The sequence below is a fragment of the Aeromonas sp. S2(2024) genome (genome assembly GCF_041402505.1).
GTDB lineage: Bacteria > Pseudomonadota > Gammaproteobacteria > Enterobacterales > Aeromonadaceae > Aeromonas > Aeromonas media.
On sequence record NZ_JBGLRL010000007.1, the window covers coordinates 56,553 to 110,600 of the forward strand.

The window sequence follows — 54,048 nt, forward strand, 5'->3', positions numbered from 1 at the left end:
TCGTCGGCGACCAGCACCACCGGCTCTCCTATGGTGAGCTGCTCGGGTTCGTCCTGCACCAGCCGGCTGATGAGCCGCTGGGCGATGTCTTTCACATCGGTTGAGCGCTCCCGCAGATAGGGATCCTTCATCCCCTTGAACTGATCGATCAGCCGATCGCTGATGATCTTGACCGCGGAGATGGCGGTCCAGTGCTCCTTGCTGACCTTGTTGCGGATCGGCTTGATGTAGCCGGGATCGTTCAGCAGGTGCAGATAGATGTCGAAGATGGCGACCGAGTCCTGGCTGTAGCTCTCGCGAAAGCGCAGCGCCAGGCTCTCCAGATCGTGGCGCACCTCTTCCACCGCAAGCTCCAGCCGAGCCAGCTGCTTGCCGTGCTCCTCATCCTTGCGCGGGGTGATGCTGTTGAGCGCCTTGCGCGGACGCCACACCCAGGCCTTGGCGATGGCGATGCCGCTGGCACCGGCGATGCCACGCAGCGGCTTGCTCCAGTCGGTCTTCTGCAACCAGCCCTTGGCCTGGGCCTGGGCGATGCGGGCCGCCAGTTGCGCCGCCAGGGTGACCATGAAGGACTCTTCCCCTTCATCGAACAGCCGGCTCTCTTTCTGCTGCACCACCAGAATGCCGACCACCTGGCGCTGGTGCATGATGGGGGCGCCGAGGAAGGAGCGAAACGCCTCTTCTGCGACATCGGGCAGAAACTTGAAACTCGGATGAGAAGGGGCATCGGCCAGGTTGATCAGCTCTTCCCGCTGACCCACCAGACCGACTATGCCCTGCTCGAACGGCAGGGTGGCCTTGCCCACCGCCGACTCGGCCAGCCCATCGGTCGCCGCCAGTCGATAGCGGCGCATATCGGGCTCGGCGACATAAACGGAGCAGCAGTCCACCATCATGGCGAGTCGGGTCTGGCTCACCAATGCTTGCAAGGCCTGTTCGAGGGTGTTGGCCTCGGCCATGCTCTCGACGATGCGTCTGAGTTCCGTCAGCAACTAATTGTGCTCCTTAGCGCGAGCGGTTGCGCCGCCCATCCTTTCGATTAACCTGCACCACCGGCACCGGCATGGCCAGCGGGGCAAACTCCTTCATCACCCGGCGGTAAACTTCCCGCTTGAAGGAGACGACCTGACGAACCGGGTACCAGAAGCTGACCCAACGCCAATCATCAAATTCCGGGTGACCATGACAGCCGAACTGGATCCTGGACTCTTTGCCAGGCTCGAGCTGCAACAAAAACCATTTCTGCTTCTGGCCAATACAGACCGGTGAACTGTCCCAGCGAACGAGTCGTTTGGGTAAGCGGTACTTCAGCCAGTTGCGACTGGTCGCCAGTATGGTCACATCGTCGGGCTTGAGGCCTATCTCCTCATACAACTCACGATACATGGCCTGTTCCGGCGATTCACCATCATCAACCCCCCCCTGCGGAAACTGCCAGGAGTGCTGCCCATAGCGCTTAGCCCACAATACTTGCCCGTCACGGTTACAGATCACGATGCCGACATTGGGACGAAATCCGTCGCCATCTATCACGTGATCACCTTATAAAGGCTGAATCTATAAAGAGATTGTTCCACATTCACCCCGTGGCGGCAAACAGGGACTGTCATCTTCCACTCATGAATAACTTGGCATTTCAAGCAAAGTTATAAACAAACCTGAAGGACAAGCTCCGCAAGTTGCCCACCCAGACTGTGCATAAGCCTGTGATCAAGCGGGTATATACAGTAGTTTTATACTACGACTTCAAATCATGCCGTATCATACCCGATTCATATAAAAACAAAATATTCATTTAAATACATATAGTTAATATTTAAAGACTGGATCAAGATCCATGTCTTTTGCGCCCGAGGATCCTGGCTGTCAATTGTGAACAAGTTCGACTGCTCAAAGATCCACCAAGGCTAGTTTATCCACAAGGATGGCGCATTATCTGCACCGATATGGCGAGAAAAATCGGTGTGCTCTCACATTTATTTCTGATGCCAGGCCCTGTATCACCACTTTATGTCAGTTATCCAAGATTTCTGTGGATAACTATGTGCAACAGCCAGGCCAAACCCTTGGACAACTCGTTGCAACCGGGATCCTCCCGTTCTCCAGGCTGGAGAAAAAAGTCAAACTCCTTTAAAATCATTGCCATAGATGATAATTCACAATCTTGCCCCCCCTGTGCATAGTCGGGCAAGGATCGGTTACAAAAACAGCGATCCTCTGTCAGGATCACACTTGTCCACCCCCCTTCTCGTCAACAGGAGCCCCTCATGCCCGCCAACCCACAGTCAGAGCAGGAATTGCTGGCGCGCGCCTACGCCATGGCCGGCTTCACCCTGGCCCAGCTCGCTGCGACGGCCGGCATCCCGGTGCCACGGGATCTCAGACGGGACAAGGGGTGGATCGGTCAGTTGATCGAGTGGCAGCTGGGCGCCAGCGCGGGCAGCCGGCCGGAGCAGGACTTCCCCGATCTCGGCATCGAGCTCAAGACGATCCCGATCGATCCTCAGGGCAAACCACTGGAAACCACCTTCGTCTGCGTCGCTCCCCTCATCGGGATCAGTGGCCAGCGCTGGGAGGAGTCCAATGTGCGCAACAAGCTGTCGCGGGTACTCTGGATCCCGGTGGAGGGCAGCCGCACCATCCCCGTCGGTGAACGCCGGGTAGGCATGCCCTTGCTGTGGAGCCCGAGCGAAGAAGAAGACAGGTTGCTGCGTCAGGATTGGGAGGAGCTGATGGACATGATAGTGCTGGGGGAAGTGGAGCAGATCAGCGCCCGCCACGGCCAGGTATTGCAGCTGCGCCCCAAGGCGGCCAACAGCAAGGCGCTGACCCGCGCCATCGGCCGCAATGGCCAACCCATCATGACGCTACCACGGGGCTTCTACCTCAAGATCGAGTTCACCCATCAACTCCTGCAGCGCCATTTTGCCCTCCCCCTTTGATCCTGTTTATCAACATCCTTGTCATAAAGTGATATAAAAATAACCAGCGCTACTTTCTTCGCAGCCAGTGACAAGGAGTCCATATGCCGATCAACAAGCAATTCCTCAAATCCCGTCCCGAGGTCAAGGTGACCTTTGCCGTCGAAAAGGAGGCCGCCGGTGATGCCGAGCAGGTCTTGCTGCTGGGTGAATTCAGCCAGTGGCAGCCCATTGAACTGAAGAGGATGAAAAACGGGGAGTTCAAGGCGACACTCAACCTGCCGACCGATGGCCCCAGCCATTTCGAGTATTGCTATCAGCTAGTGCAACCCGATGGTGAAACCCTTTATGACAACGACTGGGAGGCGGACGACTACGTGCCTGGCCCCTTCGGGCGTGACAACTCTGTGGTGCGGGTCAGCCAGCCCGGTTGAGCCAATACCCCGCACACGGATACAAAAAAGGCTCGCCATTGGCGAGCCTTTTCACTACCTGTCGAGCTTTTCGCCGACATACCGACACCAATTCGAATCGAATTAGTTGAGCTTCTCTTTGATACGAGCAGCTTTGCCGGACAGGTTGCGCAGGTAGTACAGTTTGGCGCGGCGAACATCACCACGACGCTTCAGTTCTACACTGTGGATCAGCGGAGAGTGAGTCTGGAATACACGCTCAACACCTTCGCCGTTGGAGATCTTGCGAACGGTGAAAGCAGAGTGCAGACCGCGGTTACGCTTGGCAATCACGATGCCTTCGAAAGCCTGCAGACGCTCTTTACCACCTTCTTTAACACGAACTTGAACACGTACGGTGTCGCCCTGGGCAAAAGCCGGGATGTCGGTACGTAGTTGCTCTTGTTCAAGCTGCTGAATAATCTTGCTCATTGTCTTTCCTTACCTAGGATAAACTGAAAACTCTACTTAACGCTGTCACGCACTTCGCGGACATACTCGGCAAGAAGTGATTCTTGCTCGTCAGTCAGAGCTAGGTTGTTAATAAGTTCCGGCCTTCTCTGCCAGGTTCGTCCGAGCGATTGCTTGAGTCGCCAGCGCCGAATCACTTCGTGATTGCCGCTTGTCAGCGCCTCGGGCACCGTCAGCCCATCCAACACCTCCGGCCGAGTATAGTGGGGATGATCCAGCAGCCCATCCGTGAAGGAGTCCTGCTCGGCACTGGCCTGATCACCCAAGACCCCCGGGACCAGACGCGAAACCGCATCGATCAGGGTCATGGCAGGCAACTCGCCACCACTTAACACGTAATCCCCGATAGACCACTCTTCGTCGACTTCGGTTTGTATCACGCGCTCATCGATACCTTCGTATCGACCGGCGACCAGAATCAGTTTCTGATTCGTCGCCAACTCGGTCACGCCCGCTTGAGTCAGCTTGCGTCCCTGAGGAGAGAGATAGATGACTTTCGCCCCGTCTCCCGCCGCTTGCTTGGCTGCATGAATGGCATCACGCAGCGGCTGAACCATCATCAACATGCCGGGCCCACCACCATAAGGACGATCATCGACCGTACGGTGTTTGTCGTGGGTGAAGTCCCGAGGGTTCCAGCACTCAATCTGCAGCAGGCCACTCTTGACGGCCCGACCCGTTACCCCGTGCTCGGTAATGGCTCGGAACATTTCCGGGAAGAGGCTAATGACCCCAATCCACATAAGAAACCTCCGGCACCCGTGTTAGCGCGGGAAACTAGAAACCAGGATCCCAATCAACTTCGATTGTTCGAGCAGTCAGATCAATATTCTTGATCACCTGCTCTTCCAGGAACGGTATCAACCGCTCCTTTGCACCAAAGGCATCTTTTACATTGGCCTCAACCACCAACACATCGTTGGAGCCGGTTTCCATCAATTCGGTCACCTTGCCCAGGTCGTATCCCTTGGTGGTTACCACGGTGCAACCAATGAGGTCACGCCAGTAGAACTCACCTTCAGGCAACGCAGGCAACAGATCGGCGGCTACGCCAATCTCGACATTGGTCAATGCCAGGGCATCCTCGCGCACATCGATACCATCGAGCTTGCAGATCAGACCCTTGTTGTGACGCTTCCAGGCCGAAACCTGAATCTCACGCCATACCCCGTTCTGATTGATCAGCCAGGGGTTGTAATCGAAAATCGCTTCGGCAACATCGGTGAAGGAGTTCACTTTAAGCCAGCCCTTGATGCCGTAAACGGTACCCAGGGTGCCCAGAACTATAGGTTTTTCCACCTTAACTCCTTACCGCTTGGCTGATTAAGCAGCTTTTTTAGCGTCTTTGATCAGCTTGGCAACACGGTCAGAAACAGTGGCACCAGTAGCAACCCAATGCTCGATACGAGCCAGGTCCAGGTTCAGCTTTTCAGCGTTACCAGCAGCAACCGGGTTGAAGAAACCAACGCGCTCGATGAAGCGACCGTCACGGGCGCAACGGCTGTCAGAAACTACTACCTGGTAGAACGGACGCTTTTTCGCGCCACCACGTTGTAAACGAATGGTTACCATATCGTCCTCATGAACATCTAATGAACAAGGCCTGCAAATACGCAGACCCTAGCTTAAAATAAGCCGCGTAATTCTACTTGGATTCGTAATAATTGCAACCAAGCCTGCTATTTTTTGCGCAGGAGTTGGCATGAAAAAGGCTCACCGAAGTGAGCCTTTTTGCCTGACAAGCAGGAAAATCAGAACGGACCGCGCCCGCCACCACCGAATCCGGGTGGCAGCATGTTCTTCATCTGGCCCATCATCTTGCGCATGCCACCCTTGCCGGACATCTTCTTCATCATGCGCTGCATCTCGGTGAACTGCTTGAGCAGCTTGTTCACGTCCTGCACCTGCATGCCGGAACCCGCGGCGATGCGACGCTTGCGGGAGCCCTTGATGAGATCGGGATGAGCACGCTCCTTGGGCGTCATGGAGCTGATGATGGCCTCCATCCGCACTGTGATCTTGTCATCCATCTGATCTTTCACGTTATCCGGCAGACCGGACATGCCGGGCAACTTGTCGAGCATGCCCATCATGCCGCCCATGTTGCGCATCTGGGCCAGCTGCTCGCGGAAATCTTCCAGATCGAAGCCCTTGCCGCTCTTGACCTTGTTGGCCAGCTTGGCGGCTTTTTCCTTGTCGACGTTGCGTTCCACCTCTTCGATGAGCGACAGCACGTCCCCCATGCCGAGGATGCGGGATGCGAGTCGATCCGGGTGGAAGGGCTCAAGGGCATCGGTCTTCTCGCCCATACCGATGAACTTGACCGGCTTGCCGGTGATGTGGCGCACCGACAGGGCGGCACCGCCGCGGGCGTCGCCGTCCGCCTTGGTGAGGATGACGCCGGTGAGCGGCAGCGCTTCGTTGAACGCCTTGGCGGTATTGGCAGCATCCTGACCTGTCATGGCATCCACCACGAACAGGGTCTCGACCGGCTTGATGGTGGCGTGGAGATCCTGGATCTCCGCCATCATCTCGGTGTCCACGTGCAGACGACCGGCGGTATCGACGATCACCACGTCATAGAATTTCTTGCGCGCCTGATCGATGGCGGCGGTGGCGATCGCCACCGGCTTCTGGGTCACATCGCTTGGGAAGAAATCGACCGAGATGTCATTGGCCAGGGTCTCGAGCTGCTTGATCGCCGCCGGGCGGTAGACGTCGGCACTGACCACCAGCACCTTCTTCTTGTGGCGCTCCTTGAGCAGCTTGGCGAGCTTGCCCACAGTCGTGGTCTTACCGGCACCCTGCAGGCCCGCCATCAGGATGATGGCCGGCGGCTGTGCGGCCAGATTGAGCTGCTCGTTCGCCTCTCCCATGACGGAGACCAGCTCGCCATGCACTATCTTGATGAAGGCCTGGCCCGGGCTCAGGGACTTGGCCACTTCCTGGCCGACTGCACGCTCTTTCACGCGGGCAACGAAGTCACGCACCACCGGCAGGGCCACGTCCGCCTCGAGCAGCGCCATGCGTACTTCACGCAAGGTATCCTTGATGTTCTCTTCGGTCAGTCGGCCACGGCCACTGACATTGCGCAGGGTGCGCGAGAGTCGTTCAGTCAAATTCTCAAACATGACGCATTCCGATTCTTGGCGTAACTAGTGGGGCATTATACCCCAGTCAGCACTGTGGGGACGATTACTCACCGCTTGAGGCGGTGACCCGCCATCGAATGAGCGGGTGTAACAAATGGAGGGCATTATACCCCAGTCAACGCCGGAGGACGATTATTCGCCGCACGGGGCTGTCAGCTGCTACTTATATATGGGCAGTTAGCCCCTGGCACAACTGGCGAGCATATCTTGTGCAAGGTATACTGCCCCTCTTATCCATAAAAGCTTGTTCGACAACGACCTGGTTATGATCGTGATCTCTGTTCTGGCCCTGGCGTTTTACCTGCTGGCCATCATCGCCTCTCTGCACCTGCTGCTCAGCGCCAAGCCCGTCGGGCAGGTGTCGCTGTTTGCCTGTGTCGGCCTGGCCCTGACTGCACATGGTGTGGCGGTGGGAAGCGAGGTGCTGGCCACCCATTCCGGCCAGAATCTCAGCATGTTGAACGTCGCCTCCCTGGTCAGCCTCATCATCAGCGGCTTCATGACCTGCGTTACCCGCCGTTTCAACGGCTGGATCCTGCTGCCCGTGGTCTACAGTTTCTCGGCCTTGCTGCTCGCCGCCAGCGCCCTGATTCCGGGCCGCTACATCACTCATCTGGAAGCGCACCCCCAACTGCTGCTGCACATCGGGCTCGCCTTGATGGCCTATTCGGTACTGATGATCGCCTGCCTGTTTGCGCTGCAGCTTGCCTGTCTGGATCGGCAGCTGAAGTCCAGAAAGATAAGCCATCTGCCCGCCATGCCGCCCCTGATGACGGTGGAGAAGCGTCTGTTCCAGCTCATCTCCGCGGGCCTGTTGCTGCTGACCCTCTCCATCGCCTCGGGTCTGTTCTTCCTGGAAGACATGTTTGCCCAGGGCAAATCCCACAAGGCCATCCTCTCGATCCTGGCCTGGTGCGTCTACGCCTTGCTGCTGTGGGGTCACCACACCCGTGGCTGGCGTGGTCGCAAGGTCATCATGCTGAGCCTCATCGGCAGCGTCATCCTGACCCTGGCTTACTTTGGCAGCCGCTTCGTCAAGGAAGTCTTGCTGAGCTGACGGTTCAGCACCCCAAAAACCACCCCAACAGGAGCCCTTCTTGGACAGTATCTCAACGAGCACATTACTGATTGTTCTCGTTATTTTGATTGTGTTGTCAGCCTTCTTCTCCAGTTCCGAAACCGGTCTGATGTCCCTCAACCGCTACAAGCTGCGGCATCTGGCCCAAACCAAACACAAGGCAGCCCGTCGGGTCGAAAAGCTGCTGGCCCGACCGGATCGCCTGCTTGGCCTCATCCTCATCGGCAACAACCTGGTCAACATTCTGGCCTCCGCCATCGCCACCATCGTCTGCATCCGGCTGTTTGGGGATCTCGGCGTCGCCATCGCCACCTTCGGCCTCACCCTGGTGGTGCTGGTGTTCGGGGAAGTCACCCCCAAGACACTGGCGGCCATGTTTCCCGAGCGCATCGCCTATCCCGCCTCCTGGGTCCTCAAGGGGCTGATGGTGCCCTTCGCCCCGCTGGTCTGGCTCATCAACAGCATCACCAACCTCTTGCTCAAGCTGCTGCGCCTCGAACATCGCAAGGATGACTCCCTCAACACCGAAGAGCTGCGCACCATAGTCAACGAGGCGGGCAGCCTCATCCCCCAGCGCCATCAGGAGATGCTGATCAGCATTCTGGATCTGGACAAGATGACGGTGGAAAACATCATGGTGCCGCGCAGCGAGATCTCTGCCATCGACATCAATGACGACTGGAAGAGCATACTGCGCCAGCTGGCCCACTGCGCCCACACCAAGATCCTGCTCTATCGCGACAATATTGACGACGTTGTCGGATTTTTACACTCTCGTGACGCCCTCAGGCTCGTCGCCAGGGACCAGTTCAGCAAGTCCAGCCTGCTGCGGGAAGTCGATCCCATCTACTTCATTCCACAAGGCACGCCGCTCAACGTGCAGCTGGCCAAGTTCCAGCGCAACAAGGAGAGGATCGGGCTGATTGTCGACGAGTATGGCGATATTCAGGGGCTGATCACCCTGGATGACATCCTGGAAGAGATAGTGGGCGACTTCACCACCTCCATGGCCCCGGCGCCGAGCGACGAGATCCACCCCCAGCCGGACGGATCCTTCCTGGTGGAAGGCTCCGCCAGCATCCGCGAGCTGAACAAGGAGATGCACTGGCACCTGCCCATCGACGGCCCGCGCACCCTCAACGGGGTGATTCTGGAGTACCTGGAGGAGATCCCCCAGCCCAACATCAGTGTCAGGCTGGCGGGTTACCCCATCGAAATCCTCGAAGTGGAAAACAACATGGTGAAGATGGCGAGGATCATGCCACACCTCTACCGTAACGAGTCAGGTTACGAGGATTGAAAAAAGGCTGCCGATGGCAGCCTTTTTTGTCTCACTCGCTCTCGTCATCCGGCTCCAGCACCAGGGTCGGGATCAACTCGCCAAACACCTGCTGCAGCTCGTCGCGGTTGGCCAGCAAGTCTTGCAGCGTATAGCCGTCCATCACCGCCAGGAAGGCGTTCATCGCCTCCTTCAGTGCACTCTTGAGCAGGCAGACAGAGACAATATGGCAGACGGGGGAACCGCAGTCGATCCCATCCAGATTGCCTTCCAGCGCCCGGATCACCTGGCCTATGTTCACGCTCTCAGGGGAACAGGCCATGCGGATCCCGCCATTCTTGCCACGCTGGGACTGCAGATAACCCAGCTTCACCAGCTGGTTCACCACCTTCACCATGTGATTGCGAGAGACGTCATACAAGGCAGACACCTTGGCCACGCTCGACAATTCCCCCTCCGGCAACGTGGCCAGATAGAGCAGGGCTCTCAATCCAAAATCGGTATAGCTTGTTAGTCTCATAGTGCCTGTGGCGCATAGCGCAAAGAATTGATGATTGATCCAGATCAATTAAACATTTAGGATGCAACTTATTAAGTGACATTCCAGATGTTCAATTAGAAAGGACCTCCTATGTTAGACCAAGCCACCATCGCCGTCATCAAGAGCACCATTCCTTTGCTCGAATCGGCGGGGCCTGCCCTTACCCAGCACTTCTACCAGCGCATGTTCAGCCACAACCCCGAGTTGAAGGATGTGTTCAACCTGGCTCATCAGCGCAGTGGCGGCCAACCCCTGGCCCTGTTCAGCGCAGTGGCGGCCTACGCCAGGAATATAGACAACCTGGGGGCCCTGGCCGGTGCCGTGGAACGCATCGCCCACAAGCACACGGGTTTCCTGATCCAGCCGGAACAATATCACATTGTGGGTAGTCATCTCTTGGCCACGCTCAAAGAAATGGGTGGCAGCGCGGTGACTGACGAGGTATTGGAGGCCTGGGGCAAGGCTTATGGGGTGCTGGCCGATATCTTTATCGGCCGGGAGGGCGAGCTCTACCGGGAGAAGGCGAGCGAGATCGGCGGCTGGCAAGGTGCTCGCGCTTTCCTCATCAAGGAGAAGCGCCAGGAGAGCGAGCTTGTCACCTCCTTCGTGCTGGCCCCCGTCGACGGCAAGCCCGTACTGCGCTTCAAGCCGGGGCAATATATCAGCATCAGGCTCAATCACCCGACACTGGAGCATCAGGAGATCCGCCAATACTCCCTCTCCGATGCCCCTAATGGCCGCGACTACCGCATCAGCGTCAAGCGCGAGCCCCAGGGCCAGGCCTCCAACCTGCTGCATGACCAGCTTCACATCGGTGACGAGGTGGCGCTGATGCCACCGGCGGGGGACTTCTTCCTGCAGACCGAGACGGCCACCCCAGTGGTACTGATCTCCGCCGGAGTGGGTCTGACCCCCATGCTGAGCATGCTGAACCAGTTGCTGGCTGAACAAGCGGGGACTGAAATCCGCTGGCTGCACGCTTGCGAGCATGGCGCCCAGCATGCCTTCAAGGAAGAGATCCAGATAAAGAGCAGCCAGCACGCCAGCTTGCAGAGCCGGGTCTGGTATAGGACACCTGCCGAACAGGACGTGCAGGGGCAAGATTACGACTTCAGCGGCACCCTGGCGCTGGAACAGGTCACTGACCTCATCCCGGCCAACGCTCACTACTACTTCTGCGGCCCCCTGGGCTTTATGAAGGCTGTGAAAGATCAGCTGAGCAGTTTGGGCGTCCCCGCAGACAGAATGCATTACGAGGTGTTCGGCCCCCATCAGGATCTCTGATCCCGCCTCCTGACAGGGAAAATGAACAAGGCCCACGAACGCAGGTTCGCGGGCCTTGTTGTATCGAGTGGCCTGGCTTGCCGGACTTAGTGCATCGCCTTGGCGCGGGCGATGGCATTGGCGGGCATGCGATTACCGAGTCGGCTCAGCAGGCTAGCCGCCTTCTGGTGGGTCGCCTTGTCGCCGATGACGGCGCCGTGCAGCCAGTGGTAGGCCTCCTCGTAATCCAGCGGACTGCCCATACCCTGCAACAGCATCTCGACCCACTCTATCTGGGCCCGCTGGAAACCCAGGCTGGCAGCCTCCCGCATCAGGGTCTCGGCCCGTACCAGGTCCTTCTGGACCAGGATGCCTTTCCAGTAGTAGCGCCCCAGCTGCTCCAGTGCGGGAGCCAGGCCCTGATTGGCCGCCTCCCACATGTATTGCACGCCTACCTGGGCATCCGGCTTGGTGCAGACGCCCCAGGCCAGCATGTCCCCCCACAGGAACTGATAGGCCGGGATCTTCATCACAGAGGCGCGTGCCTCTATGTCCTGGGTCAGCTGGCACCTGTCCTGCTTCACCCGGGTCAGATGACGTCCCTGCTCTATCCAGTTGAGCAGCTCGTCCTGCCGATAGAGCGGCACAGCCTGCAGCTCTCCCTTGGCCAGGGATCCAGGATTCACCGCCCTGGGCAGCGGAGCAGCCGCCGGGGTTGATGCCACTGGAGCGGGTGCATCAACGCTCGACAGCACAGGGGTCGGAGCAGCGGCAGCCGTAGGCAACGCTGCCGACGCCACCGGCGCTGGGGCAACGGCAGCTGACGGTACAGGTGCGATGGCCGGTAGAGTCGCTGATGCAACCTGTGCTGATGACGGGGCGGTCGATGGCAAAGCCGCCGAGGGGGTCGGGACTGTGGTGGCCGCCACCGACTGGGTTTGTGTGGCCGCCGAGATCGGCTCGGCCCCCTGCAAGGGGAGGCTGCACAAACCGACGAGGCCGATGAGGGTACTGGGTTTCATCATAGGGATCTCCTGCTGCCCTCTTTATCGGCAGCCGGGTCCATCTCCTTAGTCCGCCATGGCAAACCCCGGAAATGACAAAGGGGAGCCTGGGCTCCCCTCATGATCGACGCTGCGGCTTACTTGACGAAGTCGACACCCAGCTGGATATCGGCCTTCAGGGTAGCCAGCATGCTGTCCATGGACTCTTGCTCGAAGGCGCTCAGCTTGCCGTAGTCCAGCACGCTCTCGACACCGTTCTTGCCCAGCAGTACCGGCTGCGCGAAGAAGGTGGCGTGCTCGCCATTGCCTTCCACATAGGCGCACTCGATGACGTTGGCTTCGCCCTGCAGACCCTTGATGAGGGACAGGCCGAAGCGGCAGGCCGCCTGACCCATGGAGAGAGTGGCAGAACCGCCACCGGCCTTGGCTTCCACCACTTCGGTACCGGCATTCTGGATGCGCTTGGTCATGGCAGCCGCTTCTTCTGCGGTGAAGCTGGCCCCTTCGATCTGGGACAGCAGCGGCAGAATGGTCACGCCACTGTGGCCACCGATCACGTTGACGCGGATCTTGTCGATGTTCAGGCCCTTGGCCTCGGCCACGAAGGTCTCGCCACGGATGACGTCCAGGGTGGTCACGCCGAACAGGCGGCGCTTGTCATAGACACCGGCCTTCTTCAACACTTCGGCGGCGATGGCGACCGTGGTGTTGACCGGGTTGGTGATGATGCCGATCAGTGCCTTGGGGCAGGTAACGGCACACTTCTCCACCAGGTTCTTGACGATACCGGCGTTGATGTTGAACAGATCGGAACGATCCATGCCGGGCTTGCGCGCCACGCCGGCAGAGATCAGCACGACATCGGCGCCGACCAGAGCAGGGCTCGGATCTTCACCGCAGAAACCTTTTACTTTCACGTCAGTCGGGATATGGCTCAGGTCCGCCGCCACGCCCGGAGTGACCGGGGCAATATCATACAGGCTCAATTCGGAACCGGCAGGCAGGCGATTTTTCAACAGCAGAGCAAGGGCTTGGCCGATGCCACCGGCGGCACCCAGAACGGCAACTTTCATGATCAACTCCATGTCTAAGCGTAGGTTTAAGGTTGTTTCTAGTTGGGTTAACGCTGTTTCTTATTGTGCGCCTCACCTTAAAGGATCCCCTGCTAAAAAACAATCTGATAACAGTTGTAATCACGGGTTCTGTGAGCCAGGGAACAAGCGGCGACGAAAGCGGAGAGGAATATGCGATAAATGAGAGGAAAGACACAGATTTCCTGTGTCTCCCTCACCATTAAGAGGTAAATACGACTGCTTCAGGACTGGAATGCCAGTGCTCGCTTCTCGCACCAGCGGAAACCAATTGTTAACAATCCATTCATGGTCAGGTAGAGGCCCCCGGCCACGGTGAACACCGCCAGGGTGTCATAGGTCTGGGCGTTGAGACGCTGGGCCAGCCCCATGATGTCCATGATGGTGATGGTGCTGGCGAGGGAACTGCCCTTGAGCACCAGGATCACCTCGTTGGAGTAGGCGGGCACCAGCCGACGGGCGGCGTGACGCGCCTTCATCCACAGGGTCTGGCCGGCCGAGAAACCGAGCGCCCGGCAGGCTTCCACCTCGCCGGCGGGGATGGCATCGAGCGCCCCCTTGAACAGCCGGGTGGAATAAGCCGCGGTGTTGAAGCCCAGCGCCAGCACGGCGCAGAACCAGGGCTGCTTGAGCAGCGGCCAGAGCGGGCCGGCCTTGAGCCACTCGAACTGACCGGGGCCGTAGTAGATGAGGAAGATCTGGATGAGCAGGGGCGTGCCGGTGAAGATCAGCACCCACAGCTGCACCAGCTGGGTCGCCACCGGAATGCGGCGCTCCAGCACCCAGGTCATGCCAGCCGCCAGCAGCACGCCGAGCAACAGGCTGAAGGCGGTGAGCTGCAGGGTGATGGCCAGCCCCCCCAGCAGGGTCATCAGGTAATCCTGCATGATCAGCCTCCGTAACGGCGGGTATAGCGGGACGCCTGCTTCAAGCCAAATTCACTCACCAGGCTGATAGCCAGGTAGATGAGGGCCGCAGCGGCATACCAGGTGAAGGGTTCATAGGTGCTGGCCGAAGCCATCTGAGCCTGGCGCATCATCTCGTTCACCCCGATGAGGGAGACCAGGGCCGTGTCTTTCAGCAACACCAGCCACTGGTTACCGAGCCCCGGCAAGGCGTGACGCCAGGCCTGGGGCAGCACGATGCGAAAGAAGATGTGGCTCTTGCCAAGGCCCAGCGCCAACGCCGCCAGCCGTTGCCCGGCGGGCACCGCATTAAGGGCGGCCCGCAGAGTCTGGGTGGCGTAACTGGCGAACAGCAGGGAGAGCGCCAGCACGCCGCAGGCGAAGGGGCTGAACTCCACATACTCGCCGGTAATGAGGAAGAGCACCTGGGTCGAGCCGAAGTAGATGAACAGCACCACCAGCAGCTCGGGCAAACCACGAATGAGCGTGGTCAGCGTAGCCACAGGCCACACCAGCCAACTGCGCTTGCTGAGCTCGGCGGCGCTGAACCCCAGCGCCAATGCCATGCCCCCGACCAGTGATGCCAAGGCCAGCCCCAGGGTCATCCAGGCTGCATCCAACAACAGGCTCAGCATGGCTTACTGCGCGAAGTACTTGTCATAGATCTTCTGATAGGTGCCGTTGGCCTTGATCTCGGCCAGCCCCTTGTTCAGCTGGGTCAGCAGCTCCTGGTTACCCTTGGCCACGGCGATGCCAAAGCCGGTACCGAAGTACTTGGCGTCGGTCACCGGTGTACCGATGACACCGTACTCCTTGTGCTGCTTGAGCCAGTCGGCGGCAACGGCGGTGTCGGCGAAGACGCCGTCGGTGCGACCGTTCATCATGTCGAGGAAGGCGCTCTGGTAGCTGGCGTAGGGCACGGTCAGCAGACCCTTGCTCACCCAGTTGTCCACCAGGTAGGACTGATGGGAGGTGCCGTTTTGCACGCCGACTGTCTTGTCCACCAGCTCTTCAGGCCCCTTGAAGGCGCCCTTCTTGGCCACGAAGACCGCGGAGTTCTCGTAATAGATGTCGGAGAAGTCGACCTGGGCTGCCCGCTCCGGGGTTACGTCCATGGCGGCAATGACGGCGTCATAGCGACGGAACTTGAGGCTGGGGATCAGGCTGTCGAAGGCCTGGTTGTGGAAGCTGCACTCCAGCTTGGCCTGCTCGCAGACGGCGCGGGCCAGATCGATGTCAAAGCCCTGGAACTCGTTCTTGTCATCCAGGTATTCGAACGGCGCATAAGTGGCCTCGGTGGCGAACTTGATCTCCTTGGCCAGCACCGAGGTGCTCAGCAGACCCATGGCAGCAACCAGCAACAGACTCTTTTTCATGACAGCTTCCTTATCGATTCAGTATCAATGCATCAAGAATTCGGCAAACCGGCTGGTTTGCGGAGATTGGAAGATGGCGGCGGTGCCGGATTCGATGATCCGCCCCTTCTCCAGATAAATCACCTGACTGGCCACCTTGCGGGCGAACTCCACCTCGTGGGTCACCACCACCTGGGTGATGCCGGTCTGGCTCAGGGTGCGGATGATCTCCGCCACCTCTTTGGTTATTTCAGGGTCGAGCGCTGCGGTGGGCTCGTCAAACAGCAGCACCTGGGGGTCCATCATCAGGGTTCTGGCGATGGCCACCCGCTGCTGCTGGCCGCCGGAGAGGCGCGCCGGCCAGGCATCCCGCTTGTCGGCCAGCTGCAACTGGGCCAACAGGTAGGCGCCCTTCTCGATGGCGGCCGCCTTGCTCATGCCGAGCAGTTTTACGGGCGCCTCGATGAGATTCTCCATCACGGTGAGATGGGGCCACAGATTGTACTGCTGGAACACCATGCCCACCTTGCGGCGCAAGGCCTGGGCCTGGCGGTTGAATTCGGCGGCGGAAAGGTTGGACGGGAAAGAAAATTCACTGTCGGCTATGCGCAGCACACCCGCATCCGGGGTGTCCAGCAGGTTCATCATCCGCAACAGCGAACTCTTGCCCGCACCGCTCGGGCCCAGCAATACCAAGGTCTCGCCGGGTGCAGTCCGGAAGCTGACCTGTTGCAGTACCGGCACCTTGTGCCAGGATTTTTCGATGCCGATTAATTCGATACCCATACAGCCCAATTGAATAAGTTTTCAAAATTTCGTCCTGATTCTAGCGCCAGCATAAGTTGATGCAAGCTATATTTGAATCAATATGCAGAACAAGCGCCGCTTCCTTGCCAAAACAGGCATATGAATGCAAAATAGCAGCGCTGTTCGTATCTGCCGCCTGAGCGTGACAGGCGGTCACCTCCCTCATTCGTGAGTCCAAGATGAAACATAACGACAAGCAAGAAAAACTGGCCAAGGCCTTTAAAGCCTTGCTGAAAGAGGAGCGATTTGGCTCCCAGGCAGAGATAGTCACTGCCCTGCAAGAGATGGGCTTTGAGAACATCAACCAGTCCAAGGTCTCGCGCATGCTGAGCCGCTTCGGCGCCGTCCGCACCCGCAATGCCAAGATGGAGATGGTCTACTGCCTGCCGGTGGAACTGGGTGTGCCCACCACCTCCAGCCCGCTCAAGAACCTGGTACTGGATGTCGACCACAACGGCGCCCTGGTGGTGATCCACACCAGCCCGGGTGCGGCCCAGCTCATCGCCCGCCTGCTCGACTCCCTCGGCAAGGCCGAAGGTATCCTCGGCACCATAGCCGGTGATGACACCATCTTCATCACCCCGACCAGCGACACCGACATCGAAGAGCTCTACCTCTCCGCCCTCGAGCTGTTCGAACAGACCCCCTGATCCGGTCGCGCTCGCGCCACCTGAACGAAAAATCCCGGCCAAGGCCGGGATTGTTGTTTCTGCGCGATTGGCAAGCAGTTACTTGCCTTGGGCGACCAGAAAATCGATGGAGGGGGCGAAGAAGGCCGCCCCTGTCACGGCCCTGGTGAAGCGCAGCAGGTGATCGAAGTGGCTCCCCTCCCCCTTGTACATGCTGGCCAGCATGGCATTGAAGTGCTGCGGGGTGCGGCAGCAGGAGATGAAGTAGAGACCCTGCTCGCGCATGGTGCCCCAGGGCATGCTCTGGCGCAGTATCTCCATGGACTCCCCCTTCGGGGTCTTGAGGTTGACCCGCTTGATGTGGGAGGTCAGCGGCTTGTCGGCCGATTCATACTCGATGTTGTCGGCCTTGGTGCGGCCAATGATGTCCTCCTGCTCCTTCAGGGCCAGCTTCTCCCAGTCGCTCATGGCATGCACCCAGCGCTGGACATGGACATAGGATCCACCGGCAAACTCGCCCCCCTCCAGCAGCGCCACCTCGGCCCTGTGCTCATCCTGGGGGTTCTCGGTGCCGTCGACGAAACCGGTCAGATCCCGGCAATCCAGGTTGCGGAAACCACGCACCTCTTCGGCCAGCTCCACCAGCCCGGCCAGCAGCGCCATCACACGCTGTCCGGCATGATGCAGCACGTCGACCCGATCGGCGCGCAGTTGCACGAACAGATCAAACGGGGTATTCGGTGCTTCCTGGCCGTTGGCAGACTGCGCCATGAAGCCACGGAACTGGGGCGGACGGGCGACAGGGTAGATGGCATCCCAGCCCTCGGCGCCGACGGCAACCAGACCGCTGAAACCGGCGTCGGGGAAATCGGCGCTCACCGCATCCCACAGAACCGGCAGCCTGGCCAGACGGGCTGCCAGCTCGACACCGTCACCGGTGCGATTGAACATCAGATAGAGGGCATGCAGATTCGGCTCTGCGCAGATCCCGGCTTGGGCTTTCATTTCTCTCTCCAAAGGCATTGGCTATGGGCGTGGCGCGATTATAAACCGGAACGGAGTCAATTCCTTGATTTCACATCACTATCAGGACATCTGTTCGAACAGCACCAGGGCATGGGGGGCCACGGTGACCCGCGCCCTCTCCCCTTCGAGAGGCTCCCCTATGCTGGCCTCCAGCATCTGGCCGGCACACTCCACCAGCACCCGGCAGTGATGACCGAGGAACTGCTGCTCCCGCACCAGCAAGTCGCCATCGGCGGCGGCCGCCAATGCCAGCTGCTGGGGCCTGAGCATCAGCTGCAGCCGCTCTCCCCGGGCGCGACCGTGCGGCTCATGGCCACAGATGACCCCGAGCGCCGTCTGCACGCAGTGGCTGTCCACCACCTCGGCCGCCAGATAGTTGACCCCGCCGAGAAATTCCGCCACGAAGCGGTTCTGCGGCTGGCGATAGAGTTGTTCCGGTTCCCCTACCTGCTCGATATGGCCGGCCCGGAACAGCGCCAGCCGGTCGGCGAAGGCGAACGCCTCCTCCTTGCTGTGACTGACGAAGATGGCGCCTATCCCCTGGCGCTTGAGCAGGGTGCGGATCTCGAGGATCAGCTTCATCCTCACCTGGGTGTCGATGTTGGAGAAGGGCTCGTCCAGCAGCATCAGTCTGGGCTTGCACACCAGGGCGCGGGCGATGGCGACCCGCTGCTGCTGGCCACCGGATAGCTGATGGGGATAGCGATCCCCCAAGCCCTGCAGGTTGACCAGGGTCAGCGCCTCGTCGATCTGCTGCTGGCGGGCCTCGCGAGGTGCCCGGGTCAGCCCGAAACCAATATTCTCGGCCACCGTCAAATGGGGGAAGAGGGCGTAATCCTGAAAGATCATGCCGATGTGGCGACGCTCAGGCGACACCGTCACGCCGGGCCCGTCCAGCAGGGTATCGCCGAGACGAATGCTGCCTTCCGCCAGTGGCAGCAGGCCGGCGACGGCCTTTAGCAGGGTGGTCTTGCCACAACCGCTCGCCCCCAGCAGGCAGACGATCTCGTTGTCGGCCACCGTCAGGGAGAGCTGCTCCAGCACGTTCTGGCCGTTGTAACGGCAGCTAACCTTCTCTACTTGCAAGCAAGACACGACTCAGTTCCTCTCGTTTCGTGGCATCCCCCGCCGATGGCCGGGGTACGCTCATGTACCCTGGTGACAGGCCTAATGACCCGGGCTGTCCAGACTGCGATTGACCCAGATAAGCGGTACCAGCCCCACCAGCACGATGACGATGGCGCCGAGCGCCCCCCGCTCCAGCATCTCGTCCGAGACGAACTGGTAGACATGGGTCGCCAGGGTCTCGAAGTTGAACGGCCGCAGCAGCAGGGCCGCGGGCAGCTCCTTCATGGATTCGATGAACACCAGCATGGCACCGGCAAAGAGACCTCGTCGCACCAGAGGCAAATGCACCCGGCGCAGCATGCCCCCCGTCCCCTGTCCCAGAGAGCGGGCCGCCATGTCGAGGCTGGGGGAGATCTTGCCCATGCTGCTCTCCACCGAGCCGATGGCGATGGCCACGAAGCGCACCAGGTAGCCGAATACGATGGCGGTGAGGGTGCCGGTCAGCAGCAGGCCTGGTCCCTGCATCCCGAGCCACTCGGCCAGATCGTTGAGACCAAAATCCAGCGCCGTCAGCGGCACCAGCACCCCGATGGCGAGCACTGTGCCCGGCATGGCATAACCGGTGGCGGCGATGCGCAGGGGCAGCAGGCTGCGAGTGCCACCATCGAGACGGCGGAAGAACCCCAGCAGCAGGGCGATGGCCATGGCGAGCAGGGCAGTCAGGGCCGAGATGAGCAGACTGTTGCCAGCGAAACGCACGAATTCCGGCGTCCACGACAGTGCGAAATAGCGCACCCCGTAATCCAGCAGGATGACGAACGGCAGAGCGAAACCGGCCAGCACCAGTCCCCAGCACCAGAGCCCGGCCAGCAGACGGCTGGCCCCCTTGAGGGGATAGCGTAGAGGCTGCTCATGGCCCATGGATTTCTGGAATACCTGCTGGCGCTGGCGGGAGCGGCGCTCCAGGGCGATGAGCAGCACCACGGCCAGCAGCATCAGGCAGGAGAGCCGGGCGGCAGTGGCCAGGCTGCCGTAACCGAGCCAGGTGTCGTAAATGGCCGTCGTCAGAGTGTTGATGGCAAAGAAATGGACGGTGGCGAAGTCGGCCAGGGTCTCCATCGCCACCAGCGACGCTCCGACCATGATGGCAGGACGGGCCAGGGGCAGGCTGAGGCGACGAAAGCTCTGCCAGGGGGTGCAGCCGAGCAATCGGCTGGAGTGAATGAGGCTGACCGACTGTTCCAGGAAGGAGGCGCGCGCCAGCAGATAGACATAGGGGAACAGCACCAGCGCCAGCACCCAGGCGGCACCGCCGAGGGAACGGATGGCCGGGAACCAGTAATCGGTCGGGCTCTGCCAGTCAAACAGGGCTCTCAGCCCCGCCTGCAGCGGGCCCGAGTAGTCGAGCAGGTCGGTATAGACGTAAGCCACTATGTAGGAGGGCATGGCCATGGGCAGCATCAGGGCCCACTGCAGGGCGCGGCGCCCGGGCACCTGGCACATGGCGACCAGCCAGGCGGTGGGCACCCCGAACAGCAGGCTGAGCAGCACCACCCCCAGCACCAACCCTGAGGTGTTGCGAAGGTAATCGAGCAGCACCGTATCGACGAGGTGGCGAAACAGGTCTCCGTCTGCCGAGAGGGCAGAGAAGATGAGGGCAAGCACCGGCAAACCCAGCAGCAGAGCGGTGGCCCAGCTGCCGGCAATCCATCCAAAATTTTTCATGAGACCACAGAGATTGATGGGGCCCTTGGCCCCATCTGATTACAAGTCGAATTTCACTTCATCCAGCAGTTGCAAGGCGTCCTTGCGGTGCTTGGCGTAGTCGCTGACCGGCATGGGGTCAGACTTGAAACTGCCCCAGGACTTGACCATGGCGGAAGGCTCGACCCCGGCCTTGACCGGGTACTCGGCATTCACGTCCGCGTACATGTGCTGGGCGGTGTCGCCAGAGAGAAACTCCATCAGCTTCTGGGCCGCGTCCTTGTTCTTGGCGTACTTGGTCATGGCCACACCGCTCACGTTGACGTGGGCACCGCGATCACCCTGGTTCGGGAAGTTGATGTAGACCGCATCGGCCCAGGATTTCTGTGCCGGGTCTTTCAACATGGCACCCAGGTAGTAGCTGTTGCCCAGAGAGACGTCGCAGATACCATCCTTGATCGCCTTGACCTGATCCCGGTCGTTGCCTTGCGGCTTGCGCGCCAGGTTGGCCTTGACCCCTTCCAGCCAGGTTTTAGCGTCCGCCATGCCGTGATGGGCGATCATGGACGAAACCAGCGCCACATTGTACTCGTGCTTGCCGCTGCGGGTACAAATTTTTCCTTTGAATTCAGGCTTGGCCAGATCTTCGTAACTGATGGTGTCGAGCTTGCCGAGGCGATCCTTGCTGGAGTAGATGGCGCGTACCCGGGTGGTCAGGGCGAACCACTTGTTGTCCGGATCCCGATAGATGGACGGGATGTTCTCCTGCAGCGTCTTGCTGTCCACCGGCTGCACCAGATCCTTCTCCACCAGATCGGTCAGGCGGCTGATGTCGACGGTCAGCATCAGATCCGCCGGGGAGAGCTTGCCTTCGCGCTCCAGACGCTCGTTCAGCCCCTCTTTGGCAAACACCACGTTGACCTTGATACCGGTCTCTTTCTCAAACTGCTGGATGATGGGCTTGATCAGCTCATCCTGCCGAGTGGAGTAGACATTCACTTCCGCAGCGGCAAAGGCCGACTGGGCGATCAGCGAGGAGAACACCAGCGCCAGCATCTTCATTTTCATCATCCATTCCTTGTCTGTGCATAAAGTGATAACTATTTTCGTTTGCATTCTGCATGAATCAGGATGAGAGGATCAAGGTGGTTTACAGAGGTAGGGCCACATATTTAATCGCCGCTAAAACAAAAAGACCGGATGGAATCCCACCCAGTCTCTCCATGACCACGTATTCTCTTTTTCTGCCGGGTCTGCCTGAGTGCTACTCGGGCTTAGCCACCGGCTCCATGGCGCGGGATCACAGTGCCTCGTCGTCGCTCTCGCCGGTACGGATGCGCACTGCCTGCAGCAAGTCATAGACGAAAATCTTGCCGTCCCCTATCTTGCCGGTATAAGCCGCCTTGCAGATGGCCTCGATCACCCCTTCCACGTTCTCGTCGGCGGTGGCGATCTCCAGCTTTACCTTCGGCAGGAAGTCGACCTGGTACTCGGCCCCCCGGTATAATTCGGTATGCCCCTTCTGGCGACCGAAGCCCTTGACCTCGGACACGGTCAGACCCTCGACCCCCAGGTTGGCGATGGCCTCGCGCACATCGTCCAACTTGAAAGGTTTGATAATCGCAGTAATCAGCTTCATCTGGTTGCTCCCAATCCATGGTATGTCATGAAGAGGTCATCAATTCTTGTGCCAAGTATTTTTATTGTTTATTTTCATAAAGATAGCCGTTAACCCTTGAGCCGTTTCGGCTCAGGATCACCAAGGAAGCGCATCTCGCCCCATAATGAGGCACCAAGCTGCACCAGACTCCCTTGATGCACCAAATGAGAGCATCACCCCATGTTAGTCATCTCCAACAGCGTGATCATTCCCTGGCATGAGCTGCAGTTTCAGACCATGCGCGCCCAGGGCGCCGGGGGGCAGCACGTCAACAAGACGGACTCCGCCGTCTGGCTGCGCTTCGATTACCGCGACTCCCCCAGCCTGCCGGACCTCTACAAGGAGGGGTTGGAGAAGCTCAGCGACAGCCGGGTCCACGATGGCTTCATCCAGATCAGGGTCGAGACCCACCGCAGCCAGGACATGAACCGCAAGGAGGCCATGAGCCGCCTGACCGAACTGCTGAAAAAAGCCGCCTGGCGCCCCAAGGCGCGCCACGCCACCAAGCCGACCCGCAGCTCCCAGCGCAAGCGGGTCGACGCCAAGAAGCGCAAAGGCGAGATCAAGTCGGCCCGTGGCAAGCCCGGGATGGAATGAGCCGTTCAGGCCGAGGAAGAGAGACCCATGAGATACAGTTTTTGTGAGAGCGCCCAGGGCCCCCTGCTCGTCGCCATCGACCAGGATGGCCTGCGTTATGTTGAGTTCGTGCGGGGGGAGCAGCCGGTCACCCCCACAGCGGAATGGCAACGGGACGATGTGGCCCTGGCCCCCTACCTCGAGCAGTTCGAGGCCTATTTTGCCGGCCGGCTGCAGCGCTTCACGCTGCCGCTCGCCGCCAGAGGCACCCCCTTCCAGCAGTCGGTGTGGCGCGCCCTGTGCGACATCCCCTACGGCGAGACCGTCAGCTACCTCGAGATAGCCCAGGCCATCGGCAACCCCAAGGCGGTGCGAGCAGTGGGGGCGGCCAACGGCCGCAACCCCCTGAGCATCATAGTGCCCTGCCACCGAGTGATAGGCAGCAGCGGTGCGCTGACGGGGTACGCCGGCGGCATTCCCATCAAACGCTGGTTACTGGCACTGGAACAGCAAACGGTCGACAACTTCACCCTGGCTCCCTGAGCCCCTGATTAGCCGGCGGCATTCCGTTCACAACGCTGGTTGCCGGCACTGGAACAGCAGACGGTCGACAACTTCACGCTGACTCCCTGACTCCCTGACTCCCTGATTAGCCGGCCGCATTCCGTTCACAACGCTGGTTGCTGGCACTGGAGCAGCAGACTGTCGACAACTTCGCGCTGACGCCACCGGGCGTTTAGCGAAATGAACAGAGTATGAAGAATCGCCTCAGAAGGGCTTCAGACAACATCAGGCATCATGGCCTCACACTTGGATGGCACGGCTCATCCCTCATTCAAGTGGCACCCATGTGACGCTTCCAATCTGTCTTTTTCCCCGCGCCTCCTCTGAGGCGCTTTTTTTTGCCCGAGTGGCCACAAAAAAGCCCGCCGAAGCGGGCTTTGATCTGAAGGCGCGAGCCTCTAGCTCACTCAGAGGGCGAGGAACAGGCCAGCGAGCGAGGCGCTCATCAGGTTTGCCAGCACCCCCGCCAGGATGGCGCGCATACCGTAACGGGCGATGAAAGACTTGCGCTCCGGCACCATGGCCCCCAGGCCGCCGATCAGGATCGCCATGGAGGAGATGTTGGCGAAACCGCACAGGGCGAAGGTGACGATTGCCTTGCTCGACTCGTTCAGAGTCTGATCCTGCACCAGGGCGATGAAGGCGACGAACTCGTTGATGACGATCTTGGTGCCGATCAAGGCGCCGGCGGCCTGAGCCTGATCCCAGGGCACGCCGATCAGCCAGGAGACGGGGGCGAACAGCCAGCCCAGGATGATCTGGAAGCTCAGATCCAGCCCCACCAGATCACCGGCCCAGCCCAACAGGCCGTTGAGCATGGCGATCACCCCGACGAACGCCAACAGGGTCGCGCCCACCGCCACAGCGATGTTGAGGCCGGACATGGCGCCATCGGCCGCCGCTTCGATCACGTTGGTGGCGCGCGGGATCACCACATCTTCATGATGATCTTCCTCATCGGCACCGGGCGGTACCAGGATCTTGGCCATGGCCAGACCGGCAGGTGCCGACATGAAGGCGGCGGCGATCAGATATTTCAGCTCGACCCCGATGCTGGCATAGCCCACCAGGGTGCCACCGGCCACCGAGGCGAGACCGCAGCTCATCACCGCAAAGAACTGGGAGTCAGACATCTTGGAGAGGTAGGGCTTGACCACCAGGGGGGCCTCCACCATGCCGACGAAGATGTTGGCGGTGGCGGAGAGGCTCTCGGCACGGCCGGTGCCCAGCAGCTTCTGCAGACCGCCGCCCAGCAGGGCGATGACCCGCGACATCAGGCCGATGTGGTAGAGGATGGCGATCACCGCGGAGAAGAAGATGATGACCGGCAGCACGTTGAACGCGAAGATGAAGCCCAGTTTGAACTTGGCCAGATCCCCGAACAGGAAGGCAATCCCCTCCTGGCCGTAGCCGATCACGCTGCTGACGCTCTCGCTGATGCCGTTGAGCACCTGCTGACCCGCAGGCAGCCAGAGCACCAGAGCGGCGAAGATGACTTGCAGACAGAGGGCGAGACCCACTGTTCTCAGCGGGATACGACGACGATTATCAGAGCAGAGTGCGGCTAGCGCCAGGATACTCAAGATGCCGAGCAGGGCGATCATAGGGATTCCATCTATTTGGGCTGAAGATGGGCGCGGATTCTGCTCCCCTGCCCCCATCACTGCAAGTCCACCTGGTTACAGCCCTGTTAGCAAAAACGTTTGCACGATATCGGTTGCGTCAACTTGCTGATTTGGCTCGTTTTTGGTATCAGGCGAAAGTCAGTGTTTCAATATGGAAACGATTATTCCTCCACACCGGACAATCTGCCTCCCAGCCAGGGGGCCAGCCGCTGTGCCCAGTAGGGTTCGGGGCCGAAGCTCTCCTTGAGGAAATCGATGAAGAGGCGGATCTTGGGATCCAGGTGCTCCCGTCTGGCGTAGACGGCGTGCACCGCCATCTTCTGGTTCGGGCGCCACTGGGGCAGCAGGGGGATGAGCTGGCCGGATTGCAGCTCCTTGTCCAGCAGGTAGTTGGCTACATAGGCGATGCCGAGCCCGGCCAGGGCGGCATCCCGCACCGCCTCAGCCAGATCCACCCGATAGTTGCCTGCCACCTGCACCGTCTGGCGCTCCTTGCCCTGGCGAAACGACCACTCGTGGTAGCGCCGCTCCCGGCTCTGGTAGGTGATGCAGTTGTGCCTGGCCAGATCCCTGGGGTGCAGCGGGGTACCGTGGCTCAGCAGATAGTCCGGCGAGGCCACCAGCACGAAGCCGATGTCCGCCAGCCGCTGCCCCACTAGGGCCTCGGGCTTGTCCTCGTAGGTGGTGATCCAGAGATCCAGCCCCTCATCCACCAGGTTGGTGCGGTGATCGAATAGGGAGACTTCCAGCTCAAGATCCGGGTAACGCGCCTGGAATGCCTTGAGCCGAGGGATCACGTGCAAGCGGCCGAAGGACTGGCCCACCCCCAGGTGCAGCACGCCGCTCACCTTGCCGCGCCGCTCCGCCACCATGGAGTCCGCCTCCAGGGCCACCGCCACCAGGGTTCGGCAGTGGCGGGCATACTCCTGGCCGAGTTCGGTGAGGGAGAAGCGGCGGGTGGTACGCTGCACCAGCTGGGCGCCGAGCTCGGTCTCAAGCTGAGCCAGCTGCTTGCTGATGTGGGACTTGGAGACCCCGAGCCGCCGCGCGGCGGCAGAGATGCCCTGCTCGCGAACCAGGGCATCGAAGATCACCATTTGGGGAAGACGTTGCAGCACGGGGTAACCAGAGTGAGTGGCGGGCCTCCATTATTCCAGAGCCGCCCGCCAGGGGGTAGGGTCAGCGCCCCAGCGCCTCGATGATCTGCTGTTTGAGAGGGTCATCCGACGGATTCTGATTGGCACCATAGCTCGCAATCAGCTTGCCATCACGGCCTACCAGATATTTGTGGAAGTTCCAGTTCGGTGCATCCCCATCGGCGGCGGCCGCCAGCCCCTTGAACAGCGGCACCGCATCGGCGCCACGCACCGAGACCCGGTTGAACATGGGGAAGGTGACCCCGTAATCCCGGCGACACACTTCGGCGGTCTTGTTCTCGTTGCCCGCCTCCTGCCAGAAGTCGTTGGAGGGGAAGCCCAGCACCACCAATCCCTTCTCTTTGTAGTTCTGGTAGAGCGCCTCCAGATCCCGGAACTGGCCGCTGTAACCACAATAAGAGGCGGTATTGACCACCAGCACCACCTTGCCCTCGGTCAGCTGGCAGAGGTTGTGGCGCTGGGTGTTGTTGAGTTCCCGCATCTCCACATTGAAATAGTCGGGGCAGGCGGCAGACGCTGCGCCCGAACCGATCAACAACAGCAGGGTGAACCATTTCATCGACGTGACTCCTCGGGTTTTCTCCATCATACGCACGATTCCTGAACAAGGTTCAGCGATCAGTGCAGCGGGATCCCGGTCAACCAGCCGTGACCCCAGAAGACCAGCAGGGCCGTGAGCATCAGACCGGCGACCACGCTGATCCCCGTCCCCTGCCAGGTGGCCGCCGGCCGGGGCTTTGTGCGCCAGTCCCGCACCGAAATCCAGACGATGCTGACCAGCGCCCAGGCGCCTATCCCTCCGAACAGCACCAGGGAACGCGCCTCGCTGTTGACCGCCAGATGAGCGCAGGCCCAGAGCAGGGTACCGAGCAGTTGGGGATGTACCAGCCAGCGGCGCAGGTGGTTCGCTCCCTGCCCTGCGCACAGCAGGATCAGCGCGACCGGCATGGCCGCCATCACCAGCATGGGTCCCCAGGCGGGCGGGAAGTAGAGCGGCATGGGGCTGGCGCTTCGCCAGCCGGCGAGGATGCAGCCGATGGCGACGAACACCAGCAGCGAGAAGAGTCCCTTGTAACGGTTCTCCCCCAACCGATCGCACAGCCGGGCACGGTGCGCTGCGGCGAAGCAGGGATAGAGATGGATCAGGGTAAATAGCACTACCCCCAGGGTCAGCAGGATCATGGGCGTCTTCTCGCACGTTGCCCCTCACGGGATGGGGTGATCACTATGCCGCAAAGGTCCCCGGCAGAATACAAAAACCATATAGAAGACAGCAGGATAATAAAAAAGCCGATCCTGGGATCGGCAAGGTGCGTCAGAGGGTCCGCCCTCAGGCGAGCAACCACATCCGCTACACGGGGCTGGGTGTGGCCGGTGACGGGCACCGGCCAGAAGAGGGTTAACGACGCAGCAGATAGAGGGCGGCGACGTTACGGGCCGTGAGCTGCAGGTTGGTGGTGGCGGTCGCGATCGCCTCCGGCAGGGACATGGCCCGGTTGACTACCGCAAACACGGCGTCGATGCCATGGTCATGGACCACGCCGCAATCGTCGGTGAGGCAGCCGGCGATGCCAATCACCGGTTTGCCGAACTGCTTGGCGCAGCGTGCGACACCGATTGGCGTCTTGCCGTGGATGGTCTGGCTGTCGATGCGCCCTTCGCCGGTGATGACGAGATCCGCATCGGCCACTTCGTCGGCCAGTTTCAAGGCGTCGATGACGATCTGGATGCCGGGCTTGAGCTCGGCGCCGAGCAGGCCGACCAGGGCGGCGCCCATGCCACCGGCGGCGCCCGCCCCCGGAATATCCTTCACCTGCTTGCCGAGGGCCTGTTCGATGCAGTCGGCGTAGCGGGCCAGGTTGGCATCGAGCTGGGCCACCATATCCGGGGTTGCCCCCTTCTGCGGGCCGAACACGGCGGAGGCGCCTTTCGGGCCGCACAACGGGTTGTTCACGTCGCAGGCCACCTCGATGACCAGCTCGCTCAGGCGCGGATCCAGACCGCTCAGGTCTATGGTGGTGAGCTCACCGAGACCCGCGCCCCCCAGGGCTATAGGGGTGCCATCTGCTTTCAAGAGCTTGCCGCCGAGCGCCTGGATCATGCCAGCGCCGCCGTCGTTGGTGGCGCTGCCACCGATGCCGAGGATGAGGTGAGTGACCCCCATCTCCAGCGCCGCCAGGATCAGTTCGCCGGTACCGACGCTGGAGGTGAGCAACGGATTGCGCTGCTCGGGTGCCACCAGATGAATGCCGGAGGCCGCCGCCATCTCGATGACGGCACGCTCGCCATCCCCCAGCAGGCCGACGAAGCCCTGCACCTTGTTGCCAAGCGGGGCGGTCACCTCGACCGGCAGTATGCGGCCACCGGTGGCATCCACCAGGGATTGCACAGTGCCTTCGCCGCCATCGGCCATGGGCAATTTGACATAGGTGGCATCCGGCAGCACCTGTTTGAAACCCGCCTCGATGGCATCGGCCACCGCCATGGCGCTCAGGCTCTCCTTGAATGAATCGGGTGCAATCACAATTTTCATATCAATTCCTTAGGCGAGGCCAAACACGCCAAACATCAGGGTGGAGACAGTCGCAATGGTCAGACCGACCGCGGTTTCGTACGGGATAAGCTTGAGGCGCTCGCCGACGCCCATGTGGACGCTGCCACCAGTGGCGTGGAAGAAGGAGCCGTGGGGCATGTGGTCAAACACGGTAGCACCGGCATGGATCATGGCGGCACCCGCCAGACTGCTGATGCCAAGCTCGATCAGGGTGGAGCTGAATACGTTGGAGGCCACCACTGTGCCTGCGGTGGTCGAGGCGGTCGCCAGCGACATCAGGGCACCGGAGATGGGGGCCAGCAGGTAGGAAGGCAGACCGGAGGCGGTCAGGCCGCTGATCAGCACGTCCTTCAGGCCGGAGTTCGCAATGATGCCCGCCAGGGTACCCGTGCCCAGCAGCATGATGGCCACCGGCGCCATGCGGGCCAGGCCGGAGACTGCAAACTGGTTCACCTTGCTGAACTTGCCCATCATCAGGGCGCCGACCAGGCCGCCGAGGGGCAGGGCGATGAGCGGATCCACGACTATGCCGGCCACCGGGCGCAGGGCCAGCAGCAGTATGGCGACCAGGGGGGCGCTGATGGCGGCGAAGAAGCCGGGCAGCTTGCCACCGTCAAAGTTCACCACTTCGTCGGCCGCGACCTTGCTGCCTCGCTTGTTGAGGCGCTTGGCCAGCCAGTAGGCCATCACCAGTCCGAACAGACCCGGGATGATGCCGGCCGCCATCACTGACGTGAGGGGCAGGTGGAAGGCGTCGGACGCGGCGATGGCGTTGGGGTTGGGAGACATGACGTTACCCGCCTTGCCGCCCCCAATCATGGCCAGCAGGATGGCGGCCTTGGAGAGATCGGCACGGCGGGCGATGGCGAGCGCTATGGGGGCAACCGTGATGACGGCCACGTCCACGAAGACACCGACCGCGGTCAGGATCAGGGTCGCCAGGGCCAGGGCCAGCAAAGCGCGGGTCTCGCCGAGCTTGCGGACTATGGTCTCGGCGATGGTGGTGGCGGCACCCGATTCGATCAAGACACCTGCCAGCACACCGGCCGCCAGGATCCGCATCACGGCCGTGGTGATCCCCTGGGCGCCGCCGATCATCAGGGCGACGGTCTGGGTCAGGTCGGCGCCGCCGATCAGGCCACCAGCCAGGGCACCGACGATCATGCCGTAGGCGGGCGGCACCTTCTTCAGAATGATGAGGAAGATGGCGATGGAGAGCGCAGCGAGAGCACCGAGCGCGGATACAGGGATCATGACGGGCACCTTTCAAATGAGTGAGTGGTGGCCATTATGGTGATCCCAACCCGGAATGCTTTGGCTTAAAAGCCAAAACTTGCGTTTCAACAGCCTTTATTTTTGTTCATATGAACAAGTCAGCCGTCGAGATTGAGCCCGAGATAGAGCAGGAACTTGTCATCTAACTTGTTGAAATTCAAGCCTGTTATCTGCTCTATCCGGGTCAGCCGGTAACGCAGGGTATTGGGGTGGATGAAGAGCGCTTCGGCACAGGGATGCAGATCACAATCCTGCAAGAAATATTGGCGCAGCGTTTTTTGCAGCGTTCCTTTTGCATCCTCCTTTGCCAGCTTTTGCAGCGGGGCCCGCAGCTGATCCGCCTGCCAGGAGTCCGCCAGGCTGCCGAGCAGCACAGGCAGGCGGTAATCCTCGAAGAAGTAGACCTGCTTGCGCGGCGCCTGGCTCATGCCACGGCGCAGGGTGTCACGGGCGGTCTGGTAGGAGCGCGCCAATCCGCCCGTCCCGGCGAAGTAATCACCCACCCCTATGCGTACCTTGAAATGAGGAATGCGGGCCAGTAACTGCTTGATGCGGCTGCGCTCCTGCGCCGATTGCCAGACGCCGTCACAGAGCTGCGCCGGCTTGAGCACCACTATCTCGTCCAGACCGTTGATGGCCACCAGGTTGTCCCGCTCCGGGTTTTCCAGCAGGTGCACCAGTTCCCGCAGGCGGGCGGGCTCCGCTTCCTCCAGTGCCAGCACGGCGACGACGCGAGGCTGCGCCAGATCCAGATCGAGGAAGCGGGCCGCCTGCTGCAGCTGATCCACCCGCCCCTCGCCGCGGATGAGCTGCAGCACCAGTTCCTCCTTGTGGCGTTTGTCCCACTGCAACTGCTCGGTGAGCGCCGCCTGCTCCAGGATCAGCTCGGCGGTCATCCGCACCAGCTCGGCGTAAGCACGCACTTCCTCCGGATCCCCAGAGATGCCGATGACCCCGAGCAACTCCCCCTGATAGGCGATGGGCAGGTTGATGCCGGGCCTCACCCCCTTGAGCTGCCGGGCAGTGGCATCGCTGATCTCCACCACCCGGTTCTCGGTCAGTGCCAGCACGGCCCCCTCGTGGCGCTGATGGAGCCGCTCCGGGTTGCCGGAGGCGATGATGAGGCCCCGCTCGTCCATCACGTTGACCGAGAACGACAGTATCTTCATGGCCCGGCTGACAATCTGATGAGCGAGCGCGTCATTGAGCTGCATAACATCTCCGGATAGATAGCCGAGGGGTTCTGGAGGCGATCCCCAGACGATGTGGCTCCTCCATCACCTTGGCCGAGCACGACCGTCTCTGCATCACCTTGCTGACGATCTGCCGGGGGAGCGTGTCATTGCGTTGCATCATATCTCCATACCATTCGTTGACAGGGCACCCGGGTGGCCTGGATCCGGGGGACAGACCCGTTAAAGATCCCACATCATCAAGACAAGCGCGGGGGGGATCGCTAGAATAGGCCACTTTACGCTATCTGTGCCCCACCATGGATCATGGATCCGGCGTCATGCCGCTCCCTATTGTGGTGGCTCCACCCTTCCGATAGGGACTCCGCTATGGATTATGAATTTCGCCGCGACCCGTTCGGTGGCTATCGCGCCCGGTTCTCCATGGGCCACGAGGCCATCGGTCAGTGGCTGATCGATGAAGTTGGCAAGGATGAGGAGACGCTCGACGAGCTCTTCTCCATCATTGACCAGCTATCCAATCGAACCCGCACTGAGTACCAGCGTCATGGCGGTGACTATTCACTGCTGCTCACCCCTGAGGAGGCCGAGGTGAAAGCCAACGTCCTCAATATCGAGCTGGATGAGGATCTCGACGATCTCGCCTACTACGATGATGAGCAGCTGGCCATGTGCGGACTGGAAGACTTTGCCCAGGTGCTCGGCTCCTGGCGCGCCTTTATCCGCAACGAGGATATGGGCTGAATACCCACATTTCGGGCGAGCATGCCCCTTGCAACCCAACAGGATTGACTATGTCCATTTACGATTTTGATGACGAACTGCCGGAAGACGAAGAACAGGAATCCAGCCAGAAAGCCGCCGTGCCTGCCAAGAAGAAGGGCAAGCAGGTGATGAATACCCAGGTCAACCTGAGCCCGCGCGATGCCAGCCGCCTGAACGGCCTGCACGTCGAAGCCATCACCACCCTGGATGACGTCAGCCTGCCGAAAAACGTCATCTTCAAAGCCGGCCTCATCGCCCTGGGCGAGCTGGAAGCCACCAAGCGCGCCGACATCATAGCCCGCGTCATCGCCGAATCCGGCCGTTGATATGGCCTGGACCCGTGCATTCGGGCCACCACCTATCCCCAAAGCCGGAGCCTCTGCTCCGGCTTTTTTATTGTCCGCTCCGGTGGCAAGAAGAAGCACGCCAGGGCTCCGACCAGTCCATTGCGCCTTGTGCGAGAGGCGAAGGCTCGTTAAGGTGCGCCCCTTGCAACCCACAAGGAGACTCAATGTTACCACTCCCTGACACCCTCATCTGGCTCGCTCTTGGGCTGGCCGTGCTGCTCTGCCTGGCCCGCCAGCAGCGCAGCGGCCTGATCCTGCTGGGGATTGCCCTGCTGACCGCGCTCTGGCTGGAGCGACTCGGCCCCGTCGCCGCGCTGGTCAGCCTCGCCGGCCTGTTGCTGGCCTGGCGCACGCCCACCCTGCCCCAGCCCTGGCGTGGCGTCGCGCTGACCCTGGTGCTGCTGTGGGCCCTGGCACTGACGCTGCACCTGGTGCCGGGCTTTGCCAACCTCAAGGTGCTGGATCGGGTGCAGGCCGGCCCCGCCAGCGTCCCCTTCACCCTCTACCTGAATCTGGACAAGCCGCTCATCTTCTTCGGTCTGCTGCTGGCCTGGCCCGCCCTGCTCGGCCCGGGCGGCGCGATGCGCTGGCGACCGCTGGCCCTGCTCATGCTGCCGCTGGCGGCCCTGCTGATCACCGCCTGGCAACTGGGAGCCCTCAAGCCCGAAGTGGGGCTGCCCCACTGGTGGTGGCTGTTCGCCTTCAACAACCTGCTGTTCACCTGCGTGGCGGAAGAGGCGCTGTTTCGCGGCTTTATCCAGCAAGGGGTGGCGAGCCGAAGCAAGCCCTGGCTCGGTCTCCTGGTCGCCAGCCTGCTGTTCGGGGCCGCGCACCTGGCCGGCGGCCCGCTGCTGGTGCTGCTTGCCGCCCTGGCGGGGGCCTGCTATGGCCTGGCCTTCCTGCTGAGCGGACGCCTGAGCGTCGCCATCGCGATCCACTTCCTGTTCAACTTCGCCCACCTGGCCCTGTTCACCTACCCGCTGGCCAGCCGCTAACTGTGTAGGCTGGTTCTCGCCGGATAAAAAAATGCCCCGAACCTGTGGGTTCGGGGCATTTTCATCGCATCCAGACAGCTAGTCGACGTAGAAGGTCTGCTGGAAGGTCAGCGTCTGCTGCTGCCCCTCCCCCATGATCTTCAGGGTGAACTGGTAGGTGTCCTCGTTCCGGTAGGGCAGCACCGCCAGGTAGTAAATGGAGTCCCCCTCCTTCACCTCCTGGAAGCTCAGGGTACGGATGGTGCCGGTGAGGTTCTTGGCCTCGCCGCTGATGCCCACCGCCTGAGCCACCCCTTGCTTGTTCTGCACCGCAATGTTGACGATGCCGTTGTAGCGGCTGCGCTCCAGGCCGTAAGCCTTGGCCACCTCAGGGGTGAGGAAGCTGGAGTTGAAGGCGCTGTAGTGAACCTGCCAGGGGCCCAGCTCCTTCATCTGCTCGGCCCGCAGTGGCAGTGTCATCAAGAGTGCCAGCAGGCAGCTCATCCAGACTGTTTTCATGATGTCATCCTTCTCGTGTTCCACTCTCCAGCAGGGCGGCGATCTCGGCGGGGATCTGTCTTGGTGCCTCGATGGCGACCGTCTTGTGCCGTCCCAGCTCCCCCCGCACGATGCGGACCTGCCCCTTGGCCACCTTGCACTGCTTGGCCAGATACTTGATCAGATGGCTGTTCGCCTGACCATCCACCGGCGGCGCCGTGATGGCCACTTTCAACTCGTCCCCGTGCAAGCCGACGATCTGATCCCGGCTCGCCTTGGGCTGGATCATCAGATGCAACACCAGCTCGTCCCCTTCCAGCAGGACGGCGGGCATCAGATCATCCACCACAGCTGGCCGAACAGATCCCCCAACAGATAGTTTATGGCCTGCAGCGCGATGAAGGCGACCAGCACGGAGAGATCCAGGCCACCCAGCGCCGGCAGTATGCGGCGGATGGGTGCCAGGAAGGGCTCGGTCAGCTGATGCATCACGTATTCGATGGGGTTGCGGCCCTGGCTAACCCAGCTCAGGATGGCACGGATCAGCAGCACCCAGAAGATCATGGAGCCCGTCTTCTTCAGTATGGTGAGCACCGCAAACAGGCTGAGGGTCAGCCAGTCGGTCAGCAGCACGTTCATGCTCTTGAGCAGCGCCAGCTTGGCGAAGGCGATGATGAGTGCCAGCAGCACAGAGGCCATGTCCAGCCCGCCGAAGCCGGGGATGATGCGGCGCAGCGGGATCACCAGGGGGTTGGTCACCTTGACCACCATCTGGCTCATGGGGTTGTAGAAATCGGCGCGGGCCCACTGCAACCAGACTCGCAACAGCACCACCATGAGGTAGAGATCAAAAATCGTATTAATCAAAAAGTAAGCCGTGTTCATCCGGGCTCCTTGCTACAAAAGGTTCAGAAAAGGGTTTCCATCTCGGCAGCCCGGGTGACGGCCGCCTGCATGGCACGTGAGGTCAGCGGCTTCAGCCCCTGCTCCTGGAATGTCTTGACGGCCTCGGCCGTGGTGCCGCCCTTGCTGGTGACCTGCTCGCGCAGGGCCTGCAGGGAGAGCTCGGGGTTCTGCTCCACCATGGCGGCGGCGCCAAGGGCGGTCTGCTGCACCAGCAGACGGGCCTGCTCAGGGGAGAAGCCCATGGCCTCTGCCTCCTCGGCAATCCCCTGCATGAACAGGAAGAAGTAGGCCGGGGCACTGCCCGCCGCCGCGATGACGCCGTTGATACCGCTCTCCTGCGCGACCCAGAGGGTCTTGCCGACGGCCTGCATCATCTGTTCGGCGAAGTCGCGATCCGCCTGATTTATGCCGGTCGGAGCATAGAGCCCGGTCATTCCCAAGCCCAGCAGGGAGGGGGTATTGGGCATGGTGCGGATGATGCGGGCATGCCCCCCCGCCATCTCCTGCAACCGCTCGACCTTGATACCGGCGGCAATGGAGATGAGCAGCTTGCCCGCCAGCGACCCCAGCTCGGCCACCAGCGCCTCCAGCATGGCCGCCATCAGCTGGGGTTTGACCGCCAGCACGATGACGTCGGCCTCACGGGCCGCCTCGGCGTTGTTCTGGGTGATGCGAATGCCGAACTGATCAGCCAGTTCGTCCAGCTTGGGCCGACTGGGGTTGGCGGCGATGATCCGCCCGGCCGGATAACCGGCCTGGATCAGGCCGGCAATGATGCTGCGGCTCATATTGCCCGCCCCGATGAAGGCGAGGGTTCTCTTATGCTGCATCTTGCACTCCTGCTGATGAAATGACTGCGGAGCCCTGCGTGCCCGCCCCGATAAAGGCGAGGGTTCTATGTTGCATCACACACTCCTGTTAATGGCTTCCAATGCTGCGGTGTGCCGGCGCCGACGAAGGCGAGGACGGGCTGCACCGTATGCTTCTGTTCATGAGTAATCACGGGCACCGAAGATGGCGGTGCCGACCCGGACCATGGTGCTGCCATGGGCGACGGCGGCCTCGAGATCCTCGGTCATGCCCATCGAAAGGGTGTCGACGCTCGGGTATTGTTGCGCAAGCTCGGTGAACAGAGCCTGCATGCGCCGCATCTGCACAGCCAGAACCGCCTCGTCGCTGGTGTGCTCCGGGATGGCCATCAGGCCACGCAGCACCAGTCGCTCGCTCTGGGCAACCATGGCGGCCAACCGGAAAATCTCTTGCTCCGACGTACCGGATTTGCTGCTCTCTCCGCTAATATTGATTTGCAGACAGATATTTAGCGGTGACAACCCGGCTGGACGCTGGTTGTTGAGGCGCTCGATAAGTTTGTCACGATCGACGCTTTGCACCCAATCGAATCGCTCCGCCACCAACCTGGATTTGTTCGATTGCAGCGGGCCGATAAAGTGCCACTCTATGTCTTGGCAGGTAGCCTGCTCACGCAGGGCATCAATCTTGAGGGCGGCCTCCTGAGCATAGGATTCGCCAAAGCGGCGCTGACCGGCGGCATAGGCGGCCTGGATATCTTCAAGCGGCTTGGTCTTGCTGACCGCAAGCAGCTGGATATGATCGGTGCCACGGCCAACTCGCCTGGCGGCCTGTACAATACGTTCCTTTACCTGAAGCAGGTGCTGGGCAATCTGGCTCATATTTCGTTCGTGATCTTGTGATGGGAGAATAACAAATCTATGGATATCACAGAGTTATTGGCTTTCAGTGTAAAGCATAAGGCCTCGGATCTACACCTCTCAGCCGGGGTTCCCCCGATGATCAGGGTTGATGGAGAGGTTCGCAAGATCAATTTACCCGCCCTGGATCACCGTGAAGTGCACGCCCTGATCTACGACATCATGAACGACTATCAGCGCAAGGAGCTGGAGGAGAATTTCGAGGTGGACTTCTCCTTCGAGGTACCCGGCATGGCGCGTTTTCGGGTCAACGCCTTTCAACAGGCGCGGGGCTCTGGCGCCGTGTTTCGCACCATACCCAGTACCGTTCTGACCCTGGAGGATCTGGAAGCTCCCGAGATGTTCCGCAAGATAGCCGAGTTTCCGCGCGGCCTGGTGCTGGTCACGGGCCCGACAGGTTCAGGCAAGTCCACCACGCTTGCGGCCATGGTCAATTACATCAATGACAACTTCCACCACCACATCCTCACCATTGAGGATCCCATCGAGTTCGTACACGAGAACAAGCGCTGCCTGGTCAACCAGCGCGAGGTGCACCGCGATACCAAGAGTTTCGCCAACGCCCTTCGCTCGGCCCTGCGTGAGGACCCGGACATCATACTGGTGGGTGAAATGCGCGACCTCGAGACCATCCGCCTCGCCATGACGGCGGCAGAGACCGGTCATCTGGTATTCGGTACCCTGCACACCTCGTCGGCGGCCAAGACCATAGACCGGATCATCGACGTCTTCCCCGGCTCGGAGAAGGACATGGTGAGATCCATGCTCTCCGAGTCCCTGCGGGCGGTCATCTCCCAGACCCTGCTCAAGCGGATCGGCGGTGGCCGGGTGGCAGCCCACGAGATCATGCTGGGGATCCCGGCGGTGCGAAACCTCATCCGGGAAGACAAGGTCGCCCAGCTCTACTCCGTCATCCAGACCGGGATGACCCACGGCATGCAGACCATGGATCAGAGCCTCAAGCAGCTCGTCAACCGGGGCGTGGTTGCCGCCCTCGATGCCAGGGCCAAGGCGGCCGATCCCAACAGCATTTAAGATGCTTTCATACCCAAGGAGACACTATGAACATGGATGTTCTGCTCGCTGCACTGGTTGAACAAAAGGGATCGGATCTCTTCATCACGGTCGATGCCCCCCCCACCCTCAAGGTCAATGGACGCCTGGTACCGCTCGAGGGGGGGCCGCTGGACAGGCAGGCGGCGCTGGCCCTGGTCAGGGATAGCCTGGACGAGACGCACTTCGAGCGATACCTGCATAGCCGGGAGGCAAACTACGCCATCCACCGCGAAGGACTTGGCCGATTCCGGGTCAGCGCCTTCTGGCAGCAGGATATGCCGGGCATGGTGCTGCGTCGTATCGAGACCCGTATTCCCACCTTCGAGGAGTTGGTACTGCCCCCCATCCTGCAGGATGTGGCCATGGCCAAACGCGGGTTGGTGCTGTTCGTCGGTGCCACGGGGGCTGGCAAGTCCACCACCCAGGCGGCCATGATCGGTTATCGCAACCAGCACGGCGACGGCCACATACTGACGGTGGAGGATCCGGTGGAGTTCGTCCACCAGCATGGGCGCTGCCTGGTGACCCAGCGGGAGGTCGGCATAGACACCGACTCCTTCGACGTGGCCCTCAAGAATTCCATGCGCCAGGCTCCGGATGTCATCCTGATCGGTGAGATCCGTACCCAGGAAACCATGGAACTGGCCATCCAGTTTGCCGAGACGGGCCACCTCTGCCTCGCCACCCTGCACGCCAACAACGCCAACCAGGCGCTGGATCGCATCCTCCATCTGGTGCCGGAGGCGAAACACCGCCAGTTCCTGTTCGATCTCTCCTTCAACCTGCGCGCCATCGTGGCGCAGCAACTGCTCCCCAGCGTGAATGGCAGCCGCCGGATCGCCGCCTTCGAGATCCTGCTCAACACCCCGCTCATCACCGACATCATCCGCAAGGGCGAGATGCACAGGCTCAAGGAGGTGATGACCAAATCCGGCGAGCTCGGCATGCAGACCTTCGATCAGGCGCTGTTCACCCTGTTCTGCGCCGGCCAAATTGGCTACAGTGAGGCCCTTGCCCATGCCGACTCCGCCAACGACCTGCGACTGCTGATCAAGCTGTCGGGTCGCGAGCAGCTGGGTGCAGGCACACTCGACAACGTGACCCTGGATGAATGAGGGACGTGCGTCACCGCTAGTAAAGGACAGTTATGCTGATTGTGGTTTCCCCGGCCAAGACGCTGGATTACGAGTCGCCGCTGGTGACCTCCCGTTTCACCCTGCCCGAGCTGCTGGATCACTCCGCCCTACTGATCCATCGGGCCAGGCAACTGGCCCCGGATCAGATCGCCAGCCTGATGAAGATCAGCGACAAACTGGCGGGACTCAACGCCGCCCGCTTTGCCGAATGGCAGCCGGATTTCACCCCTAACAATGCCCGCCAGGCCCTGCTGGCCTTCAAGGGTGATGTCTACACCGGCCTCGCCGTGGAGGATTTCAGCGAGGCGGATCTCGACTTTGCCCAAGCGCACCTGCGCATGCTGTCCGGCCTCTACGGCGTGCTGCGACCGCTGGATCTGATGATGCCCTACCGGCTGGAGATGGGGATCCGCCTCGACAACGAGCGCGGCAAGGATCTCTATCAGTTCTGGGGTGACATCATCACCGAGCACCTGAACAAGGTGCTGGCTGCACAGGGCAGCGAAGTGCTGATCAATCTGGCGTCTGACGAATACTTCAAGTCGGTTCGCCCGAAGGCCCTGAAGGGCCGCATAGTGACGCCGGTGTTCAAGGACGAGAAGAACGGCCAGTTCAAGATCATCAGCTTCTACGCCAAGAAGGCCCGCGGCATGATGGCCCGCCACATCATCAAGCACCGGCTGACCGAGGTAACCCAATTGACCGGGTTCAATGAGGCTGGCTACTATTTCGTGCCACAAGAGTCCGACGATCGCACCCTGATGTTCAAGCGCACTGAAAATTAATTACAAATGGAGGGAACCAAGTTCGGGATCCACGGGTCTGAACCTATGAATCCTCTGTTGTAAGCACTTTTTGTTGGCCGACGTTAATGCGTCGGCTTTTTTCTGCGCGCTTCTCACCACACGGGCCCGGAAGACCGGCAGCAAAACGGCCATCCGAGGATGGCCGTTTCAACGTCAATGGGGCATTACTTCTTTTTCTTCTTGGTGCTCTTTTTCTTGCCATCCTTCGGTTTCTTCTTCTTCACCGGCACTCGCGCCTCCTTGTGCCTCGGGCGTAGCTCCTCGATCACCCGACGCTTGAGCCGCTCCTCGGTGTAGCGCTCGATCTTGGCCACCATGGCCATGTCGTGGGCTTCCACCAGGCTGATGGCGCAGCCACGGTTGCCGGCACGGCCGGTACGGCCGATGCGATGAACATAGACATCGGTACCGTAGGGCATGTCGTAGTTGATGACGTGGCTGACGTTGGGCAAGTCGATACCCCGGGCGGCCACGTCGGTGGCGATGAGGAAGGGCACTTCACCTTCGTGGAACTTGCGGATCGACTCGACGCGCTTGCTCTGCTCCATTTCGCCACGGATCCAGGCACAGGAAACACCGGCCGCCTGCAACTGGCCGGAGAGCTCCGCCAGCCGCTCGCGGGTCTTGACGAAGACAATGGCCTTCTGGGTCTGCGGATCCTTCAGAATATGGATCAGCAGCGCCAGCTTGTGGGCCGCGTCATCGGCCAGGTGTACCCACTGGGTGATGGGACGACGCTCGCTGCGGGGCGGCTCGGCGTGCAGTTCGACCGGATCATTGAGGATCTCATTGGCAAACTTGGTCAGGCCGGCTCCTTCCAGGGTGGCGGAGAACAGCATGGTGTGCTTGCGGTAACGCGCCTCTTCCACGATGCGGTTCACATCCTTGATGAAGCCCATGTCCAGCATGCGGTCCGCTTCATCCAGCACCAACACCTCGATGTCGTGGCTCTCGAACTCTTCCTTCTCGATGTACTCGAGCAAGCGACCCGGAGTGGCCACCACGATGTCGGTGGTCTTGGTCAGGGCCGGCAGCTGCTCTTCATGGCTGACGCCACCGATGATGGTCTCGATACTGAGATGGGTATGTACCGCCAGCGCCCTGGCATGGGCACTGACCTGAAGTGCCAGCTCGCGGGTCGGGGTGAGGATCAGCATGCGGCACGGGCCCGGCTTGCGGCGCGGGAAGTCCAGCAGATGCTGCATGGCTGGCAGCAGGAAGGCGGCGGTCTTGCCGGTACCGGTCGGCGCGGATGCCAGAATATCGCGGCCGTCCAGGGCTGGCTCCAGCACCATCTGTTGAATGGTAGTGGGGCGGGTGAAACCCATCTCGGCCAAGGCCCGGTTGAGGGCTGGATTCAGGTCGAAATCATCAAAGGACTGGCTCATGGCAATACTCGGTCATTAAGGAAACGGCAGATTATAGGCGATTATGCCGCCAGCTCCTATGGCGACTGTGGCTTAGCCGCTATAATCGCCGATCATTTTCGCTATGGCGGACGAGCAACGAGGGTCAGATGGGGTGTAGCAGCGGTTTTACCTTCAAACAATTTCATATCGACCATGACCGCTGTGCCATGAAGGTGGGCACAGACGGCATCCTGCTGGGAGCCTGGGCTCCTGTCGCCGATGCGCGTCGAGTACTGGATATCGGTACCGGCAGCGGCCTCATCGCCCTGATGCTGGCCCAGCGCAGCACGAACGACTGCCGGATCGACGGGGTGGAGCTGGATAAGGATGCAGCGGAGCAGGCCAGGGATAACGTGGCGGCCTCCCCCTGGGCCTCCCGGGTCACCATTATCGAGAATGCCATTCAGGACTATCAGGCTGTTCCTTACGATCTCATCGTCTCCAACCCCCCGTATTTCTTGGCAGGTCAGGTATTTAGCGATCCGGCCAGGGCGCTCGCCCGTCACACGGGTGCGCTCGGTCCCCATGCGCTGCTGGCGGCAAGCCGTCGCCTGCTGAGTCAGGATGGACGGCTGGCACTGGTGCTGCCGACCGCCATGGCAGATGAAATTTTATGCATCTCGGCAGATTATGATCTGTACAGCCTTTGTTATACAGCTGTTATCACCAGGGAGGGGAAAGAGGCAAATCGCGTTTTATTGCTACTTGGCAGAGGATTAAGCAGGTGTGAGCAGGGTGAAATTGTGATCCATTCTACTGCTGGAGGCTATTCCGACAGATACATCCAACTAACCCACCCCTTCTATTTGAAGATGTAAATTTCGCCTTGAACTATTTTTTCACATCATTATGCTGACTATCAAACGAGCGCCCGCTCAAGACCAGCTCAAACCACTGGTGGCGATGAAAAAAGCAGCGGGGCTCCTTTTTTTTTACCCCTGAACAACGCCGGTCACTGACCAATAAAAAACTATAACAAGCAATAGTTTACAAGACAGACGAGGTTGAACTTGACGAAATCACTCACATTGTCCGATGTACTCGGATTGGGCTTCATGACCTTCGCCTTCTATCTGGGCGCAGGCAACATCATCTTCCCGCCCCTGGCCGGTTACATGGCAGGTGAACACCTCTCCCTGGCCATGCTCGGCTTCCTGGTGACTGCCGTGGGCCTGCCCCTCATCACCATTCTCGCCGTCGCCAAGGCCGGCAATGGCTGGGCCGGCATGACCAAGTTGCTGCCCACCGGCATCGCCACCGCGCTGGCCGTCGCCATCTACATCATTATAGGCCCGGCCTTTGCCGCCCCCCGTACCGGCCTGGTAGCCTACGAGATGGGTCTCAAGCCCTTCCTCGGTGACATGGGTCAATCCGGACTGGCCGCCTACACCGTGGTCTTCTTCGGCGTGGCCATTCTGGTCTCCCTCAATCAGGGCAAGCTGATGGATGCCATCGGCAAATACCTGACCCCAGTACTGATGCTGCTGCTGCTGACCCTGGCCATCGGCGTCTTCGTCGCACCCCAGGGCTCCATGCCCGCCGCGTCAGGCGACTATCAGCACAGCCCCCTGGTGAAAGGGATCCTGGAAGGCTACAACACCATGGACACCCTGGCGTCCCTGATGTTTGGCGCCCTGATCGTCGATCTGCTGCGCAAGAAAGGCATCCACGACTACCAGAGCCAGTTCAAGTACCTGGCCATCGCGGGCATCATCTCCGCCATCGGCCTGTCCGTGGTCTATGTCTCCCTGTTCCAGCTGGGTAACACCGCCGGCGGGGTCGCCACCGACATCAGCAATGGCGGCGCCATCGTCAACGCCTATGTCCTGAGCCTGTTCGGCCAGCCGGGTCAGTTCATTCTGGCGGCCATCATCACTCTGGCCTGTTTCACCACGGCCGTGGGCCTGATCTCCGCCTGCTCCGACTTCTTCCACAATCTCACCGGTATGAGCTACCAGAAGCTGGTCGTACTGCTGGGGGCCGTCTGTGCCGTGGTGGCCAACGTCGGTCTGAGCCAGCTCATCAGTCTCTCCATCCCGGTGCTGGTCGCCATCTATCCGGTTGCCGTGGCGCTGGTGCTGGTTACCTTCCTGAAGAGCTACTTCGGACGTCCTCGTCTGGTATTCCGCTCCGTCCTGCTGGTTGCCTTCCTGTTCGGCTGCCTGGACGGTCTGGGTGCGGCCGGCATGAAGATGGATGCGTTCGCCTTCCTGCCGCTGTTCGACAAGGGCCTGGCCTGGTTGCTGCCCACCCTGCTGGCCTGCGGCCTGGGCACCATGGTACGTGGTGGTGACAAGCTGGCTGCCGAAGCCGCCTGATCGTCACCCCAACAACATAAAAGAAGAGGCCAGCATTTGCTGGCCTCTTTCATTTGTGCAACGAGTGCATTGCAAGGTGGTTTCGTGTTCAGAGCACGGATGCCGGCTTGGGTTTGCCTGCCAGGCCGTACCAGTGGCTCTCGACCTGACCGGCATGCCAGCGCAGGGTGCCCCAGGGCTGCTCGCCCTGCCAGCGCGGGAAGTTGATCTGCACGCTGTTGTCTTCGTACTTGTAGAGGGAGGTGCTGATCTCGATATCCGACAGGATAAGCAGCACTACCCCCCCGATAACACTCCATTTCAGCATCTTCCACATGGCGGTTACTCGAAGCAGATCTCTATGGTGGCGCGGCCATACTCGGAATCGAACGGCATCATGATCTTGGCACCATCGGCCCTGTGGGTGATGGTGTGGTTGGGGCCGGAGACGATGATGGGAGTCGCCATGTCGAACTCATAGCCCTTCTCCCCCAGCATGCGCTTGGCGCCACCGGTCACCATGTTGGTGATCTCGCCCACCATGTCGGTCACCTCTTCATTGATGGTGGCCGGCGCCTCCCCCAGCATGCGGCGCATGATCTCCAGCGCCAGCCCCTTCTCGAAGCTGATGGAGAGCGACCCCCGGGTCTGTGGACCCACCATGCCGATGAGGCCGGAGACATCCCCCCGCGCCAGCTCATCCGTCTTGCGCTTGGGAGCACCGGGTTTGAGTTCCATCTGTGCCATGGTGGAGAGCACGTTGAGCAAAGAGAGCAGGAACGGGTTTACGAAATCAGCCTTCATCTTCACTTCCTACGGTGTCGGAGCAACGAGCACATTGGCCATGAGCCTCTATGGTCTTGTTGGTAATAGTAAAACCATGCAGATGAGCCTGCTCGGAAAAGGCGCTGTCGATGGCAGGATCATGCAGCTCCACCACCTCTTTGCAACGATCGCAGATCAGCAGTTGCATGGGATGGGCATGGTCAAAGTGACAGCAGAAGATGAAGGCGTTGAGCGACTCCACCTTGTGAGCGAATCCCTGCTCGAGCAGGAAGTCGAGTGCCCGGTAGACGGTGGGGGGCTTGGCATGGGCCTCGGTCTGCTGCAACTGGGCCAGCAGGTCATAGGCGCTGATGGCATTGCCATGGGCGGCAAGCAGCCGGAACACCTGGCGCCGGGTCGGGGTGAAACGGATCCCCCGCTGGTCGCAGAGACGTTCCGCTCGTTGTAGAAGTAGGTCTTGATTCATGATCACGCAGATACCCTGTCAATTAGCCGGATACTATCACAGGGCCTCGCTGGCGCGGCGACAAAATTCATTTTCTGAGGCTGTCTCACGTTGTGGTAGAATCCGGCCCCTTCTTTTGCCAACCCGGATGATTTTTATGCAGGCGCAGCGCTTCTCCATCGCCCCCATGCTGGACTGGACCGATCGGCATTGCCGTTATTTCCACCGTCTGATGACCCGCCAGACCCTGCTCTATACCGAGATGGTGACCACCGGCGCCATCATCCACGGCAAGGGAGATTATCTGGGCTACAGCGAGCAGGAACACCCGCTCGCCCTGCAGCTCGGGGGCAGCAACCCGGCGGATCTGGCCCGCTGTGCGAAGCTGGCCGAAGAGCGTGGCTATGACGAGATCAACCTCAACGTGGGTTGCCCGTCGGATCGCGTCCAGAATGGCCGCTTCGGCGCCTGTCTGATGGGGGAGCCCGCCCTGGTGGCCGATTGCGTCAAGGCGATGCGCGACGTGGTGAACATTCCGGTGACGGTCAAGACCCGTATCGGCATCGACGAGCAGGACTCCTACGAATTCTTGCAGGCCTTCATTGAGCAGGTGCGCGATGCCGGCTGCGAGACCTTTATCGTTCACGCCCGCAAGGCCTGGCTGAGCGGCCTGAGTCCGAAAGAGAACCGCGAGATCCCGCCGCTCGACTACCCGCGCGTCTATCAGGTCAAGCAGGACTATCCCGAGCTGACCATCGCCCTCAACGGCGGGGTCAATTCTCTCGAGCAGACCCTAGAACATCTGCAGCAGGTGGACGGGGTCATGATGGGGCGCGAGGCGTACCAGAACCCCTACCTCCTGGCCGAGGTCGACAACCGGGTATTCGGTCTGGGTGGTGAGGTGCCGAGCCGCCACGAGGTGGTGCGCATGATGCTGCCCTACATGGAGCAGGAGCTGGCCAAGGGCAACTACCTCTCCCACATGACCCGCCACATGCTGGGTCTGTTCCAGAACATGCAGGGAGCCCGTGCCTGGCGTCGTCACCTGAGCGAGAATGCCTGCAAACCGGGTGCAGGCATCCAGGTGGTGCTGGACGCCATGGCCAAGGTGCCGGAATTCGTCAGCGCCGAGTCGGTGGAGTAACCATGTATCGCTTCACCGGTTCCTGGCTGCACAAGGCGCTGGTACGCCTCTGCGCCGGCCTGCTCGCCATCCTCGGCATCAAGCTCAGCGTCTTCTATTTCATCGGGCTGCTGATCGTGCTTGGCCTGCACAGGGAGCAGTTGCTCGGCTGATCCCGCCAGCCACTCAGGCAAGAAAAAGCCGGAACAGCGATGTTCCGGCTTTTTTATCTGGATGATGGCGCCCGTTCACTCTTCCAGCGCCACAAACTGCAATTCCGGAGGGGAGGAGGTCAGCACGTCGGCGCAATAATCCCAGGTCGAGATGCGATAGTGCTGCAAGTCCTCGTCCAGGTGCAGGCCATCTGACTCCTGATGGAACCAGCTGGCGAAACGGGACGGCGTGATCAGCTGGATCTGCTCCTCGATGACGTGGCTGTCCCGCCCTTCCGCCAGATCGCAATCCTCCATCACCCTCACGGCGAAGATATGGCGGAAACTGACCCGGCACAGCGGCTGCGGCGGCAGATCTATGCTGCGGGCGCGGCCCAACACGATCGTCAGATTGTCACTCCAGATATCCTGATGCAGTTCGGCTACAACCAGGCCGGGGGGAAGTTGGCGGGAGGGTGCCCAGGGCACGGCCACCTGCCGGATGGCATTCTTCTGTTCCATATCCACCTCACTACAGCGCATGCCATATCCTGAGTGTATCTGAAACAAATTTTAACGAAGATGGCAAGAAAAAACCCGGCAGGAGCCGGGTTTCATTTGATTACTTTACGCGATTACTTGACGGCGTCTTTCAGCGCCTTGCCTGCCACAAAGGACGGCACATTGGCGGCTGCAATCTGGATCTCTTTGCCAGTCTGCGGGTTGCGACCGGTGCGGCCCGCGCGATGGTTGACCTTGAAGGTACCAAAACCCACCAACTGAACGGCATCGCCCTCTTTCAGGCTCTGGGTAATACCATTGATGATCTCTTCCAGAGCGACTTTGGCCTGAGCTTTGCTCAGGTCTGCTTTGGCGGCAATTGCATCGACAAGTTGAGCTTTGTTCATAACATTTCCTTTATGATCGGGCATTTAGCACCGGGCCACTCTATTCAAAAAAAAACACTCAGGCAAAGGCTTTATCAGCCGGATTGGCTTGAATGCTGGGGTTTTCATCAAGATCTGCGGAAATAGTCACATATCTCGTCCCCGCGCCCTCCTGACTGGCGACACGGGACGAGAAACCGACGGAGACTTGTATGCAAACCCCCGCCTGATGTAACAATATCCCCACACTCCTATTGACGGTCAACAGGATTTTCCCTAGTTATAGGAGTGTCGTCAGTCGATGAGAATGACCGAAGGCCTGCAGCCATCGCGCTTCATGCCATGCCCATGGAGGGACTATGTTAACTGAACTGGAACAAACCAAGCGCGCGTTGGCAGGCAAGCACCGGGCAATCGATGACTGGCTGGATGCCAGGCAGGCATTGCTGGTCGAATACATGCGGCTGGCCGGGCTCATGCCCACCAAGTCCAAGCAGCGCTCCCTTCCCGGTCACGTCGAACTGCAGCGCTTCTGCGAGCAACTGGTCGACTACGTCAGCGCCGGTCATTTCGAGATCTACAACCACGTGGTCACCGCCTTCGAACAAGCCAGCGGTGACAAACTGGAGTTGGCCAAACGCATCTATCCCCATATTCGTGCCTGCACCGAGTTTGCCCTGGAGTTCAACGACAAATACAGCAATGCCGACGAGGCCCAGCTGTTGCAGCTCGATGAGGATCTGAATCAGCTGGGGCCCGTGCTGGAGGACAGGTTCAAGCAGGAAGACAGGCTGGTCAAGGCACTTCAGGTGGTCGAATCCCTCAGTCAACAGCGGGTCTGATGTCCAATATCGGAGCCAGTTCAACATCCTGATGCGCCAGCTACATTACACTCTGGGGCATGGATGGTTAGCACTGTGCTCGCACGCAGACCGGAGATGAACATGGCCGAGCGCCGCCACTTTACACGAGTCTTCTATTTGACCGCCGCCAAACTGACGCAGGGAGTACACCAGTGGCACACCCAACTGGTGGATGTCTCCCTGCAGGGCGCCCTGCTGCTGAGGCCCGAGGATTGGGTCGGCAGCGATGACAAGGAGTACGAGATCTGCTTCATGCTCGGCGGCAGTGACATCGAGATCGGGATGCAAGTGGAGCTAACCCACGAGGCCAGCAAGAAGCTGGGCTTCTACTGCCACCACATCGACATCGACAGCGCCACCCACCTCAAGCGGATGATGGAGTTGAACATCGGGGAAGAGCAGCTGCTGTATCGCGAGCTGGAGCAGTTGCTGCAAGAGCACAAGGAACACAATCCTCCCACCTGACTCACCATCGGTGAAAAAGGAGCGTCATACGCTCCTTTTTTGTTCTCTTTTGCGCTGTTACAAGGCCTCCAGGGCATCGAACAGCTTCTTCACCGGCACCACCTCCATCCCCTCGATAGGATGCTTGGGTGCGTTGGCATGAGGCACTATGGCACGGCGGAAACCGTGCTTGGCAGCCTCCTGCAACCGCTCCTGGCCAGAGGGTACAGGTCGGATCTCGCCAGACAGCCCCACCTCGCCAAAGACCACCAGATCCTTGGGCAAGGCCTGATCCCGGAAGCTGGAGACCATGGCCAGCAACAGCGCCAGATCCGCACTGGTCTCCTCGACCTTGACCCCGCCAACCACATTGATGAAGACATCCTGATCCGCCATCTGCAACCCGCCGTGACGGTGCAGTACCGCCAGCAGCATGGCGAGACGGTTATGATCCATGCCCACCGCCACCCGGCGCGGATTGGAGAGCTGGGAGTAATCCACCAGCGCCTGCAACTCCACCAGCAGGGGGCGCGTCCCCTCCCAGATCACCATGACGATGGAGCCGGGTGCCTGCTCCTCGCCACGGCTCAGGAAGATGGCGGAGGGATTGCTCACCTCTTTCATCCCCTGCCCCGTCATGGCGAAGACACCGAGTTCGTTGACCGCACCGAAGCGGTTCTTGTGGGAACGCAGGGTCCGAAAGCGCGAGTCGTGGGCACCGTCCAACAGTACGGAGCAGTCGACACAGTGCTCCAGCACCTTGGGACCGGCCAGGGTGCCGTCCTTGGTGACATGGCCCACCATGAAGATGGCGACATGATTCTGCTTGGCATAGCGGGTGAGCAGGGCCGCAGATTCGCGCACCTGGGAGACGGAGCCGGGGGATGACTGCACATCCGCCACATGCATCACCTGGATCGAGTCGATGACCATGATCTGCGGCTGCTCCTGCTGGGCAATGATGCAGATCTGCTCCACGCTGGTTTCCGACAGCATGCGCAGCTTGTCGGTGGGCAAGCCCAGCCGGCCGGCCCGCATCGCCACCTGTTGCAGCGACTCCTCCCCGGTCACATACAGGGTCTTCATCCGCTGTGCCAGACCACACATGGTCTGCAGCAGCAGGGTCGATTTGCCAGCCCCCGGGTTGCCACCAATGAGGATCGCCGAGCCCGGCACCACACCGCCGCCGAGCACCCGGTCCAGCTCCTTGAAGCCCGAACTGAAGCGGGGGATCTCGGTGGTCGCGACCTCGGCCAGGGTCTGCACCTGGCTGCCGATGGCACCGGCATAACCGGTGTAGCGGGCACTCTTTCCCGGTGTCGTGACGCCCAACCGGACCTCGGTGATGGTGTTCCACTCCTTGCACTCGCTGCATTGGCCTTGCCAGCGGGAGAAGTCGGCGCCACATTCGGAACAAACATAGGCGGTTTTGTTTTTGGCCATGGATAACTCGGGGACAGGATGAATTCCTGCTTGATATACTGGTTTGCGACCGACAGATCAAACCCAGAATCGGAAAAGTGACTTTCCGCGGCAGGAATACATGGATTCAGAACAACCACTCCACCTGATAGAACAACTGGTCCCCCTGCTCCGGGAAAAGGACTTCGACGAGATCTTCAACCGCCTGACCCAGAACGAGAATACCAACGGCCGTTTCCTGCTGAAGATGGAGCTCAAGCGCAAGTGCACTCCCTGCCGGCGCGTGATCGACATGCGCAACGAACTGGGGCCCCTCTGTCAGGTACACGAGTTTGAGGGTGTCACCCACTTCATGCCCGCCGAGGCCATCGAGCAGTTCCAGTCCCAGTGCTACCTCTACCGGGACAGCTACACCCTGGGGGTCTACGAGGCGCTGCAAGCCTGGTGCAAGCTCAATCAGGGGCGCAGCGAGAGCCTCTCCTTGCCCGTCAGCCCGTTCCGCCCCTTCGATGTCAATGCCATTCCCTTCGCCAGCCACTACGGCCGGCAGGAGGAGCGGATGCACTTCAGCTCACCCATGGTGCTCAAGCTGGCGAGCGGAGAGAAGCTGCAGGCCAAGAGTTCGGACATCTCTCTCGGCGGGATCCGGGTCTTGGTCCCCTATCTGCCCGACTACCAGACCGGCGACCACATCGAGGTCTTCTTCACCGGCCTGGAACGCGAGCACCCCACCCCCATGCTGCGCCAGTCGATCGACTATCAGATCCTGGGGAAGGAGCAGAAAGAGGGAAAATTCTGGCTGCGGCTGGTGAAGAGTGACGATCATCCCGCCTTCGATGAGTTCCTGCGCGACTTCATCGAGCGCAACCGCAGCCGCTATCGGGTCAGCGTCGACTACCTGCTGTCGGCCGCCATCATCAAGGGGTACGAACAGTTCTACCTGCCGCGCATGACCGGCATGCCGCTCTTCTTCGGCCAGGGTGCAACCCCTGGCCTCGAGATCGCCCTGCGTACCGAGAACAACCAGCACATCCTCGAGTACTGGCGCGACGCCAAGAACCGCGACATGCTCGCCAGCCTCTTCACGCCAGCGCGCATGCCGTCACTGTTGCCCGCCAAAGGGGGGCTTCGCGAAACCCTGATCTACAGCTTCACCCACTCGGTGCGCAGCCACCTCTACTTCTTCTCCGCTACCCGGGAAGAGCTTGAGCAGAGCGGGCTGACTGCCCTGTTCTTTCAGATAGGCGCCCGCCGCCCCAGCTGGCGTGTCTACAAATTCAGCCTGGAGGCCTGCACCCTGGCCGAGGCCGATCTCGACAGCCAGCCGGGAGGGGCGCACCAGTTGCAGGACATGTTGCTGCGCGAGCGGCTCGGCCAGCTGGGCTATGTGGGCATGCTGCAGGAGATCGGGCTCGACAACCAGCGCGGCGAGTTCCGGTTCGACAGCAGTCAGACGCACAACGCCAACGCCTTGCAACGCTTCGGCCACGACATCCATGCGATCCCCTTCGAGATAGAGACGCTGCACTATGTGCAACTGCGCAAGGAGGCCCGCTACGTCCACAAGACGGCGATCGTGATCCGCCACCAGGATCGTGCCTGGCTCGGCTGGACCCGCGACATCTCGACCCACGGCATGCAGATAGAGCTGGAGGAGCCGTTCTCTGGCGAGAAGGGGGACATCATCCAGGTCGCCCTGCCCCGCCTGCAGGATCTCGCCAAGAACATGGATCTGCAGCACCTCCCCTATCGGCTGGTCAGCCTCAACCTGAGTCGTACCGTGCTGCACCTGTGCATCGAGGGGACGGCAGAGCGCCACATCGGCCACCAGTTTTTCAGCCTGCTGATCGAGAGCAACCAGAACAAGCTCAAACCCACCAAGGAGCACAAACGCTATCGTGGCATGGCAAGGGCACTGCGCAACCTCTATACCCACCACCTGTTCAATACCCCTGTCTATGTGAACAAGCTCAACGGGCCACCCCGCCCCGCCGCGCTGGGGCTGGCGCCCAGACCGCGCAGCCTCGCCGGCCTGTTGCAGGCTTGCGCCGAACAAGAGAAACACCTGAACCTCTACCCCCTGTTCCAGGGAACGCTGCTCAAGACCCTGCTGCTCAACCCCCTGCGCACCATAGAGCGGGAAGACAAGCCGGAAGAGGAAGAGGTCTACATCGCCGGACTGCACACCAAGGGTGGCACTCCCCTGTTTCGCAGCCAGCTTGCCAGCAGTTTTGCATCGGTTGAGCAGAAGCGCCGTTTCATCGAGTTGGCTCGGCAACAGGGTGAGTTCTATTCGGTGCTGGTCGGCATCTCCCGCACCGGCCGCCCCGACACCAGCTTCATCGCGGGCGAGCTGGACTACATCGCCAAGTTCGCCATTCACAAGGCCAAGAAACTGGAGGAGGAGCTGTGGAGCGTGGTGGGGGTGGGCGAGCTGACCGACACCACAGAGGCCACCCTGTTCCGGCTCGGCATCCCGGCACTCTGACCCTGGCGGGACGAGCGCCATCCACGACAAGGGCGGCCATGTGGCCGCCCTTGTCATGTCAGGCCGCCTGCGGGTTGCGCAGCCAGGCCAGGATCTCGGGGAAGTGATCCTCCTGGGCCTGGGGGGCCGTCAGCATGTTGATGTGGTCGTAGTCGAGCCGGTTGCCGTTGTCCCGGCCGAGGCGGGTATGACGCGCGGCGGAGCCCATCTCGTCGCTGAAGCGGCGCACGTCGGTCGGGTGACCCAGCACCTTGTCCGCCTTGGCCGAGATCATCCAGAGCGGCGGCCAGTTGACCCTGGCTGCGGCCTCCCCGTAGGCGAAGCCATCGTGGGGATCCTGCCAGGGCCCGCATTTCACCCAGGGGATGGTCTCCTGCAGGTAACGCAAGGGTTCATCGTCCGCCCCAATCCGCAACCGGCGCGCGGCCAGAAAACCGCGGTTTCGTGCCAGCCAGGGTGCCAGCCGGTTCCAGATTAGATCCACCTTCAACCAGCGCTCGGGGTTCTGTACCGAGACCCCCCGCTTGGTGCCGAAAAACACCAGACTGGCTATCTGGTCGGCCAGCTCCGGGAAGCGCACCAGGGTCGAGGCCATGATGACCCCGCCCCAGGAGTGGGCCATCCAGTGCACCCTGGCGCCGGCATGACGAGCACCGACCCAGTGTTGCAGGGCCGGCAGATCCTCGGTGATCAGCTCATGCTGGCCGTGGCCGGCCCGCTCGGCGATGGCCGGCGTGCTCTGGCCCCGCCCGCGCAGATCCGCCACATACACCTGATAACCGTGCCGTGCCAGGAAACAGGCCAGCCCCTTGCCGGATTCGGTGTAGAAGATGCGTCCGTTCTCGATGGCGCCGTGCACCATCAGGATGGGATCGGCATGCACGGCGACACCGGGCTGAATATGGCGCACATGCAGCCGATGCTCGCCACAGGGGACAAACAGGGATTGTTGCAACAGTTCCATCTTGTTCTTTGCTCCTCCTTGAGCGGGTTCAACACCAGCGCCGGTCGCGGCAGGCCAGCGCGCCGAGCAGGCAGAGCACCCCTTCCAGATCATGGTGATTGAGGGTGGCGGCCGCCTGGGCACGTACCAATGGCTTGGCGTGGATGGCAATGCCGAGCCCGGCCACCCCCATCATCTTGAGATCGTTGGCGCCATCGCCGACCGCCACCGTCTGGGCTACGGGGATCTCATGCTGCCGCGCCAGTTGCTGCAACACCTCGGCCTTGACGGCGGCATCTACGATGCGCCCGCTCACCTTGCCGGTCAGCAGGCCTCCCTCCACCGCCAGCTCGTTGGCAAAGATGGCGTCCAGCCCGAGCGCCTGTTGTAGTTCGCCGGCGAAACGGGTAAAGCCGCCCGAGGCAATCGCCACTGTCCAACCCGACTGCTTGAGGGTATCGACCATCAGTTGCAAGCCGGGCATCCAGGGCATGGCGGCCGCCACCTCATCGAGGATGGTGACCGGTGCACCTTCCAGCAGCGCGACCCGGCTGCGCAGGCTGTCGGCAAACTCCAGCTTGCCCTGCATGGCCGCCGCCGTCACCGCCGCCACCTGATCGCCCACTCCGGCCAGACGGGCTATTTCGTCGATGCACTCGATCCGGATCGCGGTGGAATCCATGTCCATCACCAGCAACCCGGGTTCTCCCAGGGTCGGCAGGATGGCAAGATGGCAGACATCGATGTCCCACTCCTGCCCCTTGATGGCCTGCACCAGCTCGGGAGAGAAGCGGTTCGCGCCGAGCAGAAGCAGAGGAACACCGGCCTGCTCCCCCAGGGGATAGAGGCTGGCTTCGACCCCATGGTCTGCCAGCAGCCTCGCCACCTGTGCCAGGTGGCGAGCATTCAACGCCTTGCCAAACATGACGAGCCAGGCGCCGTCGTGGGCACTGGCTGCGGGCAACAGGGCTTCAGGGGTAAGCTGCCAGCAGGGAACACTGCACAGGGCCTTGGCCCAGTCATGCGGGGAACGGGGGAGTTGGGACAACAACATAAGAAAGACGCCTTCCTTGGAGATCACGGGGTTCATCATGCGGGCCCAGAGTAGCGTATTGCTTTTTGTACAGGCAAGCGCCAAGATCCCCCACCATTGTTCATTCACCGCAAGAGGCTCAGCGCTGTGCGTCATCTCCCCATCAAACGTGTTATCAGCCTGGCAGC

The 54,048-nt window shown here is 60.8% G+C and carries 62 protein-coding genes (2 of these 62 running past the window's edge); 22 read left to right on the plus strand and 40 right to left on the minus strand.

Going from position 1 to position 54,048, the window contains the following annotated elements:
• Together ptsP and rppH are read right to left on the minus strand one after the other, a co-directional pair.
• Positions 1-992, minus strand: partial view of a phosphoenolpyruvate--protein phosphotransferase gene (ptsP, locus tag ACB039_RS09310; RefSeq protein ID WP_041206408.1) — the 5' end (the start) only. Its footprint begins 1,288 nt before the window's first position; only the first 992 of its 2,280 coding nucleotides appear in the window; it begins with the start codon at positions 990-992; its stop codon lies off the left edge, out of view.
• 13 nt (positions 993-1,005) lie between these two features.
• Entirely contained in the window at positions 1,006-1,533 is a 528-nt protein-coding gene (gene rppH / locus ACB039_RS09315) for an RNA pyrophosphohydrolase (protein WP_041206409.1), read from the minus strand.
• Between the two features lie 734 nt (positions 1,534-2,267).
• Between rppH and mutH the strand changes: the two genes are divergently transcribed.
• Positions 2,268-2,942 carry a DNA mismatch repair endonuclease MutH gene (gene mutH, locus ACB039_RS09320; RefSeq protein WP_371165539.1) on the plus strand — a complete coding sequence of 225 codons (675 nt, stop codon included), beginning with the start codon at positions 2,268-2,270 and terminating at the stop codon, positions 2,940-2,942.
• Between the two features lie 83 nt (positions 2,943-3,025).
• A complete protein-coding gene (locus tag ACB039_RS09325; protein WP_010673087.1) occupies positions 3,026-3,355 on the plus strand; it encodes an isoamylase early set domain-containing protein in 330 nt (109 codons plus the stop codon).
• 102 nt (positions 3,356-3,457) lie between these two features.
• Here ACB039_RS09325 and rplS read toward each other — a convergent pair whose 3' ends face one another.
• The 5 genes from rplS to ffh form a co-directional block, all read right to left on the minus strand.
• The gene (gene rplS / locus ACB039_RS09330; protein WP_005313505.1) at positions 3,458-3,805 is read right to left on the minus strand and encodes a 50S ribosomal protein L19; all 348 of its coding nucleotides are present in this window, start codon (positions 3,803-3,805) and stop codon (positions 3,458-3,460) included.
• Between the two features lie 32 nt (positions 3,806-3,837).
• Positions 3,838-4,587 (minus strand): tRNA (guanosine(37)-N1)-methyltransferase TrmD, encoded by a 750-nt coding sequence (gene trmD, locus ACB039_RS09335; RefSeq protein WP_010673086.1) that lies wholly within the window; start codon positions 4,585-4,587, stop codon positions 3,838-3,840.
• A 34-nt stretch (positions 4,588-4,621) separates the two neighbouring features.
• Positions 4,622-5,143, minus strand: a complete 522-nt coding sequence (gene rimM / locus ACB039_RS09340; RefSeq protein ID WP_371165540.1) for a ribosome maturation factor RimM — start codon at positions 5,141-5,143, stop codon at positions 4,622-4,624.
• 24 nt (positions 5,144-5,167) lie between these two features.
• Positions 5,168-5,416 carry a 30S ribosomal protein S16 gene (gene rpsP / locus ACB039_RS09345; protein WP_042649810.1) on the minus strand — a complete coding sequence of 83 codons (249 nt, stop codon included), beginning with the start codon at positions 5,414-5,416 and terminating at the stop codon, positions 5,168-5,170.
• A 179-nt stretch (positions 5,417-5,595) separates the two neighbouring features.
• Entirely contained in the window at positions 5,596-6,975 is a 1,380-nt protein-coding gene (ffh, locus tag ACB039_RS09350; RefSeq protein ID WP_042649809.1) for a signal recognition particle protein, read from the minus strand.
• 286 nt (positions 6,976-7,261) lie between these two features.
• Here ffh and ACB039_RS09355 point away from each other — a divergent pair, with 286 nt between their 5' ends.
• Both ACB039_RS09355 and ACB039_RS09360 read left to right on the plus strand, forming a co-directional pair.
• Entirely contained in the window at positions 7,262-8,053 is a 792-nt protein-coding gene (locus ACB039_RS09355; protein ID WP_042649821.1) for an inner membrane protein YpjD, read from the plus strand.
• A gap of 40 nt (positions 8,054-8,093) precedes the next feature.
• A complete protein-coding gene (locus ACB039_RS09360) occupies positions 8,094-9,374 on the plus strand; it encodes an HlyC/CorC family transporter (RefSeq protein ID WP_041206412.1) in 1,281 nt (426 codons plus the stop codon).
• A 31-nt stretch (positions 9,375-9,405) separates the two neighbouring features.
• Here ACB039_RS09360 and ACB039_RS09365 read toward each other — a convergent pair whose 3' ends face one another.
• Positions 9,406-9,873, minus strand: a complete 468-nt coding sequence (locus ACB039_RS09365; protein ID WP_041206413.1) for an Rrf2 family transcriptional regulator — start codon at positions 9,871-9,873, stop codon at positions 9,406-9,408.
• A gap of 111 nt (positions 9,874-9,984) precedes the next feature.
• Between ACB039_RS09365 and hmpA the strand changes: the two genes are divergently transcribed.
• Entirely contained in the window at positions 9,985-11,178 is a 1,194-nt protein-coding gene (gene hmpA / locus ACB039_RS09370; RefSeq protein WP_042649808.1) for an NO-inducible flavohemoprotein, read from the plus strand.
• Between the two features lie 86 nt (positions 11,179-11,264).
• Here hmpA and ACB039_RS09375 read toward each other — a convergent pair whose 3' ends face one another.
• The 6 genes from ACB039_RS09375 to ACB039_RS09400 form a co-directional block, all read right to left on the minus strand.
• Positions 11,265-11,855: a tetratricopeptide repeat protein gene (locus tag ACB039_RS09375; protein ID WP_139751261.1), complete on the minus strand. Its 591-nt coding sequence runs from the start codon at positions 11,853-11,855 to the stop codon at positions 11,265-11,267.
• A 443-nt stretch (positions 11,856-12,298) separates the two neighbouring features.
• Positions 12,299-13,234: a malate dehydrogenase gene (mdh, locus tag ACB039_RS09380; protein ID WP_111912157.1), complete on the minus strand. Its 936-nt coding sequence runs from the start codon at positions 13,232-13,234 to the stop codon at positions 12,299-12,301.
• Between the two features lie 242 nt (positions 13,235-13,476).
• Entirely contained in the window at positions 13,477-14,139 is a 663-nt protein-coding gene (gene artM, locus ACB039_RS09385; protein WP_289986437.1) for an arginine ABC transporter permease ArtM, read from the minus strand.
• A gap of 2 nt (positions 14,140-14,141) precedes the next feature.
• The gene (gene artQ, locus ACB039_RS09390) at positions 14,142-14,792 is read right to left on the minus strand and encodes an arginine ABC transporter permease ArtQ (RefSeq protein ID WP_163135596.1); all 651 of its coding nucleotides are present in this window, start codon (positions 14,790-14,792) and stop codon (positions 14,142-14,144) included.
• Positions 14,793-14,795: 3 nt separating this feature from the next.
• Positions 14,796-15,533, minus strand: a complete 738-nt coding sequence (locus ACB039_RS09395; protein ID WP_371165541.1) for a transporter substrate-binding domain-containing protein — start codon at positions 15,531-15,533, stop codon at positions 14,796-14,798.
• 24 nt (positions 15,534-15,557) lie between these two features.
• Entirely contained in the window at positions 15,558-16,298 is a 741-nt protein-coding gene (locus ACB039_RS09400) for an ATP-binding cassette domain-containing protein (RefSeq protein ID WP_042649804.1), read from the minus strand.
• 200 nt (positions 16,299-16,498) lie between these two features.
• On the opposite strand from ACB039_RS09400, the gene argR reads away from it, so the two are divergent.
• Complete coding sequence (gene argR / locus ACB039_RS09405) at positions 16,499-16,969, plus strand: transcriptional regulator ArgR (protein WP_005308670.1); 471 nt, start codon at positions 16,499-16,501, stop codon at positions 16,967-16,969.
• Positions 16,970-17,047: 78 nt separating this feature from the next.
• Here the strand turns inward: argR and ACB039_RS09410 are convergent, their stop codons facing one another.
• From ACB039_RS09410 to glnK, 5 genes are all read right to left on the minus strand, one after another.
• Positions 17,048-17,953, minus strand: coding sequence for a Dyp-type peroxidase (locus tag ACB039_RS09410; protein ID WP_005332333.1), 906 nt, complete (start codon positions 17,951-17,953; stop codon positions 17,048-17,050).
• An 81-nt stretch (positions 17,954-18,034) separates the two neighbouring features.
• Positions 18,035-19,069 carry an ABC transporter ATP-binding protein gene (locus ACB039_RS09415; protein WP_139751234.1) on the minus strand — a complete coding sequence of 345 codons (1,035 nt, stop codon included), beginning with the start codon at positions 19,067-19,069 and terminating at the stop codon, positions 18,035-18,037.
• Positions 19,070-19,141: 72 nt separating this feature from the next.
• Positions 19,142-20,767: an iron ABC transporter permease gene (locus tag ACB039_RS09420; protein ID WP_171269306.1), complete on the minus strand. Its 1,626-nt coding sequence runs from the start codon at positions 20,765-20,767 to the stop codon at positions 19,142-19,144.
• 39 nt (positions 20,768-20,806) lie between these two features.
• Positions 20,807-21,814: a Fe(3+) ABC transporter substrate-binding protein gene (locus ACB039_RS09425; RefSeq protein ID WP_081805780.1), complete on the minus strand. Its 1,008-nt coding sequence runs from the start codon at positions 21,812-21,814 to the stop codon at positions 20,807-20,809.
• 232 nt (positions 21,815-22,046) lie between these two features.
• The gene (glnK, locus tag ACB039_RS09430; RefSeq protein ID WP_005332325.1) at positions 22,047-22,385 is read right to left on the minus strand and encodes a P-II family nitrogen regulator; all 339 of its coding nucleotides are present in this window, start codon (positions 22,383-22,385) and stop codon (positions 22,047-22,049) included.
• 201 nt (positions 22,386-22,586) lie between these two features.
• Here glnK and arfB point away from each other — a divergent pair, with 201 nt between their 5' ends.
• Both arfB and ACB039_RS09440 read left to right on the plus strand, forming a co-directional pair.
• A complete protein-coding gene (gene arfB / locus ACB039_RS09435; protein ID WP_005332323.1) occupies positions 22,587-23,003 on the plus strand; it encodes an alternative ribosome rescue aminoacyl-tRNA hydrolase ArfB in 417 nt (138 codons plus the stop codon).
• A 27-nt stretch (positions 23,004-23,030) separates the two neighbouring features.
• Positions 23,031-23,525, plus strand: coding sequence for a methylated-DNA--[protein]-cysteine S-methyltransferase (locus ACB039_RS09440; protein WP_171269308.1), 495 nt, complete (start codon positions 23,031-23,033; stop codon positions 23,523-23,525).
• Between the two features lie 428 nt (positions 23,526-23,953).
• Here ACB039_RS09440 and ACB039_RS09445 read toward each other — a convergent pair whose 3' ends face one another.
• The 7 genes from ACB039_RS09445 to ACB039_RS09475 form a co-directional block, all read right to left on the minus strand.
• Positions 23,954-25,150: a NupC/NupG family nucleoside CNT transporter gene (locus ACB039_RS09445; RefSeq protein ID WP_371165542.1), complete on the minus strand. Its 1,197-nt coding sequence runs from the start codon at positions 25,148-25,150 to the stop codon at positions 23,954-23,956.
• Positions 25,151-25,332: 182 nt separating this feature from the next.
• Positions 25,333-26,268, minus strand: a complete 936-nt coding sequence (locus ACB039_RS09450; RefSeq protein ID WP_182789004.1) for a LysR family transcriptional regulator — start codon at positions 26,266-26,268, stop codon at positions 25,333-25,335.
• Positions 26,269-26,350: 82 nt separating this feature from the next.
• Positions 26,351-26,887 (minus strand): glutathione peroxidase, encoded by a 537-nt coding sequence (locus ACB039_RS09455; RefSeq protein ID WP_171269310.1) that lies wholly within the window; start codon positions 26,885-26,887, stop codon positions 26,351-26,353.
• A 59-nt stretch (positions 26,888-26,946) separates the two neighbouring features.
• The gene (locus ACB039_RS09460; RefSeq protein WP_371165543.1) at positions 26,947-27,510 is read right to left on the minus strand and encodes an NnrU family protein; all 564 of its coding nucleotides are present in this window, start codon (positions 27,508-27,510) and stop codon (positions 26,947-26,949) included.
• 217 nt (positions 27,511-27,727) lie between these two features.
• Positions 27,728-28,861 (minus strand): glycerate kinase, encoded by a 1,134-nt coding sequence (locus tag ACB039_RS09465; protein ID WP_371165544.1) that lies wholly within the window; start codon positions 28,859-28,861, stop codon positions 27,728-27,730.
• Positions 28,862-28,870: 9 nt separating this feature from the next.
• Positions 28,871-30,136: a GntP family permease gene (locus ACB039_RS09470; RefSeq protein WP_371165545.1), complete on the minus strand. Its 1,266-nt coding sequence runs from the start codon at positions 30,134-30,136 to the stop codon at positions 28,871-28,873.
• A gap of 119 nt (positions 30,137-30,255) precedes the next feature.
• A complete protein-coding gene (locus tag ACB039_RS09475) occupies positions 30,256-31,371 on the minus strand; it encodes a sugar diacid recognition domain-containing protein (RefSeq protein ID WP_005332298.1) in 1,116 nt (371 codons plus the stop codon).
• 348 nt (positions 31,372-31,719) lie between these two features.
• Between ACB039_RS09475 and ACB039_RS09480 the strand changes: the two genes are divergently transcribed.
• The 3 genes from ACB039_RS09480 (at position 31,720) to ACB039_RS09490 (ending at position 33,457) form a co-directional block, all read left to right on the plus strand.
• Positions 31,720-32,094: a YacL family protein gene (locus ACB039_RS09480; RefSeq protein WP_005332296.1), complete on the plus strand. Its 375-nt coding sequence runs from the start codon at positions 31,720-31,722 to the stop codon at positions 32,092-32,094.
• Positions 32,095-32,144: 50 nt separating this feature from the next.
• On the plus strand, positions 32,145-32,441 hold the full coding sequence (locus ACB039_RS09485) for a hypothetical protein (protein ID WP_005332293.1): 297 nt from the start codon (positions 32,145-32,147) through the stop codon (positions 32,439-32,441).
• 185 nt (positions 32,442-32,626) lie between these two features.
• The gene (locus ACB039_RS09490; RefSeq protein WP_371165546.1) at positions 32,627-33,457 is read left to right on the plus strand and encodes a lysostaphin resistance A-like protein; all 831 of its coding nucleotides are present in this window, start codon (positions 32,627-32,629) and stop codon (positions 33,455-33,457) included.
• Positions 33,458-33,535: 78 nt separating this feature from the next.
• Here the strand turns inward: ACB039_RS09490 and ACB039_RS09495 are convergent, their stop codons facing one another.
• From ACB039_RS09495 to ACB039_RS09515, 5 genes are all read right to left on the minus strand, one after another.
• Positions 33,536-33,955, minus strand: a complete 420-nt coding sequence (locus ACB039_RS09495) for a DUF4426 domain-containing protein (protein WP_041206420.1) — start codon at positions 33,953-33,955, stop codon at positions 33,536-33,538.
• Positions 33,956-33,959: 4 nt separating this feature from the next.
• A complete protein-coding gene (gene yggU, locus ACB039_RS09500) occupies positions 33,960-34,268 on the minus strand; it encodes a DUF167 family protein YggU (RefSeq protein WP_043128939.1) in 309 nt (102 codons plus the stop codon).
• Positions 34,268-34,819: a YggT family protein gene (locus ACB039_RS09505; RefSeq protein WP_025325667.1), complete on the minus strand. Its 552-nt coding sequence runs from the start codon at positions 34,817-34,819 to the stop codon at positions 34,268-34,270. Before ACB039_RS09505 ends, yggU begins: the two co-directional genes overlap by 1 nt.
• A gap of 23 nt (positions 34,820-34,842) precedes the next feature.
• Positions 34,843-35,670 carry a pyrroline-5-carboxylate reductase gene (gene proC, locus ACB039_RS09510; RefSeq protein WP_371165547.1) on the minus strand — a complete coding sequence of 276 codons (828 nt, stop codon included), beginning with the start codon at positions 35,668-35,670 and terminating at the stop codon, positions 34,843-34,845.
• 159 nt (positions 35,671-35,829) lie between these two features.
• Positions 35,830-36,531 (minus strand): YggS family pyridoxal phosphate-dependent enzyme, encoded by a 702-nt coding sequence (locus tag ACB039_RS09515; protein ID WP_371165548.1) that lies wholly within the window; start codon positions 36,529-36,531, stop codon positions 35,830-35,832.
• A gap of 39 nt (positions 36,532-36,570) precedes the next feature.
• On the opposite strand from ACB039_RS09515, the gene tapT reads away from it, so the two are divergent.
• From tapT to yaaA, 3 genes are read left to right on the plus strand one after another with little or no spacing between them, the layout of a single operon-like run.
• Positions 36,571-37,605: a type IVa pilus ATPase TapT gene (gene tapT, locus ACB039_RS09520; protein WP_041206426.1), complete on the plus strand. Its 1,035-nt coding sequence runs from the start codon at positions 36,571-36,573 to the stop codon at positions 37,603-37,605.
• A 26-nt stretch (positions 37,606-37,631) separates the two neighbouring features.
• On the plus strand, positions 37,632-38,741 hold the full coding sequence (locus ACB039_RS09525; RefSeq protein ID WP_042649788.1) for a PilT/PilU family type 4a pilus ATPase: 1,110 nt from the start codon (positions 37,632-37,634) through the stop codon (positions 38,739-38,741).
• 32 nt (positions 38,742-38,773) lie between these two features.
• A complete protein-coding gene (gene yaaA, locus ACB039_RS09530) occupies positions 38,774-39,547 on the plus strand; it encodes a peroxide stress protein YaaA (protein ID WP_371165549.1) in 774 nt (257 codons plus the stop codon).
• Between the two features lie 185 nt (positions 39,548-39,732).
• Here the strand turns inward: yaaA and srmB are convergent, their stop codons facing one another.
• Complete coding sequence (gene srmB / locus ACB039_RS09535; protein WP_005332263.1) at positions 39,733-40,956, minus strand: ATP-dependent RNA helicase SrmB; 1,224 nt, start codon at positions 40,954-40,956, stop codon at positions 39,733-39,735.
• A gap of 128 nt (positions 40,957-41,084) precedes the next feature.
• Between srmB and ACB039_RS09540 the strand changes: the two genes are divergently transcribed.
• On the plus strand, positions 41,085-41,795 hold the full coding sequence (locus ACB039_RS09540) for a tRNA1(Val) (adenine(37)-N6)-methyltransferase (RefSeq protein WP_171275399.1): 711 nt from the start codon (positions 41,085-41,087) through the stop codon (positions 41,793-41,795).
• Positions 41,796-42,032: 237 nt separating this feature from the next.
• Positions 42,033-43,295: a branched-chain amino acid transport system II carrier protein gene (gene brnQ, locus ACB039_RS09545; protein ID WP_042649820.1), complete on the plus strand. Its 1,263-nt coding sequence runs from the start codon at positions 42,033-42,035 to the stop codon at positions 43,293-43,295.
• A gap of 88 nt (positions 43,296-43,383) precedes the next feature.
• On the opposite strand, the gene ACB039_RS09550 is transcribed toward brnQ, so the two are convergent.
• Genes ACB039_RS09550 through zur form a run of 3 tightly spaced genes read right to left on the minus strand, consistent with a single transcriptional unit; the run spans position 43,384 to position 44,526 of the window.
• Positions 43,384-43,611: a hypothetical protein gene (locus ACB039_RS09550; protein ID WP_005332257.1), complete on the minus strand. Its 228-nt coding sequence runs from the start codon at positions 43,609-43,611 to the stop codon at positions 43,384-43,386.
• Between the two features lie 5 nt (positions 43,612-43,616).
• Entirely contained in the window at positions 43,617-44,078 is a 462-nt protein-coding gene (locus ACB039_RS09555; RefSeq protein WP_005332255.1) for a chemotaxis protein CheX, read from the minus strand.
• A complete protein-coding gene (gene zur, locus ACB039_RS09560) occupies positions 44,068-44,526 on the minus strand; it encodes a zinc uptake transcriptional repressor Zur (RefSeq protein WP_041206428.1) in 459 nt (152 codons plus the stop codon). The genes ACB039_RS09555 and zur overlap by 11 nt, the downstream gene beginning before the upstream one ends.
• 136 nt (positions 44,527-44,662) lie before the next feature.
• Between zur and dusA the strand changes: the two genes are divergently transcribed.
• Both dusA and ACB039_RS09570 read left to right on the plus strand, forming a co-directional pair.
• A complete protein-coding gene (dusA, locus tag ACB039_RS09565; RefSeq protein ID WP_042649784.1) occupies positions 44,663-45,649 on the plus strand; it encodes a tRNA dihydrouridine(20/20a) synthase DusA in 987 nt (328 codons plus the stop codon).
• A gap of 2 nt (positions 45,650-45,651) precedes the next feature.
• Complete coding sequence (locus tag ACB039_RS09570) at positions 45,652-45,801, plus strand: hypothetical protein (RefSeq protein WP_005332250.1); 150 nt, start codon at positions 45,652-45,654, stop codon at positions 45,799-45,801.
• Positions 45,802-45,876: 75 nt separating this feature from the next.
• Here the strand turns inward: ACB039_RS09570 and ACB039_RS09575 are convergent, their stop codons facing one another.
• Together ACB039_RS09575 and hupA are read right to left on the minus strand one after the other, a co-directional pair.
• A complete protein-coding gene (locus tag ACB039_RS09575; RefSeq protein WP_042649818.1) occupies positions 45,877-46,302 on the minus strand; it encodes a hypothetical protein in 426 nt (141 codons plus the stop codon).
• A gap of 113 nt (positions 46,303-46,415) precedes the next feature.
• On the minus strand, positions 46,416-46,688 hold the full coding sequence (hupA, locus tag ACB039_RS09580; RefSeq protein ID WP_005305063.1) for a nucleoid-associated protein HU-alpha: 273 nt from the start codon (positions 46,686-46,688) through the stop codon (positions 46,416-46,418).
• A 338-nt stretch (positions 46,689-47,026) separates the two neighbouring features.
• Between hupA and ACB039_RS09585 the strand changes: the two genes are divergently transcribed.
• A complete protein-coding gene (locus tag ACB039_RS09585) occupies positions 47,027-47,509 on the plus strand; it encodes an Rsd/AlgQ family anti-sigma factor (RefSeq protein ID WP_041206431.1) in 483 nt (160 codons plus the stop codon).
• 102 nt (positions 47,510-47,611) lie between these two features.
• Positions 47,612-47,995 (plus strand): PilZ domain-containing protein, encoded by a 384-nt coding sequence (locus ACB039_RS09590; protein ID WP_043128954.1) that lies wholly within the window; start codon positions 47,612-47,614, stop codon positions 47,993-47,995.
• Positions 47,996-48,052: 57 nt separating this feature from the next.
• On the opposite strand, the gene radA is transcribed toward ACB039_RS09590, so the two are convergent.
• Entirely contained in the window at positions 48,053-49,417 is a 1,365-nt protein-coding gene (gene radA, locus ACB039_RS09595; protein ID WP_005332241.1) for a DNA repair protein RadA, read from the minus strand.
• Positions 49,418-49,517: 100 nt separating this feature from the next.
• On the opposite strand from radA, the gene ACB039_RS09600 reads away from it, so the two are divergent.
• Positions 49,518-51,884 carry a PilZ domain-containing protein gene (locus tag ACB039_RS09600; RefSeq protein WP_005332239.1) on the plus strand — a complete coding sequence of 789 codons (2,367 nt, stop codon included), beginning with the start codon at positions 49,518-49,520 and terminating at the stop codon, positions 51,882-51,884.
• A gap of 58 nt (positions 51,885-51,942) precedes the next feature.
• Here the strand turns inward: ACB039_RS09600 and ACB039_RS09605 are convergent, their stop codons facing one another.
• Together ACB039_RS09605 and serB are read right to left on the minus strand one after the other, a co-directional pair.
• Positions 51,943-52,848, minus strand: coding sequence for an alpha/beta fold hydrolase (locus tag ACB039_RS09605; RefSeq protein ID WP_171272669.1), 906 nt, complete (start codon positions 52,846-52,848; stop codon positions 51,943-51,945).
• 28 nt (positions 52,849-52,876) lie between these two features.
• The gene (gene serB, locus ACB039_RS09610) at positions 52,877-53,881 is read right to left on the minus strand and encodes a phosphoserine phosphatase SerB (RefSeq protein ID WP_317841888.1); all 1,005 of its coding nucleotides are present in this window, start codon (positions 53,879-53,881) and stop codon (positions 52,877-52,879) included.
• 126 nt (positions 53,882-54,007) lie between these two features.
• Here serB and ACB039_RS09615 point away from each other — a divergent pair, with 126 nt between their 5' ends.
• Positions 54,008-54,048, plus strand: partial view of an AhpA/YtjB family protein gene (locus ACB039_RS09615; RefSeq protein ID WP_041207088.1) — the start only. It continues 598 nt past the right edge of the window; 41 of the gene's 639 nt are visible here — the first part of the coding sequence; it begins with the start codon at positions 54,008-54,010; the stop codon falls past the right edge of the window.

Excerpts from the sequence above, each read along its gene's own strand:
- srmB (WP_005332263.1), bottom strand. The coding sequence starts at position 40,956 with ATGAGCCAGTCCTTTGATGATTTCGACCTGAATCCAGCCCTCAACCGG.
- ACB039_RS09355 (WP_042649821.1), top strand. The coding sequence starts at position 7,262 with ATGATCGTGATCTCTGTTCTGGCCCTGGCGTTTTACCTGCTGGCCATC.
- yaaA (WP_371165549.1), top strand. The coding sequence starts at position 38,774 with ATGCTGATTGTGGTTTCCCCGGCCAAGACGCTGGATTACGAGTCGCCG.
- ACB039_RS09465 (WP_371165544.1), bottom strand. The coding sequence starts at position 28,861 with ATGAAAATTGTGATTGCACCCGATTCATTCAAGGAGAGCCTGAGCGCC.
- rpsP (WP_042649810.1), bottom strand. The coding sequence starts at position 5,416 with ATGGTAACCATTCGTTTACAACGTGGTGGCGCGAAAAAGCGTCCGTTC.
- ACB039_RS09605 (WP_171272669.1), bottom strand. The coding sequence starts at position 52,848 with ATGGAACTGTTGCAACAATCCCTGTTTGTCCCCTGTGGCGAGCATCGG.
- ACB039_RS09490 (WP_371165546.1), top strand. The coding sequence starts at position 32,627 with ATGTTACCACTCCCTGACACCCTCATCTGGCTCGCTCTTGGGCTGGCC.
- ACB039_RS09325 (WP_010673087.1), top strand. The coding sequence starts at position 3,026 with ATGCCGATCAACAAGCAATTCCTCAAATCCCGTCCCGAGGTCAAGGTG.
- arfB (WP_005332323.1), top strand. The coding sequence starts at position 22,587 with ATGTTAGTCATCTCCAACAGCGTGATCATTCCCTGGCATGAGCTGCAG.
- ACB039_RS09440 (WP_171269308.1), top strand. The coding sequence starts at position 23,031 with ATGAGATACAGTTTTTGTGAGAGCGCCCAGGGCCCCCTGCTCGTCGCC.
- ACB039_RS09480 (WP_005332296.1), top strand. The coding sequence starts at position 31,720 with ATGGATTATGAATTTCGCCGCGACCCGTTCGGTGGCTATCGCGCCCGG.
- ACB039_RS09410 (WP_005332333.1), bottom strand. The coding sequence starts at position 17,953 with ATGAAAGCCCAAGCCGGGATCTGCGCAGAGCCGAATCTGCATGCCCTC.
- hmpA (WP_042649808.1), top strand. The coding sequence starts at position 9,985 with ATGTTAGACCAAGCCACCATCGCCGTCATCAAGAGCACCATTCCTTTG.
- ACB039_RS09485 (WP_005332293.1), top strand. The coding sequence starts at position 32,145 with ATGTCCATTTACGATTTTGATGACGAACTGCCGGAAGACGAAGAACAG.
- ACB039_RS09475 (WP_005332298.1), bottom strand. The coding sequence starts at position 31,371 with ATGCAGCTCAATGACGCGCTCGCTCATCAGATTGTCAGCCGGGCCATG.
- ACB039_RS09425 (WP_081805780.1), bottom strand. The coding sequence starts at position 21,814 with ATGAAAATGAAGATGCTGGCGCTGGTGTTCTCCTCGCTGATCGCCCAG.
- serB (WP_317841888.1), bottom strand. The coding sequence starts at position 53,881 with ATGTTGTTGTCCCAACTCCCCCGTTCCCCGCATGACTGGGCCAAGGCC.
- rplS (WP_005313505.1), bottom strand. The coding sequence starts at position 3,805 with ATGAGCAAGATTATTCAGCAGCTTGAACAAGAGCAACTACGTACCGAC.
- hupA (WP_005305063.1), bottom strand. The coding sequence starts at position 46,688 with ATGAACAAAGCTCAACTTGTCGATGCAATTGCCGCCAAAGCAGACCTG.
- brnQ (WP_042649820.1), top strand. The coding sequence starts at position 42,033 with ATGACCTTCGCCTTCTATCTGGGCGCAGGCAACATCATCTTCCCGCCC.
- ACB039_RS09575 (WP_042649818.1), bottom strand. The coding sequence starts at position 46,302 with ATGGAACAGAAGAATGCCATCCGGCAGGTGGCCGTGCCCTGGGCACCC.
- trmD (WP_010673086.1), bottom strand. The coding sequence starts at position 4,587 with ATGTGGATTGGGGTCATTAGCCTCTTCCCGGAAATGTTCCGAGCCATT.
- ACB039_RS09470 (WP_371165545.1), bottom strand. The coding sequence starts at position 30,136 with ATGATCCCTGTATCCGCGCTCGGTGCTCTCGCTGCGCTCTCCATCGCC.
- ACB039_RS09600 (WP_005332239.1), top strand. The coding sequence starts at position 49,518 with ATGGATTCAGAACAACCACTCCACCTGATAGAACAACTGGTCCCCCTG.
- tapT (WP_041206426.1), top strand. The coding sequence starts at position 36,571 with ATGGATATCACAGAGTTATTGGCTTTCAGTGTAAAGCATAAGGCCTCG.
- dusA (WP_042649784.1), top strand. The coding sequence starts at position 44,663 with ATGCAGGCGCAGCGCTTCTCCATCGCCCCCATGCTGGACTGGACCGAT.
- ACB039_RS09515 (WP_371165548.1), bottom strand. The coding sequence starts at position 36,531 with ATGAGCCAGATTGCCCAGCACCTGCTTCAGGTAAAGGAACGTATTGTA.
- ACB039_RS09585 (WP_041206431.1), top strand. The coding sequence starts at position 47,027 with ATGTTAACTGAACTGGAACAAACCAAGCGCGCGTTGGCAGGCAAGCAC.
- artM (WP_289986437.1), bottom strand. The coding sequence starts at position 14,139 with ATGCAGGATTACCTGATGACCCTGCTGGGGGGGCTGGCCATCACCCTG.
- ACB039_RS09570 (WP_005332250.1), top strand. The coding sequence starts at position 45,652 with ATGTATCGCTTCACCGGTTCCTGGCTGCACAAGGCGCTGGTACGCCTC.
- mutH (WP_371165539.1), top strand. The coding sequence starts at position 2,268 with ATGCCCGCCAACCCACAGTCAGAGCAGGAATTGCTGGCGCGCGCCTAC.
- ACB039_RS09420 (WP_171269306.1), bottom strand. The coding sequence starts at position 20,767 with ATGAAAAATTTTGGATGGATTGCCGGCAGCTGGGCCACCGCTCTGCTG.
- ACB039_RS09590 (WP_043128954.1), top strand. The coding sequence starts at position 47,612 with ATGGCCGAGCGCCGCCACTTTACACGAGTCTTCTATTTGACCGCCGCC.
- radA (WP_005332241.1), bottom strand. The coding sequence starts at position 49,417 with ATGGCCAAAAACAAAACCGCCTATGTTTGTTCCGAATGTGGCGCCGAC.
- argR (WP_005308670.1), top strand. The coding sequence starts at position 16,499 with ATGAAACATAACGACAAGCAAGAAAAACTGGCCAAGGCCTTTAAAGCC.
- glnK (WP_005332325.1), bottom strand. The coding sequence starts at position 22,385 with ATGAAGCTGATTACTGCGATTATCAAACCTTTCAAGTTGGACGATGTG.
- ACB039_RS09400 (WP_042649804.1), bottom strand. The coding sequence starts at position 16,298 with ATGGGTATCGAATTAATCGGCATCGAAAAATCCTGGCACAAGGTGCCG.
- yggU (WP_043128939.1), bottom strand. The coding sequence starts at position 34,268 with ATGCCCGCCGTCCTGCTGGAAGGGGACGAGCTGGTGTTGCATCTGATG.
- ACB039_RS09395 (WP_371165541.1), bottom strand. The coding sequence starts at position 15,533 with ATGAAAAAGAGTCTGTTGCTGGTTGCTGCCATGGGTCTGCTGAGCACC.
- artQ (WP_163135596.1), bottom strand. The coding sequence starts at position 14,792 with ATGCTGAGCCTGTTGTTGGATGCAGCCTGGATGACCCTGGGGCTGGCC.
- ACB039_RS09365 (WP_041206413.1), bottom strand. The coding sequence starts at position 9,873 with ATGAGACTAACAAGCTATACCGATTTTGGATTGAGAGCCCTGCTCTAT.
- ACB039_RS09525 (WP_042649788.1), top strand. The coding sequence starts at position 37,632 with ATGAACATGGATGTTCTGCTCGCTGCACTGGTTGAACAAAAGGGATCG.
- ACB039_RS09460 (WP_371165543.1), bottom strand. The coding sequence starts at position 27,510 with ATGATCCTGCTGACCCTGGGGGTAGTGCTATTTACCCTGATCCATCTC.
- ACB039_RS09540 (WP_171275399.1), top strand. The coding sequence starts at position 41,085 with ATGGGGTGTAGCAGCGGTTTTACCTTCAAACAATTTCATATCGACCAT.
- ACB039_RS09555 (WP_005332255.1), bottom strand. The coding sequence starts at position 44,078 with ATGAAGGCTGATTTCGTAAACCCGTTCCTGCTCTCTTTGCTCAACGTG.
- ffh (WP_042649809.1), bottom strand. The coding sequence starts at position 6,975 with ATGTTTGAGAATTTGACTGAACGACTCTCGCGCACCCTGCGCAATGTC.
- ACB039_RS09495 (WP_041206420.1), bottom strand. The coding sequence starts at position 33,955 with ATGAAAACAGTCTGGATGAGCTGCCTGCTGGCACTCTTGATGACACTG.
- proC (WP_371165547.1), bottom strand. The coding sequence starts at position 35,670 with ATGCAGCATAAGAGAACCCTCGCCTTCATCGGGGCGGGCAATATGAGC.
- ACB039_RS09455 (WP_171269310.1), bottom strand. The coding sequence starts at position 26,887 with ATGAAATGGTTCACCCTGCTGTTGTTGATCGGTTCGGGCGCAGCGTCT.
- ACB039_RS09550 (WP_005332257.1), bottom strand. The coding sequence starts at position 43,611 with ATGTGGAAGATGCTGAAATGGAGTGTTATCGGGGGGGTAGTGCTGCTT.
- mdh (WP_111912157.1), bottom strand. The coding sequence starts at position 13,234 with ATGAAAGTTGCCGTTCTGGGTGCCGCCGGTGGCATCGGCCAAGCCCTT.
- ACB039_RS09445 (WP_371165542.1), bottom strand. The coding sequence starts at position 25,150 with ATGATCGCCCTGCTCGGCATCTTGAGTATCCTGGCGCTAGCCGCACTC.
- ACB039_RS09450 (WP_182789004.1), bottom strand. The coding sequence starts at position 26,268 with ATGGTGATCTTCGATGCCCTGGTTCGCGAGCAGGGCATCTCTGCCGCC.
- ACB039_RS09505 (WP_025325667.1), bottom strand. The coding sequence starts at position 34,819 with ATGAACACGGCTTACTTTTTGATTAATACGATTTTTGATCTCTACCTC.
- zur (WP_041206428.1), bottom strand. The coding sequence starts at position 44,526 with ATGAATCAAGACCTACTTCTACAACGAGCGGAACGTCTCTGCGACCAG.